We start from the raw sequence: 45,519 nt of genomic DNA on the forward strand, positions 1-45,519 counted from the left end.
CTGGCATTAGGGCAAGCCCCCTCCCACATTAATAGTGCAAAGTCAGGTAGTTTTGCTGAGTCACAGGAAGCACAAAGGGGACCCGAAGGTCCCCTTTAATTTGTCGTTGCGTGCTCTTTTTTTATTATTGAGGGGCGGTCTATTGTTGTTTTTGGCAACCGTTACCCTTTACCGCTGTTTTTGGCGACCCCCATCCGGGGTCAAGAGCAAACGTATTTTTTTGAACGCTGATCTGCTTCTTCGTTATCGATCCAACCAGTGGGTAGCTACCTGAAGGCAGTTTTATTTTTCTCTACTGGTCGCGGGTTTCGGCATTGCCGTTCCCTGCGAAGCACATCTTCTCCAAAAAAATCTGTTAGCTGCGTCTCTGCCGTGTTGTTTTTGTTATGTCAGAGTCGTTTCGTCTTATTTTTATTAGGTTTGGCGCTTTTTATTCTTGTTATGCCATAGAGATAGCAGAAGCCGTGCCAACTTTTAAAAATCCTTTAAAATCAATGGTTTGGTTTTTGTGAAGGAAATGACCTACGGCGAATACGACAAAATATGTTCCCGTGTTACTCGATGTGTAGGCGTGCGGTAACACATTGTCACGGCCCGGCTACTCAACCGGCGTTACGCGCCTTGGCCACCCGCGACCCAGTTGGGCGGCCCAACACGTTGCTGATCTGCAAGCCCGCGCCAATCAGTGCCTCCAGGTCGATACCGGTCTCGATCCCCAGACCATTGAGCAGGTACACCACGTCTTCGGTGGCGACGTTACCGCTGGCGCCCTTGGCATAAGGACAGCCGCCAAGGCCCGCAATAGAGCTGTCGAACACGCTTATCCCTTCTAGCAGGCTGGCGTAGATATTCGCCACGGCCTGGCCATAGGTGTCGTGGAAGTGCCCCGCCAGCTTGTCCCGTGGCACCTGCGCGCCGACCACCTCGAACAGCCGCCGCGTGGCGCCCGCCGTGCCGGTGCCGATGGTGTCGCCGAGGGACACCTCATAACAGCCCATGGCGTACAGCTCGCGTGCAACGGCCGCGACTTGTGCCGGGGCGATCTCGCCTTCGTAAGGGCAGCCCAGCACACAGGACACATAGCCGCGCACGCTGATGCCATGTTGCTTGGCCGCTGCCATGATCGGCGCAAAGCGCTCCAGGCTTTCGCTGATGGAGCAGTTGATATTGCGTTGGGAAAACGCCTCGGACGCCGCCGCGAACACGGCCACTTCTTTAACCCCGGCCGCCAGTGCGTCCTCAAAACCCCGCAGGTTCGGCGCCAGTGCGCCGTAGGTCACACCAGGCTTGCGCTGGATCTGTGCAAACACCTCGGCAGAGCCGGCCATCTGCGGCACCCATTTGGGCGAGACAAAACTGCCGACTTCGATATAGCTCAAACCCGCCGCGCTCAGCGCGTCCACCAGCCGGACCTTGTCCGCCACGCTGATGGGTTGGGCTTCGTTCTGCAAACCGTCGCGCGGGCCGACTTCCACCAGGCGCACATGGGAGGGGAGGGACATGGCAGTTACCTTCTGATCAATGGCCGGCTTGGCGCATGGTGTGGACCAGGGCCTGGGTGCAACGCTCTTCGGCGGTGTCCAGTTCCAGCTTCATCTGTTCGATATCCAGCAACTGTTGCTCAAGCTGCTCACGGCGCTCGGCGATCTTGCCCAGCATGCTGTTGAGCTGCACATGGTTGCCGCTGGAAGGGTCGTAGAGTTCGATGAGTTCGCGGCACTCAGCCAGGGAAAAACCGATGCGCTTGCCACGCAGGATCAGCTTGAGGCTGACCTTGTCCCGCGCCGAGTAGATGCGCTCCTGGCCCCGGCGCTCCGGGGCCAGCAGGCCTTGTTCTTCATAAAAGCGAATGGCGCGGGTGGTGATGTCGAGCTCGCGGGCGAGGTCGGAGATGCTGTAGGTGGTGCTCATGGGCGGCGCTCAAGAAAGTCTTGGCGTTAAGCTAAAGGTAGGTTGACGTAAACGTCAAGGGCCGCTGCGCAGCCCATCGGGGGCAAGCCCCCTCCCACCTAGAGCAACTTTGCAGCTTCAGGCTTGTTGTTTATCCAGTTTCTTTTCGTGGGCCGTTACTTGCTGGCACAACTCGATCATCTGCTCACGCATCCAGCGGTTTGCCGGGTCCTGGTCGGTGCTTTCGTGCCAGTACAAATGGGTTTCCACGGGCGGCACGTCGTTCACGGGCAGGTTGAACCAATGCAGTTCATGACGACGGGCAAAGCGCTCGGGCACGGTCATCACCATGTCAGTCTGCTGCAACACCTGCGAGGCCATCAGGTAATGCTGGGAACGCAGGGCGATCTTGCGTTGCAGGCCCATCTTGCCCAGCGCCAGATCCACATGGCCCAAACCGTTGCGGCGGCTGGAGATGTGAATATGGGTCAGCCCCAGGTAGTCATCCAGGGTCAGCTTGTCCTTGCCCGCCAGCGGGTGGCCCTTGCGCATCGCACATACGTAGCGGTCTTCCATCAGCTTGACGTGGCGCACCTGCGGGTCGGTGTTGAGCGGTGCATCCACGGCAAAATCCAGGCGCCCGGCAGCGAGTTCCTTGGTGGTTTCGCGGCGTTTGGACAGGAAACTCTCGATCACCACCGTGGGCGCCAGACGGCGCAGGCGCTGGAACAGCGGCGGCAGAATAACCGCCTCGGTGAGGTCGGTCATGCTGATGCGGTAAGTCTTGGCCGCCTGCTGCGGGTTGAAAATGCGGCTTTCCTGCACCGACACCCGTAGCAACGACAACGCATTGCGCACCGGGCCGATGATGTTCTGCGCCATGGGCGTGGGCACCATGCCTTGGGCGGTGCGCACGAACAGTGGGTCGTTGAAGGTCTCGCGCAACCGCGCCAGAGCGTTGGACACCGCTGGCTGGGTAATGCCGACAATCTGCCCGGCGCGGGTCAGGTTGGCTTCGGTGTAGATCGCGTCAAAGACGATAAACAGGTTGAGGTCGACCTTGCTCAGATTCATTTCGTTGCGCTCTTATTGTTAGGTTGCGATTTATGACGTGCTCAGATGTCGAACATATATCGGTGATGAATGTTAATACACGCCGAGAATAGGTTAGGTAAATTTTCGTAGCTCTACTAGCATCGACCCCATGACCTAAACAACCTCTCAAAGAAGGGAGCTGCTCATGGATTTCGCCTATTCGCCCAAGGTTCAGGAACTGCGTGAACGCGTCACCGCGTTTATGGACACATACGTTTACCCGGCCGAGCCGGTGTTCGAACGCCAGGTCAACGAAGGTGACCGCTGGCAGCCCACCGCGATCATGGAAGAACTGAAGGCGAAGGCTAAAGCCGAAGGTTTGTGGAACCTGTTCCTGCCAGAATCCGAGCTGGGTGCCGGCCTGACTAACCTCGAATACGCACCGTTGGCGGAAATCATGGGCCGCTCGTTGCTGGGCCCGGAGCCATTCAACTGCTCGGCTCCGGACACCGGCAACATGGAAGTGTTGGTGCGCTACGCCAATGAAGAACAGAAACAACGGTGGCTCGCACCGCTGCTGCGCGGCGAGATCCGTTCGGCCTTCGCCATGACCGAACCGGACGTGGCCTCCTCAGACGCCACCAACATGGCCGCCCGTGCCGAGCGTCAGGGCGACGAGTGGGTGATCAACGGCAAGAAATGGTGGACCTCCGGCGCCTGCGACCCGCGCTGCAAGATCCTGATCTTCATGGGCCTGAGCAACCCTGACGCGCCGCGCCACCAGCAGCACTCGATGATCCTGGTGCCGGTGGACACCCCCGGTGTGAAAATCGTGCGACCCCTGCCGGTGTTCGGCTACGACGATGCGCCCCACGGTCATGCCGAAGTGCTGTTCGACAATGTGCGCGTACCCTACGAAAACGTCCTGCTCGGCGAAGGCCGCGGCTTCGAAATCGCCCAGGGCCGCCTTGGCCCAGGCCGCATTCACCACTGCATGCGCTCCATCGGCATGGCCGAGCGCGCGCTGGAACTGATGTGCAAACGCTCCGTGAGCCGTACCGCGTTCGGCAAGCCATTGGCGCGCTTGGGCGGCAATATCGACAAGATCGCCGACTCGCGCATGGAAATCGACATGGCACGGCTGCTGACCCTGAAAGCGGCGTACATGATGGACACCGTGGGCAACAAAGTGGCGAAGAGCGAGATCGCCCAGATCAAAGTGGTGGCGCCGAACGTGGCGTTGAAGGTGATCGACCGCGCGATCCAGATTCACGGCGGGGCCGGGGTGTCCAACGATTTCCCGCTGGCCTACATGTACGCCATGCAGCGCACCTTGCGCCTGGCCGACGGCCCGGACGAAGTGCACCGCGCGGCGATTGGCAAGTTCGAGATTGGCAAGTATGTACCGCGGGAGTTGATGCGTGGCGGGCAGTAAGACCGCGGCGCCTGTAATCGGGGGCAAGCCCCCTCCCACATTTGAACTGTGAACGCGGTCAAAGTGTGGGAGGGGGCTTGCCCCCGATGAGGCCAGTACAGACAACCCAAAACCCAAGCCTCAATACACCCAAACCTCCACCCGCCGATTCTTGATCCGCCCCTCATCCGCCGTATTCGCCGCCACCGGCATCTGCGCTCCAAATCCCTGGATATCGCGCAACACCACACCGCTTTTCACCAACTCCCTGCGCACCGCCATCCCGCGCAGCTTCGACAACAATGCCGCGCGCTGCGGGTCATTCTTGGCATCGCCAAACCCCACCAGCGTCACTTGCTTGTCGAGCTTGCCGTGGCTTTTCAAATACGCCACCACTCGCTGCAAATCCTGGCGCGCTTTGTTGTCCAGGCTGGCACTGCCTTCTTCGAAACGAAAATTCACGGTCAGGCGCTGAGCGTCACGCGCAATCGCTTGATAGCCCTCGGGCATTGACGGGCGGGGCTCCACGTTCATCGCTTGCACCTGCTGCGCGATAAACCCGCTGGCCGCCACAATCCCTTGGCCCTTGCTGCTCTGGGTAAAGTCCACCAGCGCCTTGGCCCACGGGTTTTGGCTGGACGGTGGCAGGTAGAAAAACAGCCGGCGCGACAGCGGGTAGTCTTCGGTGGCGATCAGGCTGTTCAGGGGCAGCATCGGTTGCGAGTCCCCGTCGACAATCGCCACGGCCTTGGCCTGGCGCACGTAGGGCAGGCCGATAAAGCCGATGCCTTGTGGGTCGCGGCTGACGGCGTCGGACAATGCTTCACTGGATTCGAAACGTTTGGCCCCAGGGGCAAGCGGCTTGCCGCGCCGGCTTAGGACCAGCTCCTTGAACGTGTCGTAGGTGCCGGACTGATCATCCCGCGCATATAAATGAATGTTTCCGCCGACGCTGCCCAGTGCTTCCCAGGTACTGACCTCGCCATTGAAGATTTGCGCCAGTTGTTCGGTGTTCAGGGTCGTCAGCGGATTGTGCGGGTTAAGGATGATGGCTAGGCCGTCAATGGCGATCACTTGCTCGGCGTCGGGGCTTTTCAGGTCGCCCAGGGGTTCGAGGTCGACCAGTTCGCTGTCCTTGATCGGGCGGGACGAGGCGGCCAGGTCGGCAGTGGATTTCTTCAGTGCGCTGAAACCGGTGCTGGAGCCGTGGGCGGCGACCTCAACCGTCACCGTCTTGCCCTGGCGCGTCTTGCCGATCACCCGCTGTTCATTGGCCCCGGCGCCGGGTGCGCTGTGCACCGCCTGCAAACCCTGTTGCTCCATCAACCCCTTGACCAATGCCGGCCCCAGCGCCGCGCCAATGGTGTTGGAGCCCTGGATGCGCAATGCCGGACCTTGATCGGGAGTGGGGAGGGGAGCAGCTACAGCGTACAGCGGGAAAAGCACCAGCAGGAACAGAACGCGCAGCCTCATGCCGGCACCTTCTCAAGCCAAAGGGAGTGCCGCGAGAATAAGTCAGTAAGATTTCATAAGTATGACTGTCCAACTGTGCGCCAAAATGTGGGAGGGGGCCCCCGATAGAGGGTGTGTCAGTCAACTTATCTCTAACAGACCCACTGCAATCGGGGGCAAGCCCCCTCCCACATTTGACCGATTAAAACCTGAAATCAGCTCAATTCAAGCCAGATCGGCGCATGGTCCGAAGGCTTCTCCAGCCCACGCAACTCGTAATCCACCCCCGCATCCTTCACCCGAGGCAGCAAGCCATTGGAGGCCAGGATCACATCAATGCGCAGCCCGCGCTTGGGCTCATCCTCAAACCCACGGCTGCGGTAGTCGAACCAGCTGAAACGGTCGGCCACGGTCGGGTTGAGGTGGCGGAAGCTGTCCACCAGGCCCCAGTTTTTCAGGCGGGCCATCCACTCGCGTTCTTCCGGCAGGAAACTGCACTTGCCGGTCTTGAGCCAGCGCTTGGCGTTGTCGGCGCCGATACCGATGTCGATGTCTTCCGGGGAAATATTGATATCACCCATCACCACCAGCGGCTGGTCATTGCTGAACTGGCTTTCCAGCAACTGTTGCAGGTCTTCGTAGAAGCGCTGCTTGGCCGGGAATTTGGTCGGGTGGTCGCGGCTTTCGCCCTGAGGGAAGTAGCCGTTCATGATGGTGATCGGGGTGCCGTTTTCGTCGGCGAAGGTGCCCCAGATAAAGCGCCTCTGGGCGTCTTCTTCGTCGCTGGCAAAGCCTTTGTGCAGGCTCAACGCCGGCTGACGCGACAGCAGCGCGACGCCGTAGTGGCCCTTTTGCCCGTGGTAGTACACGTGATAGCCCAGGGCCTGTACTTCGGCGAGGGGGAACTGATCATCGTGGACCTTGGTTTCCTGCAGGCCGATTACGTCGGGCTGGTGCTTTTCAATCAGCGCCGCCAGCTGATGAGGGCGGGCGCGCAGCCCGTTGATATTGAAGGAGACGATTTTCATGGTCGGCAGTCCAGTCCTGGCAAAAGGGCGATGCTAGCCGACAAGTCGGATCGGGGCCAGCGTGGCGGTAGGACAGTTGCACTGCTAATGTCTGGGAACGACTCGTGCTGTGTAGGTTCGTACCCATAAGAACGTCGCCTTATTGAGCGGCGCCCAGGGAGATTGACGGTATGCCAGACACACCTGCTGAAATTCGCCTGCTGAACAGCGACTATTCCCGCGAAGCCCGTTCCCTGTTGTATCAGGCCTATCGGCATGAGCCCACGTTCGCCTATATCTTCGAGGCTGAGCGCCCAGGCTATGAACAACGGGTTCGCGCCACCGTGCGCGAGTTGGTCAAGCAGCATTTCTTTCAGAAACTTCCCGCCCTTGGCCTGTTCGTCAACGACCGACTGATCGGCATCGCCCTGATCGCACCGCCACAGCGGCGCCTGGGGATTACCGAGAGTTGGGCCTGGCAATTGCGCATGTGGTTGAGCACCGGTGTGCGCGGTACTCGTCGTTATCTGGACTACCACCACGCAGTGCTGGCGTGCCTGCCCAGCGAGTCGGTGCATGTGTTGCCGTTGCTGGGTATTCATCCGCAGTTCCAGGGCAAGCATTACGGCGAGCAACTGCTGGAAGCGGTGCACAACTGGTGTGCCGAAGACCCGCATTCATCCGGCGTGGTGCTGGACACGGGGAATTCTCGCTATCTGGAGTTCTACAAACGCCAGGGCTATGAAGAAATCGGTGAGGTGGCCGTAGGACCCATCCTGGAGCACGTGTTTTTCCACCCCAATCCACAGCCGTTACATGTTGCAACGGCTTGATCCAGAATTATTCAGATAAATCCGAGTTCAAAGAATCTCCCTTGCTCGTGTAGCATCCCCGCCTATGAAGTTTCCAGGAAGATATACCAGCGGCTTGCTACTGCTGTTCACAAGCTGCGGCGCCTTGGCGCAAAGCGAATTGGACGTGCGGATCAAGCCCTCAAACGACGCGTTGAAAGCCAACATCGAAGGCTATATCGGCGGGGTGGGCGATCGTGATGAAGAGGCGTTGCTGCGGTTCAGCCGTGGCGCCGAGGAGCAGGCGCGCAAAGCCGCCCAGGCTCTGGGCTTCTATCAGCCACAAATCGACAGCGATGTGAAGGGCGGCAAGAACCCGCGCCTGATCCTTACCATCGACCCCGGCGAACCGGTGCATTTGCGCAACGTGACCATTCGGATCGACGGCCCGGCCGCGAGCCTCAAGGCGTTTCGCGTGCCCGCCAGCAGCGAGCTCAAATCCGGTGCCGTGCTTAACCACGGCCATTACGAAGACGCCAAGCGCCTGATCCAGAACCAGGCTTCGCGCTACGGCTTTTTCAGTGGGCGTTTTACCCAACAGCGACTCTCGGTGGACCCGCAGGCCGGCGTGGCCGATATCGAACTCATCTACGAGAGCGGCCCGCGCTACACCTTGGGCCAGGTCAACTTCAAGGGCGACACACCGTTCGATGAAGACCTGCTGCAACGCATGGTGCCGTTCAAAAGTGGCACACCCTACGATTCCGAACTGATCGCCGAACTCAACCAGAACCTGCAAAGCAGCGGCTTTTTTGAAGGCGTGCGCGTGGACGCCGCGCCTGCCGCTTCAACCCATGATGTCATCCCGGTGGCCGTGCAACTGGAAACCCGCAAGCCACGCACCATGGGCCTGGGCCTGGGGTTCTCCACCGACGTCGGCCCGCGCGGCAAGGCCAACTGGACCCGCCACTGGGTCAACCCCCAGGGCCACAGTTATGGTTGGGAAGCCGAACTGTCGGCGCCGCGCCAGAACGTTGGCCTGTGGTACGACATTCCGCTGGACCCGCCGCTCACCGACAAACTGCGGTTCGCCGGCGGCTACCAGAATGAAGAAATCGCCAACACCGACACCCTGAGTAAATTGCTCACCCTCGGCCCGGAATGGCACAGCAAGTTGCCCAGCGGCTGGACCCGCGTGATCTCCCTCAAGTACCAGCGCGAAGAATATCGCCTGGGCAATGACTCAGGCCTCAGTAACCTGGTAATGCCGGGCGTCAGCTATTCCTACCTGCGCAGTGACAACCGTATCGACCCGCATAATGGCTATCGCCTGCAATTCGATACCAAAGTGGCCAAGGAAGGGCTGGGCTCCGACACCAACCTGCTTTACGGCACGGCCATGGTCAAAGGCCTGACCACCCTGTGGGACAACCACCGTTTCCTCGCGCGGGCCCAGTTCGGCGGCAGCGCGACCAACGGCTACAAATCGGTGCCGCCGTCGCTGCGCTTTTTTGCCGGTGGCGACCAGAGCGTGCGCGGCTACGAGTACCAGACCCTGTCGCCCGAGAACGACCGTGGCGACCGTATCGGCGGGCGCTACATGGTGGCGATGAGCGCCGAGTATCAATATTCCATTACCGACAAGTGGCGGATCGCGACTTTTATCGACCAGGGCAACTCCTTCAACACCCTGGAAATGCCCAGCCTGAAAACCGGTGTCGGCGTCGGTATCCGCTGGGTCTCGCCGGTCGGCCCGATCCGCCTTGACCTGGCCCATGCCCTTGAAGATCCGGGCGGCGTTCGTTTGCACTTTTCCATGGGGCCTGAGCTGTGATGCGTGGTGTGAAAATAGCGGGGCTGGCCGCATTGGCCATGCTCGCGTTGGTGTTGTTGGCGCTGTGGACGGTACTTGGCACCCAGGCCGGCAGTCGCTGGGCCTTGGGCCGCGTGCCGGGTTTGACGGTGGAGAATTTCCAGGGCCATTTGGGTGGCCAGTGGAGTGCCGATCATCTGCTGTGGCAGCAAGAGGGCAGTCGCGTTGAACTCGACGCGCCGACGTTTGATTGGTCGCCCGCTTGCCTGTTGCGCATGACCCTGTGTATCAACCAGTTGGATGTGGAAAAGGTCAGCCTGCAATTTCCTCCCAGCACCGAAGAAAGCAGCGGGCCGATCCAATTGCCCGAGCTGAAACTGCCCGTCGCCATCCAATTGGGCGACGTTCGCGTCGGTAGCCTGCTGTATAACGGCAGCGAAGAACTCAAGGGGCTGCAATTGGCGGCGCATTGGACCGCTGCGGGCATGCAGATTGATTCGGTGCATGTGCAGCGCGACGATTTGGTGCTGGACTTGAATGGGTTGCTGCAACCCACCGGCGACTGGCCGTTGACCGCCACCGGTAACCTGAGCCTGCCGTATGCGCCGGGTGGCGCCCCCTGGAAGGTTGCGCTCAAGGTCGACGGCGATTTGCTCAAGACTCTCAAGCTCGACGCCGACAGCAGCGGCTATCTGCCCGCCAAGCTCACCGGCGAGCTGCAACCCCTGGTGGATAATCTCCCGGCCCAGTTGCACATCACCGCCGATGGCTTCAAGCCCAGCGCCGACCTGCCCGACACCTTGCAACTCAATCAACTGGACCTCAGCGCCAAGGGCGACTTGAAAGGCGGCTACCAACTGCTGGGCAAGGCCGTGCTACCTGCGGAAAAAGGCCCGGTGGATCTGCTGCTGCAAGGCAAGGTCGACGCCAAGGGCGCGCAAATTGCCGGCCTGGACCTGAATGCCGGTGACAAACAAAGCCTCAAGCTCAGTGCGCAACTGGATTGGCAGCAAGGTTTCAGCGCCGACGCCAAGATCGACTGGCTGGACTTCCCCTGGCATCGCCTCTATCCGTTGATCGACGAGCCGCAGGTGGCGTTACGCACCTTCAACGGCGAGATCTCCTACAAAGACGGCAATTACCTGGGCAACCTCAAGGCCGACCTTGATGGCCCAGCGGGCAAATTCAATGTGGTCACGCCGTTCAGCGGCGACCTCACGCAAATCTTCCTGCCCGAGCTGAAACTCACCGCTGGCCAAGGCAAGGCCGAAGGCCATCTGAACGTGCAATTCGCCGATGGCATCGCCTGGGACACCGCACTGGACCTGTCGGCGCTGAACCCGGCGTACTGGGTCGCCGAGTTGCCGGGCACCCTGGCCGGGCCGCTGCGCAGCAAAGGCGAGTTCAAGAATGAGCAGCTCAAGCTCAATGCCGACCTCGACCTCAAGGGCCGTCTGCGCGGGCAAACTGCCGTGCTGGCCGCCAAGGCCGAAGGCGCGGGCGAGCAATGGACCCTGGGCAACCTGGATATCCGCCTGGGCGACAACCGCATCAACGGCAGCGGCAGCCTGCAACAACGCCTGGCCGGGCAGATCGATATCAAGCTGGCGCGCCTGGCCCAGCTGTGGCCGCAGTTGCGCGGGCAGGTCAATGGCCGTCTCGACGTGTCCGGCAGCCTAAAAGCGCCGCAAGGCAAACTCGACCTCAAGGGCCAGCAACTGGCGTTCGCCGATAATCGCCTGCAAAACCTGACGCTCGATGCGACGCTGGATAGCGCCCAGCGCGCCAAGATCGACCTCAAGGGCAGTGGCATTCAATCCGGCGACACCCAGGTCGGCACGCTGACCGCCAGCGCCCAGGGCGATATCAAGAGCCAGAAGGTCCAACTGGATCTGGTCGGGCCGCTGGTCAAGTTGGCCCTGGCGTTGGACGGCAACCTCGACAAAGGCAACTGGCGCGGGCGCCTGGCCAGTGGTGACGTACAAGCCGGTGGCCAGGACTGGAAGCTGCAGGCCCCGGCCAGGATCGAACGCCTGGCCGACGGCAAGCTGACCTTCGCCGCGCATTGCTGGGTGTCCGGCCCGGCAAGCCTGTGCGGTGAAGACCAGCGCCTGATGCCCGAACCCAAGCTGCGTTACCACCTCAAGCAGTTCCCCATCGACAGCCTGGCGGCATTTTTGCCCAAGGACTTCGCCTGGCAGGGCAAGCTCAACGCCGATGTGCAGTTGGACCTGCCCGACAGCGGGCCCAAAGGCGTGGTCTCGGTGGACGCCAGCGGCGGCACCCTGCGGGTGAAGGACAAGGACCAGTGGCTGGATTTCCCCTACGACACCTTGAAGCTGGAAACCACCCTCAACCCCAAGCGCATCGACACCCAGCTGAATTTTCGTGGCGGCAAGCTCGGCGAGTTGATGGTGCAGGCGCAGATCAACCCACTGCCGAAGAACAAGCCGATCACCGGTAATTTCAACCTCACTGGCCTGGATCTGGCGGTGGCACGGCCGTTTGTGCCGATGGTGGAAAAACTCAACGGCAAGCTCAACGGCAACGGCCGCATCTCCGGCGGCCTGCTGGCGCCGCAGGTCAACGGCAACGTGAACCTGATCGGCGGTGAAGTCTCCGGTCCCGAGCTGCCCATCAGCCTCGAAGGCCTGAACGTGCAGGCGTTGATCGCCGGCGAAAGCGTGCAACTCAATGGCGCCTGGCGCAGCGGCAAGGCCGGGCAGGGCAGCCTCAAAGGCCAGATCGACTGGGGTCAGGCGTTGGTGGTGGACCTCAGCCTGCAAGGCTCGCAACTGCCGGTCACGGTGGAGCCTTACGCGGTGCTGGAAGTCGCCCCCGACCTGAAAATCAGCATGAAGGACGACAAGCTGGCCATTGCCGGCAAGGTGCAGATCCCCCGCGGTGACATCACCGTGCGCGAGCTGCCACCGTCCACCGTCAAGGTCTCGGATGACACGGTGATCGTCGGCAGCCAGACCGAAGCGGGCAAGCCACCGATGGCCATGGCCATGGATATCGACGTGGCAGTGGGCGAGGACCAGCTCAACTTCGCAGGCTTCGGCCTGACCGCCAAGGTGCAGGGCCATGTGCATATCGGCGACAACCTCGACACCCGCGGCGAGCTGTGGCTCAACGACGGCCGCTACCGCGCCTACGGCCAGAAACTCGACGTGCGCCGGGCGCGCCTGCTGTTCGCCGGGCCGCTGGACCAGCCGTACCTCGACATCGAAGCCATCCGCAAGACCGACGACATCATCGCCGGTATCCGCCTGAGCGGCAGCGCCGAACAGCCCACCACGCAAATCTTCTCCGAGCCGGCCATGAGCCAGGAACAGGCGCTGTCCTACCTGGTCTTGGGCCGTCCGTTGAGCAGCACCGGTGAAGACAACAACATGCTTGCCCAAGCTGCATTGGGCCTGGGCCTGATGGGCAGCGCCGGGGTTACCTCGGACCTGGCGAAGAACCTGGGTATCCAGGATTTCGAACTCGACACCCAAGGCAGCGGCACCAGCACGGCGGTGGTGGCCAGCGGCAAGATCACCGAGAAACTCAGCCTGCGTTATGGGGTGGGGGTATTTGAACCGGCCAGCACGATTGCGTTGCGGTATTTGTTGAGCAAGAAGGTGTATTTGGAAGTGGCCAGCGGAGTCGCCAGCTCTCTGGACATCTTCTACAAGCGGGATTTCTAAGCCTTACTGGAACCAAAGTGTGGGAGGGGCGGTGCGACGATTCGACTTGCCCCCGATAGCGGTGGATCAGTCAGCTAATTTGTTGCTGACCCACTGCAATCGGGGGCAAGCCCCCTCCCACATGGGTTTGCATTCCAACTCAAGATTTCAACAATTACCAAGCAACCTAACTATTCCATTTGACATTCGCTGCCTAAGCAGTAACATCTCGTCACACATTCACTGCCTAGGCAGTAATAAGGTGACTTCGCAATGAAACACTTCACCCCCGACAACTTCCACAACTGCCACCTCGGCCTGTTGCTGGGCCGCGCCGCATTGCTTAAAGACCGCATCATCGACACCCATATGGAGCCGTACGGCATCACCGCCGCACAGTTCAAAGTGCTGGTGATCATGGCGCTCTACGGCATCGACACCCCCGCGGAGTTGTGTCGCCACCTGTCGCTGGACAGCGGCTCGATGACGCGCATGCTCGACCGCCTGGAACAAAAGAACTTGCTCGAACGCCAGCGTTCCGCCCAGGACCGTCGTCAGGTGCAGCTCGTGCTCACCGCCGACGGCCAACGCCTCGCCGACACCTTGCCGCATATCGGCACCGACGCCCTGAACCAGCTGGCCGGCTCCCTGGAGCCCAGCGAACTGGAAGCCCTGGAACGGATTCTCAAGAAAATTCTGATAGCCGCGGGTGACTCCATCACTCTGCTGCGGGTAGGTAAAGAATGAACCCACGTGCCCTTTGCCTGGTGCTGGTGGCCATGAGCATGGCCGGTTGCGCCAACTTCAGTGGCCTCGATACCCAGGGTAAAAACCTCGACGCCAACACCCTGCAAACCGGTAAGTCCCTGAGCGGCGTGACGCTTTCGCAAGCCGCCTGGCCCAGCGCCGACTGGTGGAAAAGCCTCGGTGACCCGCAACTCGACGGCCTGATCCAGGAAGCCCTGCAAAACAGCCCCGACATGCAAGTGGCCAGCGCCCGTGCCCATCAGGCCCAAGCCGCGGCCTTTGCCGCCGACGCCGCACGCATGCCGACCCTGGACGCCAGCGCCGGCATCAGCCGTTCGCGCCTGGCCAAGGACCAAGATCCGCTGGGGCAGGGCGATGCCTACGCCACCGTGCGTAACATCGGTGCCAGCTTCAATTACAACTTCGACCTGTGGGGTGGCCAGCGCGCCGCCTGGGAAGCCGCGTTGGGCCAGGCCCGCGCCGCCGAAGTCGACCAACAGGCCGCACGCCTGACCCTGGCCGCCAACGTGGCCAAGGCCTACAGCGACTTGGGCCAGGCCCATATCGTGCGTGACCTGGCTAACGATGACCTCAAGCGCACCCGCCAGATGCTCGACCTGGGCAAGCGTCGTCTGAGCTCGGGTATCGACAGCCAGTACCAGTACCAACAGACCGAAAGCCTGGAAGCCAGCTCCCAGTCGCAATTGATCGACGCGGAAAAACAACTGGCGAGCGCCAAGATCGCCCTGGCGGTGTTGCTGGGCAAAGGCCCGGACCGTGGCAGCGAACTGGTGCGTCCCAACGTGCTCAAGCCCGCCGCCGTGGCCGTGCCGTCGGTGCTGCCCGCCGAGCTGCTGGGCCGTCGTCCCGACCTGATCGCGGCGCGCTGGCGCGTGGAGGCAGCGAGCAAGAACGTCGCCGCGAGCAAAACCCGCTTCTACCCCAACCTCAACCTGAGCGCGAGCGCCGGGGCCGAGTCGTTGCTGGGGGATGCGATGTTCGGTTCGGCCAGCCGCTTCTTCAGCATCGCACCGACCCTTTCGTTGCCGATCTTTGACGGCGGCCGCCTGCGCGCCGACCTCGATGCCCGCGACGCCGACTACGACCTGGCGGTGGCGCAGTACAACAAAACCCTGGTGCAAGCCTTGGGCGACATTGGCAACACCATCGCCCAGTTGCGCGACACCGGCCGGCAGATCCAGGCCCAGCAACATGCCGCCGACATTGCCCAGCAGTCCTACGACACCGGCGTGCAGCGCTACAGCTCCGGTATCGGTAACTACCTGGATGTGCTCAGCATCGAGCAGCAATTGCTGCAGGCCCAGCGTCAGCTGGCGACCCTGAATGCCGCGCAGATCGATCTGTCGATTCAATTGATGCTGGCCCTGGGTGGCGGGTTCAACGCCGCAAACGTGGCAGCGGCCACCCCAGCAACGCGTACGGAATAATGTGAGGTAATAGTCATGGCCACTGCCGACAGCAACGCCGCAACAGAAAAAGACACCAACCCTCGCAAACGCAAGGTCATGCTGATCGGCCTGGCGCTGATTGTCGTCCTCGGCGTGGTGGGTGTGTGGGGCTGGTATGAGCTCTACGGGCGCTTCAACGAAAGCACCGACGACGCCTACGTGAATGGCAACGTGGTGGAGATCACGCCACTGGTGACCGGCACTGTGGTCAGCATCGGCGCCGACGATGGCGACCTGGTCCACGAAGGCCAGGTGCTGGTCAACTTCGACCCGAACGACGCCGCCGTCGGCCTGCAAAGTGCCCAGGCCAACCTGGCGCGCACGGTGCGCCAGGTGCGGGGTTTGTACAGCAACGTGGACGGCATGAAGGCCCAGGTGCTGGCGCAACAAGCCAACGTGCAAAAAGCTCAGGACAACTATAACCGGCGTAAGAACCTCGCCGCCGGCGGGGCGATTTCCCAGGAAGAACTGTCCCACGCCCGTGACGACCTGACCTCGGCGCAAAATGCCCTGGCCAACGTGCAGCAACAGTTCAAGACCAGCAGCGCGCTGGTGGATGACACCGTGATCTCGTCCCACCCGGACGTACAAGCCGCCGCCGCCCAACTGCGCCAGGCCTACCTGACCAATGCGCGCAGCACCCTGATCGCACCGGTTACCGGTTATGTGGCCAAGCGCACCGTGCAACTGGGTCAGCGCGTACAGCCAGGCACCGCCTTGATGGCGGTGATTCCGTTGGACCAGCTGTGGATTGACGCCAACTTCAAGGAAACCCAGCTGCGCAATATGCGTATCGGCCAGCCGGTGGACATCGAGTCGGACATCTACGGCAGCGACGTCAAGTTCAGCGGCACCATCGACAGCCTCGGCGCCGGCACCGGCAGCGCGTTCGCCCTGCTGCCCGCGCAAAACGCCACCGGTAACTGGATCAAGATCGTGCAACGGGTGCCGGTGCGCATCCATATCAATGCTGACGAGTTGGCCAAGCATCCGCTGCGTGTGGGCTTGTCGACCCTGGTCAACGTCGACCTGCACGACCAGAGCGGCCCGGTGCTGGCGCAACAGGCGCCGCAGAAGGCGAGCTTTACCACCAATGTGTATGACCGCCAACTGGCCGAAGCCGACGCCATGATCACCCAGTTGATCCATGACAACAGCCTCGCCGCGCCCAAGGCTGTGCAACGCTAATGAGCAATAACGCCTCCTTCACGCCACCCAGCCTGTTGATGGCCACTATTGGCCTGTCGCTGGCGACCTTTATGCAGGTACTCGACACCACCATTGCCAACGTGGCGCTGCCGACCATTTCCGGCAACCTCGGCGTGAGTTCGGAACAGGGCACCTGGGTCATCACCTCGTTTGCGGTGAGCAACGCCATCGCCTTGCCACTCACCGGTTGGCTGAGCCGCCGGTTTGGCGAGGTGAAGCTGTTCCTGTGGGCGACCATCCTGTTTGTGCTGGCCTCGTTCCTTTGCGGTATTTCCACTTCCATGCCCGAACTGATCGGGTTTCGCGTGTTGCAGGGCTTGGTAGCGGGGCCGTTGTACCCGATGACCCAGACCTTGCTGATTGCGGTGTATCCGCCCGCCAAACGGGGGATGGCCCTGGCGTTACTGGCGATGGTCACGGTGGTGGCGCCGATTGCCGGGCCGATCCTCGGCGGCTGGATCACTGATAGCTACAGCTGGCCGTGGATCTTCTTTATCAACGTCCCCATCGGCATCTTTGCGGTGATGGTGGTGCGTTCGCAGTTGAAGAAACGCCCGGTGGTCACCAGCCATCAGCCGATGGACTACGTGGGGCTGCTCAGCCTGATCGTGGGGGTCGGCGCGTTGCAGATCATCCTCGACAAAGGCAATGACCTGGACTGGTTCGAATCCAACTTCATCATCATCGGTGCGGCGATTTCGGTGATTGCCCTGGCGGTGTTCATCATTTGGGAACTCACCGACAAACACCCGGTGGTGAACTTGAAGCTGTTCGCCTACCGCAACTTCCGCATCGGCACCATTGTGTTGATCCTGGGGTATGCGGGCTTCTTCGGTATCAACCTGATCCTGCCGCAGTGGCTGCAAACCCAGATGGGCTACACCGCCACCTGGGCCGGGCTGGCGGTGGCGCCGATTGGCATCCTGCCGGTACTGATGTCGCCGTTCGTGGGCAAGTACGCGCACAAGTTCGACCTGCGCCTGCTGGCGGGCCTGGCATTCCTGGCGATTGGCTTGAGCTGCTTTATGCGGGCCGGTTTCACCAATGAAGTGGACTTCCAGCACGTCGCACTGGTGCAGTTGTTCATGGGCATTGGCGTGGCGCTGTTCTTTATGCCGACCCTGAGCATCCTGATGTCCGACCTGCCGCCGCACCAGATTGCCGACGGCGCGGGCCTGGCCACGTTCCTGCGGACCTTGGGCGGCAGCTTCGCCGCGTCGCTGACCACCTGGATCTGGATTCGCCGGGCGGACCAGCACCATGCGTACATGAGCGAGAACATGACCACCTACGACTCCGCCACCCGCGATGCCTTGCAGGCGTTGGGCGGGGCAGGGCACAAGGCCTATGCGCAGTTGGACCAGATCCTCACCAGCCAGGCGTACATGATGTCCACCGTGGATTACTTCACGCTGCTGGGGTGGATGTTCATGGGGTTGATGTTGTTGGTGTGGCTGGCGAAGCCGCCGTTTACGGCGAAGGCTGGGCCTGCGGCTTCAGGCCACTGATTTGAGGGTGTACGCGGTCAAAAATGTGGGAGGGGGCTTGCCCCCGATAGCTGTGTGTCAGTGAGTACATCTGTAACTGACCCACTGCAATCGGGGGCAAGCCCCCTCCCACATTTTGATCTCTGTTCACATTGGGTCTATGTTGTCTGGTATTAAGCGCCAGGCAACGCCAGTTGTGGGTTGACGAAGTCAAACGCCGCCAACTGAAACCCTTGCTCATCCACCTGCAACGCCCACCCTTGCTTGTCCCAATCCCCCAGCACAATACGCTTGGCCGCCTGGTCGCCAATCTGCAACTTATGAATGGCAGGGCGGTGGGTATGGCCGTGGACCAGGGTGCGCACGCCAAAGTGCTGCATCACCCGTGGCACTTCTTCGGGCGTCACATCCACGATGTCATTGGCCTTCATGCGCGTTTGCGCACGGCTCTCGCTGCGCAGCTTGCGCGCCAGCTTATGGCGGGTGCGCAGCGGTAAGTGCCGCAGGATAAACAACACAATCGGATTGCGCAGGATGCGCCGCAGCTTCATATAGCCGACGTCGCGGGTGCAGAGGCTGTCGCCGTGCATCAACAGCACAGGTTCGCCGTGGAGCTGCACGACACTCGGGTCCTTGAGCAAGGTGGCACCTGCTGCTTTGCAGAACGCCTTGCCGATCAGGAAATCGCGATTGCCGTGCATGATGAAAATCGGGGTGCCGCTGTCGCTCAGTTCGCGCAGGGCTGCGCAAATGGAGCGCTGGAAGGGGGTCATGCCATCGTCGCCAATCCAGGCTTCAAAGAAGTCCCCCAGAATGTACAACGCCTGGGCACCACGGGCGCGGCCGTGGAGCAGATCCAGAAACGCCCGGGTGATGTCCGGGCGCTCCTCTTCCAGATGCAAGTCTGAAATAAGCAGGATCACGCTTAGATGATCTCGGCTTTCTCGACGATAACGTCTTCTACCGGAACGTCCTGGTGACCGGCTTTACCGGTGGTCTGCACGCCTTTGATCTTGTCGACGATGTCCTGGCCTTCGGTGACTTTACCGAATACTGCGTAGCCCCAGCCTTGTACGTTCTTGCCGCTGTGGTTCAGGAAAGTGTTGTCGGCGACGTTGATGAAGAACTGCGCGGAGGCCGAATGCGGCTCCATGGTACGGGCCATGGCGACGGTGTATTTGTCGTTGGAAAGGCCGTTGTCCGCTTCGTTCTGGATGCTTGGACGCTTGTCTTTCTTCTCTTTCATGCCTGGCTCGAAACCGCCGCCCTGGATCATGAAGTTGCCGATGACACGGTGGAAAACGGTGTTTTCGTAGTGGCCGGCTTTAACGTACTCGATGAAGTTGGCGACGGTGATCGGCGCTTTCTCGGCGTTCAGCTCGATGACGATGTCACCGTGGTTGGTGGTCAGTTTGACTTGAGTCATGTTCACTACTCTTTCAGGGAATTCGTGGATTTGGGTGCCGGGGCACCACGACCGGTATGGCGAAACTGCGGCCAAGGCGCGCAGTTTAGCGTGACCGACGGGAATTTCGAGGTGGTTTTTTACCACTTGGCTAATTAAAGCAGCAGTTTTTGGCCGCGCTCTGTCAGTGTCTTGACCGCTTCGGCTATTATGAGCGCTTTGTTTTATCTGGCCCCATCCGGCCACGTACCTGTGTTCAAGGATCCTATGAGCAAGCCCACTGTCGACCCTACCTCGAATTCCAAGGCCGGACCTGCCGTCCCGGTCAATTTCCTGCGCCCGATCATCCAGGCGGACCTGGATTCGGGCAAGCACACGCAGATCGTCACCCGTTTCCCGCCAGAGCCCAACGGCTACCTGCACATCGGTCACGCCAAGTCGATCTGTGTGAACTTCGGCCTGGCCCAGGAGTTCGGTGGCGTCACGCACCTGCGTTTCGACGACACCAACCCGGCCAAGGAAGACCAGGAATACATCGACGCCATCGAAAGCGACGTGAAGTGGCTGGGCTTCGAATGGTCCGGTGAAGTGCGCTATGCCTCGCAATACTTCGACCAGTTGCACGACTGGGCCGTCGAGCTGATCAAGGCCGGCAAGGCCTACGTCGACGACCTGAGCCCGGAACAAGCCAAGGAATACCGCGGCACCCTGACCGAGCCGGGCAAGAACAGCCCGTTCCGCGACCGTTCGGTGGAAGAGAACCTGGACTGGTTCGCCCGCATGCGCGCCGGTGAATTCCCGGACGGCGCTCGCGTACTGCGTGCCAAGATCGACATGGCCTCGCCGAACATGAACCTGCGCGACCCGATCATGTACCGCATCCGCCACGCCCATCACCACCAGACCGGTGACAAGTGGTGCATCTACCCGAACTACGACTTCACCCACGGTCAGTCGGACGCCATCGAAGGCATCACCCACTCCATTTGCACCCTGGAGTTCGAAAGCCATCGTCCTCTGTACGAGTGGTTCCTGGAGCACCTGCCGGTTCCGGCACAGCCGCGCCAGTACGAATTCAGCCGCCTGAACCTGAACTACACCATCACCAGCAAGCGCAAGCTCAAGCAACTGGTGGATGAGAAGCACGTCAACGGCTGGGACGACCCGCGCATGTCCACGCTGTCGGGCTTCCGTCGCCGTGGCTACACCCCTGCCTCGATCCGCAACTTCTGCGAGATGGTCGGCACCAACCGTTCCGACGGCGTGGTGGACTTCGGCATGCTCGAGTTCAGCATCCGCAACGACCTCGACCACAGCGCCCCACGTGCCATGTGCGTGTTGCGTCCGCTGAAAGTCGTGATCACCAACTACCCGGAAGACAAGGTCGACAACCTCGAGTTGCCGCGTCATCCACAGAAAGAAGAACTCGGCGTGCGCAAGCTGCCGTTTGCCCGTGAAATCTACATCGACCGCGATGACTTCATGGAAGAACCGCCAAAAGGCTACAAGCGCCTGGAGCCAAACGGCGAAGTGCGTCTGCGTGGCAGCTACGTGATCCGCGCTGACGAAGCGATCAAGGACGCCGATGGCAACATCGTCGAACTGCGTTGCTCGTACGATCCGGACACCCTGGGCAAGAACCCGGAAGGCCGCAAGGTCAAGGGCGTGATCCACTGGGTGCCGGCTGCGGCCAGCATCGAATGCGAAGTGCGTTTGTATGATCGCCTGTTCCGCTCGCCGAACCCTGAGAAGGCCGAAGACAGCGCGAGCTTCCTCGACAACATCAACCCTGACTCCCTGCAAGTTCTCACAGGTTGTCGTGCCGAGCCGTCGTTGGGCGAAGCACAGCCGGAAGACCGTTTCCAGTTCGAGCGCGAAGGTTACTTCTGCGCGGATATCAAGGACTCGAAACCAGGCGCTCCGGTATTCAACCGTACCGTGACCTTGCGTGATTCGTGGGGCCAGTGATTAAGTCTTAAGGGATTCATCGTGCTAACGATCTACAACACGCTCAGCAAGACCAAAGAAGTCTTCAAGCCGCTCGATGGCAACAAGGTGCGCATGTACGTGTGCGGCATGACCGTGTACGACTACTGCCACATCGGCCACGGTCGCAGCATGGTGGCATTCGACCTGGTGACCCGCTGGTTGCGTTTCAGCGGCTATGACTTGACGTACGTGCGCAACATCACCGACATCGACGACAAGATCATCAACCGCGCCAATGAAAACGGCGAGTCGTTCGACGCGCTGACCCAGCGCATGATCGCCGCCATGCACGAGGACGAGGCGCGCCTCAACATCCTCAAGCCGGACATGGAGCCGCGAGCCACGGACCACATCCCTGGCATGCACGCCATGATCCAGACCCTGATCGACAAGGGTTACGCCTACGCCCCGGGTAACGGTGACGTGTACTACCGCGTCGCCAAGTTCATGGGCTACGGCAAGCTGTCGCGCAAGAAAATCGAAGACCTGCGCATCGGCGCGCGGATCGAAGTGGACGAAGCCAAGCAAGACCCGCTGGACTTCGTGCTGTGGAAAGCCACCAAGCCGGGCGAGCCAAGCTGGGAATCGCCATGGGGCGCCGGGCGTCCGGGCTGGCACATCGAATGCTCGGTGATGTCCACCTGCTGCCTGGGCGAGACCTTCGACATTCATGGCGGCGGCAGCGACCTCGAGTTCCCGCACCACGAAAACGAAATCGCCCAAAGCGAAGCCGCCACCGGCAAGACCTACGCCAACGCCTGGATGCACTGCGGCATGATCCGCATCAATGGCGAGAAGATGTCCAAGTCCTTGAACAACTTCTTCACCATTCGCGACGTGCTGGAAAAGTATCATCCGGAAGTGGTGCGTTACCTGCTGGTGTCCAGCCACTACCGTAGCGCGATCAACTACTCGGAAGACAACCTCAAGGACGCCAAGGGCGCCCTGGAGCGGTTCTACCATGCGTTGAAAGGCTTGCCAGCCGTAGCGCCTGCCGGCGGCGAAGCGTTCGTTGAGCGCTTCACCCAGGTGATGAACGACGACTTCGGCACTCCGGAAGCCTGCGCCGTACTGTTCGAGATGGTGCGCGAGATCAACCGCCTGCGCGAGAGCGACCTCGACGCAGCGGCTGGCCTGGCGGCGCGCCTGAAAGAACTGGCCAGCGTGCTCGGGGTTCTGCAAATGAAGCCTGATGACTTCCTGCAAGCCGGCGCCGAAGGGCGTGTGGATGCGGCTGAAGTGGATGCGCTGATCCAGGCGCGTCTGACTGCACGCGCCAACAAGGACTGGGCGGAATCCGACCGTATCCGCGACCAACTCACCGCCATGGGCGTGGTGTTGGAAGACGGGAAGGGTGGGACGACGTGGCGGTTGGTTGACTGACTGTTGGTTGCTGCACACTGAATGAAAACGCCCCGACTGGTTCGGGGCGTTTTTTTATACACCGTTTTAACGGCTCACTCGATCTACTGTGGGGCTTGCCCTAATGCCAGTCAGTTAAGAAATAGTAAGGGTGAAAAGTAACCTGTGGCGAGGGAGCTTGCTCCCGCTGGACTGCGCAGCAGGCCCATTTTTTGGGGCCGCTTCGCGGCCCAGCGGGAGCAAGCTCCCTCGCCACAAGTACAGTGTTTCCCTTAACTGACTGGCATTAAGGCAAGCCCCACATTTTTTACCGTGTCCGCCTTCAAGGCTGTTTGAGGGTCAGTGCCTTATCGACCAACAACTGAATTCCCTCCAGCATTCGGGAAATTCCCAGCGCCACGCTGCGAGGACTACCGTCGACCTCAAAAGCCAAATGGCTGGCCAGTGCTTGAACTGACGCAAGATCCTCCGATGCGTTGGCCAACAGCGTCTCGGCGTCCAGGCCTTCACGCACGGCAAACAAGCCATGGCCTTCAGCAGAAGGCTCTGGTTTCTCAGACGGGTTCGGATAGTGGTTAATCGCTCGATGAGCGGCGGTGTGAAATGCGGTTGAATCTAACGGCGGATTCGGACTGTCTTTAATCATGACAAAGCTCCTAGAGTATTGGAGCCGCCCCCATCGCTGCGAAACGATACCCGGGTGGCAGCTGTACGCAGGTTCGCAGACCGGGACTCTAGGCACCCGGCATACCCGAAGGTATCCCGCGCACAGCCGCCATAACATCAGGCATAAAAAAGCGCCCGCTATCTTGAGGTGGACGCTGTGCGTCTAGAGTTTAACCGGGCTGCGAAACCCGGTCGCTGAATTTGCAGCGACCGCCGAAGATTAGGCAGCCATCTTCCGAGGGACAACCCTAAAACGCTGTCGGAAATTTCTGCGGTTTTTTGCTGGGCAGTGTCACCGGACCAAAGGTGACCCCCAATCTAAATGTGGGAGCGGGCTTGCCCGCGAATGCGGAGTGTCAGCTAATAAATTTGTAGCTGACCCTCCCTCATCGGGAGCAAGCCCCCTCCCACATTTTTACCATGCCCGCTCAACTCTGCGAGTGTCTGCGCGGCCGTGGCGACGGTACAAAAATCCTAGGACATTTCGGAAAGTTCCCATTTGTTTTGACGCCTGGCGAATCGTAGCTTTAGATGACTGCGACAACCCATCCCACGACTAGAACGGCAGCGATTAAAATGGATTGTATTTTCTGCAACATCGTCCACAAAACCTCCCCAGCCCACATTCTGTGGGAAGACGACCAGCACATGGCCTTCCTCTCGATCTTCCCCAACACCCCCGGTTTCAGCGTAGTAATCCCCAAGCAGCATTACGGCAGTTATGCGTTTGCGCAGTCGGATGAAGTGCTGGCCGCGCTGGCGGTGGCGGCGAAGAAGACGGCGTTGCAAATCGACCGGGCGTTTCCCGATGTGGCGCGTACGGGGCTGATCATGGAGGGGTATGGGGTGGACCATCTGCATGCGAAGTTGTTTCCCATGCATGGGACCGGTGGGGACAGTACGTTCAAGCCGTTGAGTTCGAAGGTGGATAAGTTTTTTGAGGCGTATGAAGGCTATATCTCGTCACACGATCATGTGCGGGCGGATGATGGAGGGTTGGCGGAACTGGCGGCGCACATCCGGTCTTTCGCCTAACACAGTTCAAAGTGTGGGAGGGGGCTTGCCCCCGATAGCGGTGTGTCAGCCAGCATATTTGTAGCTTACCCACAGCTATCGGGGGCAAGCCCCCTCCCACACTTGAACCTCTGTGTGTCTGAGAGGTCAGCGGCGGCTGCTGACTTCCGCGGGTACATCATCACCGGCCATGCGCTTACGGAACAACGCCGTACGCGCCAACAGCAACGTGGTCACCGGCACGGTGATCGACAACAGAATCGGGATCAACCAGCCGTGCAATACCGGCCCGGATTTGAGCACCGAAAAATACACAATCGACGCCAACGCCACGCACCACGCACCCAACGTGGACGCCAGTGCCGGCGGGTGCATGCGCTGGAAGAAGTCCTTCATGCGCAACAATCCAATCGCGCCAATCAACGCAAACACGCTGCTCAGTACCAGCAGCACCGCTACGACCACTTCCACCCATAACGGCATCATTCAATCACCTCGCCACGCAGCAGGAATTTCGCCAGGGCAAACGAGCCCACAAAGCCAAACAGCGCAATCAGCAGCGCCGCTTCAAAGTAGGTGTCACTGGCATAACGAATACCCAGCACCAGCATCATCAGCATCGCCAAAATGTACAGGTAGTCCAGCGCCAGTACCCGGTCTTGCGCCGAGGGGCCTTTGAACAGGCGCACCAGGGTCAGCACCATGGCCAGGGAGAACAGGAACAGGCTGAACAGGATCGCATTGGAGAGCAGGGCGCTCATTCGAAGATCTCCATCAGGGGCCGCTCATAGGTGGTCTTGAAGTGTTCGATAAACGGCGCTTCATCCTCCAGGTCGAACACGTGCAGCAGCAGGATGCTGCGGTCCAGCGCCAGTTCCGACCAGATGGTGCCAGGCACCACCGTGGTAATCATCGACAGCGCGGCAAGGCCGTTGGCGTCGCGCAGATCCAGAGGGATCTTGATAAAGCGCGAACGCGGCGGCCGTGAGCCGCAGGTCAGCACGCCCCAGGCGACTTGCAGGTTGGAGATGATCACATCGCGGCCCACCAGGAAGAACAGGCGGATAATCACCCCAGGGCGGCGAATACGGATCGGCAACGGCCGCAGCGGCGCCATCATCAGCGGCGCGAGAAAGCCCAGCAGCGCGCCCAGCAACAGGTTGCCAGGGCTGACCGACAGGTTCAGCACCAGCCACAACAGCCATAACGCCAACGACAACCACGGGGCAGGAAACAGGCGCTTCATGGTTGCACCTCCAACGCGGCGGCCTTGGCTTCGGGGCTGGGCACAGGACGTGTGGCCATCACCGCCATCACGTAATGCTCCGGGTTGTTCAGGCTCACGGCGGTGGCCTGGGTGTAGCGCATCAGCGGTTCGGCCTTGAAGGTCAGCAGGATGCTCAGGCCCAGCAGCAAGAAAATCGGCACACACTCGTAGCGGCGCAGCAGCGGCGACGGGCGCTCTTCCGGGGTCCAGAAGCGCTGGATGCCGAGGCGGGCGAAGGCGATCAACGAGGCCAGGCCCGAGAGGATCAGCAGCGCGACCAAGCCCCAGGCCGCCGGACGGATCGGCGCGTCAGCGCTGACACCCAGCCCCAGCGGATTGACCAGTGCACTCAACAAGCTGAGCTTGCCGATAAACCCGGACAGCGGCGGCATGCCGATAATCAGTAGGGCGCAGGCGATAAAGCTCAAACCCAGGAATGCCATGGTCCACGGAATCACCTGGCCAACCACCGCCTGCTGCTCGTCATCGAGGTTCACGCCCGGACGCGGATGCAGGGACTCCATGGCTTTCGGCAGCGCATCGATTTCTTCATCCAGCGGCAAATCATTGGCCGAACGCGAACGCTCGATCAACTCCGCCAACAGGAACAGCGCACTCAACGCCAGCGTCGAGCTGACCAGATAGAACAACGCGCCCGCGATCAGGCTCGGCTGGGCGAAACCCACCGCCGATAGCAAGATCCCCGCCGACACCAGAATGCTCAGGCTCGCCATGCGCTCCAGCCGCTGCGCCGCGATCATCGCCAGGCCGGCACAGATAATCGTCGCCATGCCGCCATACACCAGCCAGTCACCGCCAAACAGCGCCGACGCCCCGGCCTGGCCGGAGAACAACAGCGTCCACAGGCGCAACACGGTGTACACGCCGACTTTGGTCATGATCGCAAACATCGCCGCCACCGGCGCGCTGGCCGAGGAGTAGGCGGGCGCCAGCCAGAAATTCAGCGGCCACATGCCGGCTTTCGCCAGGAATGCTGTCGCCAGGATCGCCGCACCGGCATGCAGCAGGCCGCGATCCGCTTCCGGCACCAACGGGATTTTCAACGCCAGGTCAGCAAAGTTCAGGGTGCCGGTCACGCCGTAGATCATTGCCGCGCCAATCAAAAACAGCGACGACGCCAGCAGGTTGATCGCGATGTAATGCAACCCCGCCGACACCCGCGCCCGGCCCGAGCCGTGCAGCATCAGGCCGTAGGACGCCGCCAGCAGCACCTCGAAGAACACGAACAGGTTGAACAGGTCGGCGGTGAGGAATGCGCCGTACAAGCCCATCATCTGTACCTGGAACAGCGCATGGAAACTGGTGCCCGCCCGGTCCCAGCGGGCCATGGCGAACAGCAGCGCGCTCACGCCGATGATCCCGGTCAGCACCAGCATCAGCGCCGACAGTTGGTCCACCACCAGCACAATGCCGAACGGCACCTGCCAGTTGCCCGGCAAGTACACGCCAATCGAGCCGGGGCCGCCTTTTTGCGTCCAGTACAGCAGCACAATCGCGATGCCCAGACCGAGCATGCTGGAGAACAGGTTGATGCGTGCCTTGAGCGGGCGGTGCTTTTCGCCGAGCATCAGCATCAAGGCAGCGGTCAGCAACGGCAGCAGGATCGGCGCGACGATCAGTTGATTCATCCACGTCATTCCTTGGGCTCCCGGCCGTCTACATGGTCTGTGCCGGTCAAGCCCCGGGAGGCCAGCAGCACCACCAGGAACAACGCAGTCATGGCGAAGCTGATCACGATGGCCGTGAGTACCAGCGCCTGGGGCAGGGGATCGGTGTAGTTGAGCAGGTCTTGCGGCACGCCGTCCTTGATGATCGGCTCCTTGCCGATAAACAGGCTGCCCATGCTGAAAATGAACAGGTTGACCCCATACGACAACAGGCACAGGCCCATCACCACCTGGAAGGTCCGTGGCCGCAGGATCAACCACACGCCCGAGGCCGCCAGCACCCCAATGGCGATTGCGATGACTTCTTCCATCAGGCGGCTCCTTCTGTTGCGACGACCACTTTGGCCTGGTTGCTCGGTTTATGCGCGCGCACCGACTGGTGACCGAGGGCGGTGAGCATCAGCAAGGTTGAGCCGACGACCATGGCGTACACGCCGACGTCGAAGAACAACGCACTGGCGACATGAATATCCCCCAGCACCGGCAAGCTGAAATGCCAGGTGTGGGTGGTCAGGAACGGGTAGCCGACAAACAGCGCGCCGAGCCCGGTGAGTGTTGCCGAGAACAGCCCGAAGCCCATCCAGCGCATTGGCCGCAGGCTCATCTGCGCCTCGACCCACTGGGTGCCCGCCACCATGTATTGCAGGATAAACGCCACCGACATCACCAAACCGGCGACAAAGCCGCCGCCCGGTTGGTTGTGCCCACGCATGAACAGGTAGAACGACACCACCAGCGCAATCGGCAGCAGCAGGCGCACCAGCACCGCCGGCACCATCATGAAGCCCAACGCGGTGTCGCTGGCCTGGCGCGGGTTGACCAGATCGGTGGCCACGTCCGGCGCCAACTGGCGCTGTTGGGCGGGCAATTGCATGCTTTCTTTCGAGGGGCGGAAGCGACGTAGCAGGGCGTAGACCGTGAGCGCCACCGCGCCAAGTACGGTGATTTCACCCAAAGTATCGAAGCCCCGGAAGTCCACCAGCATCACGTTGACCACATTGCTGCCGCCACCTTCGGGCAGGGCACGGCTGAGGTAGAACGACGAGATATCGTTGGGCGTCTGGCGCGTGAGCATGGCGTAGGACAGCAACGCCATGCCGCCACCGACCACGGTGGACAACAGGAAGTCACGCAGACGACGGATGCGTGCCTTGCGCAAAGAGCTTGGCAGCGGCGAGACCTCTTCGATCCGCCGTGGCAGCCAGCGCAGGCCCAGCAGGATCAGCACGGTGGTCACCACTTCCACCACCAATTGCGTCAGCGCCAGGTCCGGCGCGGAGAACCACACGAAGGTGATGCAGGTCATCAGGCCGCACACGCTGACCATGGTCAGGGCCGCCAGCCGGTGATACTTGGCCTGCCAGGCGGCACCGAGGGCGCAGGCAATCGCCAGCAGCCACAGGGTGACGAACACGATGGAACCCGGGATTTTCGGGCGGTCGCCCCAACTCAGGCCGCTGTTGAGCATCGGGATCACGCCGCCCACCACCGCCACCAGCACCAGCAGGAACAACTGCGTCTGCAGGCGCTTGGTGCTGATGCGTTTCTCGATTCGACGCACACCGCGCATCATCACCACCAGGCTGCGCTCGAACATGCGCTTGCCGTTGAAGTAGCTGATGATCGGCGGGTACTTGAAACGCCCGCGCTTGAGTTGCTTGCGCAAGAGCAGGTACAGCACCACACCGGCGGACATGGCCACCAGGCTCATGATCATCGGCGCGTTCCAGCCGTGCCAGATCGCCAGGCTGTATTCGGGCAGCGCGCCGCCCACCACCGGCAAGGCCGCAGCGGCCAGGATCGAGCCTACGACTTGCGCCGGAAAAATCCCCACCAGCAGGCAGGTAAACACCAGCAATTCCACCGGCGCCCGCATCCAGCGCGGCGGTTCGTGGGGCGTGTGCGGCAGGTTGGTAGCAGTCGGGCCGAAGAACACATCAACGGTAAAGCGCAGCGCATAGACCACGCTGAACGTACCGGCGACGGTCGCGATCACCGGCAGGGCGAACTCCACCCAGGCGGTCGACGAGATAAACACGGTTTCGGCGAAGAACATTTCTTTGGACAGGAAGCCGTTGAGCAACGGCACCCCGGCCATGGAGGCACTGGCCACCATCGCCAGGGTCGCGGTAAACGGGATCAACCGGATCAAGCCGCTGAGCTTGCGAATGTCACGGGTGCCGCTTTCGTGGTCGATGATCCCCGCCGCCATGAACAGCGACGCCTTGAAGGTGGCATGGTTGAGGATATGGAACACCGCGGCGACGGCGGCCAGCGGGCTGTTAAGGCCCAGCAACAAGGTGATCAAGCCAAGATGGCTGATGGTGGAGTAGGCCAGCAGGCCCTTGAGATCGTTTTGAAAGATGGCGCAGTAAGCACCGAGCAGCAGGGTAATCGCGCCGGCACCGCCGACGATGTAGAACCATTCTTCGCTGCCGGACAGCGACGGCCACAGGCGGGCCAGCAGGAACACGCCGGCCTTCACCATCGTTGCCGAATGCAGGTACGCCGACACCGGCGTCGGCGCCGCCATTGCGTGGGGCAGCCAGAAGTGGAAGGGGAATTGCGCGCTTTTGCTCAAGGCGCCGATCAGCACCAGGGCCAGCATGACCGGGTACAAGGCGTGGGCGCGAATCTGCTCGCCCGCCGCCAGTACCAAGTCAAGGTCGTAGCTACCGACGATATGCCCCAGCAGCATCACGCCCGCCAACAGGCACAAGCCGCCGGCGCCGGTGACCATCAACGCCATATACGCACCGCGTCGCGCATCGGCGCGGTGGTGCCAATAACCGATCAACAGGAACGAGAACAGGCTGGTCAGTTCCCAGAAGAACACGATCTGGATCAGGTTGCCGGAAATCACCAGCCCGAGCATGGCGCCCATAAAGGCCAGGAAAAACGCGAAGAAACGCGGCACCGGGTCGTCCGGCGACATGTAATAGCGCGCATACAGCGACACCAGCGTGCCGATGCCCAGCACCAGCATCGAGAACAACCAGGCAAACCCATCCATGCGCAACACGAAGTTCAGCCCAAGGCTGGGCAACCACATGAATTCTTCGCGGATCACGCCACCGTGGGCGATCTGGGGGTAGAGCAGGGCGACTTGAATGGTGCCGACCAAGGCCACAAGGCCAGCCAGCAGGGATTCGGTGTTACGTGCATTGTGCGGCAGCAAGGCCGCCAGACAGCTGCCAGCGAACGGCAGAAGCAGTAGAACTATCAGGGACATAGGCTTCTAATCTGCGGGAGTTTGGGATGCATCATACGTGCCGCTTTCTCGATCACCAAACGGCAACATGTGGCAGGATCCTACAAGGTAGGCTGAAAATGCCCATAACGCATTATTTGCAGACGCCACCTTCAACTGTGGGAGGGGGCTTGCTCCCGATAGCGGTGGGTTAGCTTGCAGGTGTGTTGACTGACACGCCGCCATCGCGAGCAAGCCCGCTCCCACACTTGACCGCGTCGGGCCTTACCCTTGGCGTTCTTGCTCCAGCTCTTCTTCCTGTGCCAACGCCTTCTGCCCCTTGGTCTTCATCTCACTCACAATCACCGCCGCCACAATCAACGCCGCCCCCAGCATCGCGATCGGCGGGAAGCGCTCGCCGGCGATCCGTCCAACCACACCGGCCCACACCGGTTCCCCGGCATAGATCAATGTGGCGCGAGTCGGCGAAACACTTTGCTGCGCCCAGTTCATCGCCACCTGGATCACCGCACTGGTCAAGCCCAGGCCCACCGCACTGAACAACAGCAACCACGAAAAGCCCGGCAGCGCCTCACCCATCGGCACCACCATCATGAATGACAACACCGACGCCGTGGCCAGTTGCACCACGGTCACCCGGCGTACATCCACTTGCCCGGCAAAGGCGCCGATCAGGATGATCTCGGCGGCAATCGCCACCGCACCAATCAACGTGGCGATTTCACCAGGGCTGAAATTCAGCGAAGCCCCCGCCGGCCCGGTCAGCAACATCAACCCGGTAAACGCCAGCATGATGCCAATGCTCGGCATCAGCCCCGGGCGACGCCCCAGCACCAACCATTGCAGCAACGGTACGAAGGGCACATATAACGCGGTGATAAACGCCGATTGGCTACTGAGGATGGTCTGCAAGCCAATGGTCTGCAGCCCGTAGCCAAACATGATCGCTACGCCGATAAACACCCCGGCCTTGAATTCGAACAGCGTCAGGTCGCGCAGGGTGCGCAATGAAAAGAAGCCCACCACAATCGCGGCGGCGGCAAAGCGCAGGCCCACGAAAAACATCGGCCCACTGACGGTCATGGCGTGCTGCACCAGCAAAAAGGTGCCGCCCCAGATCATGGTGATCACCACCAGGATGCATTCGGCTTTGCTGAAACGGTTGAAACGCGAGGGGGATTTGGGGGCAGTCATGGCGGCTCTGGTCTTGCATGGGAAAGGCACGGACCGCACAATGCGCCGCACGCTGGGCAGTATACTGCGCACACCCACCCATTGAGCAATATAGTGCACAAAGAAAATCCGCAACGGGCCTCGGTCCTGCAGCATGTCAGCCAGAACGTCCGTCGCCTGCGTCACGCCGCCGACTTGAGCCAGACCGCACTCTCGGAAAAGTCCGGGGTCAGCCGGCGCATGCTGGTGGCGATTGAAGCGGGGGAAAAGAACGTCAGCCTGTCCACCCTCGACCGCGTGGCCGAAGCGCTGGACGTGGCCTTCAGCGACCTGATCCAGGCCCCGGACGTGCGCGACCACAGCCGCATCAACGAACTGGCCTGGGCCGGTGAGATCGACGGCAGCAAGGCAGTGTTGCTGGCCAAGGCCACCGCCCGCCGCGAAGTGGAACTATGGGAGTGGCGCCTGGAGCCCGGCGACCGCTATTGTCCGGATCCCGACCTGGAAGGCTGGAGCGAGCAGCTGTTTGTGTTTGAGGGCAATTTGACCTTGGTGGTGGCGGGTACAGAAAACCTCATCGGCGCCGGTGAGTTCTTCATGTTCGCCAGCCATCAACAACACATCTATCGCAATGATGGTGATGTGGCGGTGCGCTTTATCCGCAACGTGGTGATTTGACGCCTGACACTGTCAATGTTGACAGGTTTGCGCGCTTCATTTTGTTGGTAGCTTAACGTTTTAGGGAATCGTATCGATTGCCCTTCGATGGTTCTGCACTCATAAATGAGGTGTCACGCTATGGACGTCTTTGTTCCTGAAATCAGCGCAAAACACGCAATCGACTTTCCATCACCCACTGTCGAACCCCTTGATCAAAATGGGCACGTCAGGCGTGTCGACATCGTCTCCGGGCTGGTCAACATCGTGATTGGGCCTGTCCCGCACATTCAGAATGGGGACCTTGTGACGTATACCCTACGCTCATCAGCCGGTACATGGGCTGGTCGTCGCACTGTCCAGGATGCTGCCAAGCCCCTGCATATTGGGGTGCAACCTGTCGTTAGTTCGCCGATGCACATTCGCTACATTGTTGAGCGCGCTGACGGAACGCCCGTGGGCAAGTCATCTGAGGCGACTTACCAAATCGTTCCGTGAAACAGGTGTACAGGACGCCGGGAGCGGGGCAGGTGTTCGTGGGGCAACACTCTTTCAACAAGTTGCCCATGTAACGCCAATTGTGTTCGCTTTTCTTTTTGGGAGTGCCGTGTAAACAGGCAACCCGCTGAGACGGCACGACTTCTGCAATCCCTCCAGGTAACTAACAGTCGCCTGGAGTCGGCCCATGTCAGCCCACCCTCAACACCCTGCCCATATCATCCGCTCGGACGCGGAAGCCATCGACGTTGCCACGCGCCTGGCCGAGCGCTTTGCCATCGACGCCAGCGTGCGTGACCGCGAGCGTCGCTTGCCCGTGGCAGAACTCGACGAGTTCTCCGCCAGCGGCCTGTGGGGCATTACCATTCCCAAAGCCTACGGCGGCGCAGAGGTGTCCTATGTGACAGTGGCCGAGGTGATCAAGTTGGTCTCCGCCGCCGACCCGTCATTGGGGCAGATCCCGCAGAACCACCTGGGCGTGGTGGATATCCTGCTGCAAACGGCGAGCGAGGAACAAAAGCAGTATTACTTCGCCAAGGTCTTGCAAGGCTACCGCTTCGGCAATGCGTTCTCCGAAGCCAAGAGCAAAAACGCCGGCACCTTCGATACGCAAATTCGCTTCCACGGCGACACCGCGCAAATCAACGGCGAGAAGTTCTACTGCACCGGCGCGCTGTTCGCCCATATCGTGCCCACTGTGGGCAATAACGAAAAAGACCAGGCATTTATTGCCTTTGTCGAACGCGACGCCCAAGGCCTGAACGTGATTGACAGCTGGGACGGCTTTGGCCAGCGCACCACCGCCAGCGGTGGCGTGACCCTGGACGGCGTGACCGTACCATTGAGTGCCGTTATTCCGGCCTATCTGGCCTTCGATCAACCCACCGCCAACGGTCCTATCTCGCAAATCATCCAGGCCGCCGTCGATACCGGTATTGCCCTGGGCGCTCTGGAACAAGCCAAGATCTACGCCCGACAAGCACGCCCCTGGATCGACAGCCAACAGGATCACGGCTGGCAAGACCCGTTCACCATCGCCGCCATTGGTGATCTGCAGTGGCGGGTGCACGGCACCGAAGCCATCCTCGCCAAAGCCGGCCAGGCCGTGGACCGCGCCCTTGCCGAGCCCAGTGAAGACAGCGTCGCCCACGCTTCGCTGGTGGTCGCCCAAGCCAAAGTCCTGTCCGCCGAAACCGCATTGCTCGCCAGCAGCAAACTCTTCGAACTGGCTGGCACCCGCTCGGTCACCGGCAAGCACAACCTCGACCGTTTCTGGCGCAACGCACGCACCCACACCCTGCACGACCCGGCTCGCTGGAAATACCATCTGATCGGCAATTTTGTGCTCAACGGCGTGAAACCTGCGCGCCACGCCTGGAACTGAGGAGCTTACCCATGACTGCCTTGAACCTTGCGCGCCAACTGCTGGACAGCACCCGTCGGCATGTTGAAAAAAGCGCCGACCCTTATGTGATCAGCCGCTTCGGCGATTTGCAGATTCGCGTGGACGTTGCAGCCGCGCTACTGGAACGCGCCGTAGCCCATCCCAGCCCTGTCGCCGCCACAGAAGCGCAGATCGCTGCCGCCGAAGCCCTGATCGCCGCGAGCAACGCCGAATTCGAACTCACCGGCCAACGCACCGCACTGCCGTCGACCCTGGATGACCCGCTGCGTACGAAATACCAGATCGTCGGCAACTATCACCTCAACGGAGTGCTGTGATGTCCCGTGAAATCCGCTTGAATGCCTTCGACATGAACTGCGTCGGCCACCAATCCCCGGGCTTGTGGGCGCACCCCCGTGACCGCTCGTGGCAGTACAAGGACCTGGAATACTGGACCGACCTGGCCAGGATCCTTGAGCGCGGCAAGTTCGACGGCCTGTTTATCGCCGACGTGCTGGGTATCTACGATGTGTACAACGGCAACGGTGAGGCCGCGATTCGCCAGGCCACCCAGGTCCCGGTCAATGACCCGCTGTCGCTGATCGCGCCGATGGCGCTGGTCACCGAGCACTTGGGCTTTGGCCTGACGGCGTCGCTGTCGTTTGAACACCCGTATCCCTTCGCCCGGCGGCTCTCGACCCTCGATCACCTGACCAAGGGCCGCATCGGCTGGAACATCGTCACCTCTTACCTGGAAAGCGGCGCGAAAAATATCGGCCAACACGCCCAGACCGAACACGATGCACGTTACGACTACGCCGAGGAATACCTGGAGGTCTGCTACAAACTCTGGGAAGGCAGTTGGGAGGAGGGCGCCGTCCTGCGTGACCGCGAGCGTCGGATTTTCAGTGATCCGAGCAAAATCCACGAGATCCGCCACGTCGGCAAACACTTCCAGGTGCCCGGCATTCATCTGTGCGAGCCGTCGCCGCAACGCACGCCGGTGCTTTACCAGGCCGGGGCGTCCAGCCGGGGCAAGCAGTTTGCCGCTGAGCAGGCCGAGTGCGTATTCGTCGCCGCACCGTCCAAGGTCTTGCTGAAAAAGACCGTCGCCGACATCCGCCGGCGTGCCGCCGAGGCGGGGCGTGATCCGAAGAAAATCCTGATCTTCAACCTGCAGACGGTGATCGTCGCCGAGACCGACGCCAAGGCCAAGGCCAAATTCGAGGAATACAAATCCTACGTCAGCTACGAAGGCGCGATGGCGCTGATCTCCGGCTGGACCGGTATCGATTTCAGCCAGTTCAAACCGGATGAGCCGCTCAAGCATGTACACACCAATGCCATTCAATCGGCGGTGGAGGCTTTTTCCACGGCAGACCCGAACAAGGTCTGGACGCCCAATGAATTGGCCGAGTGGGTCGGCATTGGCGGCTTTGGCCCGTTGTTCGTCGGCGGCCCGGAAACGGTGGCAGACCTGTTGCAGGAGTGGGTGGAAGAGACGGATGTGGATGGCTTTAATTTGGCCTATGCGCTGACCCACGAGACGTTTGTCGATGCCGTGGAGTGGCTGGTGCCGGAGTTGCAGAAGCGCGGGGTGTACAAGACTGAATATGCTCAGGGCACGTTGCGCGAGAAGTTGTTTGGCAATGGTGCTCGGCTGGAAACGAACCATCCAGGCGCCAGCTACCGCAATCTATCAAGTCCACACATAACCAATGTGGGAGGGGGCTTGCCCCCGATCGCGGTGGCTCAGACAAAAATAACTGCCTGACACACCGCTATCGGGAGCAAGCCCCCTCCCACATTGGCCCGTGTAGATCCAGAAAATTCCGCCAGCGGACCACCGCACGCACATCACCCAAATAGGAGTATCACCCCTATGAGCGTGCACCCACTCAAACATCCGCTGGCCGTGGAATGGCCCGCCGAACGGCTCGACATCTCGGCCAACGCCCTGGAACGACTGCACCACTGGGCCCAAGTCACGCCACTGCACACTGCCCTGCGCCACAAACGCCAGGGCCAGTGGCATGCGTGGCGCTGGATTGACGTGTCACGGGACGTCGAGCGCTTGGCTGACGGCCTACGCCAACAGGATTTCAGTGAACACTCGCGCCTGGCCCTTAGCGGCGTGTTTGAGCCTAACCTGTTGCTGCTGGCGCTGGCCGCTCAATCCATTGGCGGGCAGGTGCTGACGCTGGCGGACAACCTCGAACCTGAGGTGCTGGAGTATCACCTGCGGCGGATACGGCCCACCCACACTTACGCTCGGCATTGGCCATTGGATAACGGGCTGGATTTCGCCGAGCTGCTGGGCCCGGTCGACCCCGGGCAATACCTGACTCGCTGGTGGCAACCGAGCGACGAAACCGCCCTGTGGAGTGAGCAGAGCACTCAATCGCACGGTGCGCTGGCGGCGGTGCTGGAGCAATGGCTCGCCGACGGCCAAGGTAGGGCGTTTGGCGATCGACGTGAAGTCGCGGCCGCTGGCAGTTGGCGCCGACGATTATGTGAGTGGGCATTGGCCAAGCGGTGATACGGGCCGGTCCTACTTTGGTACTGTGCGACACGCCATCCTTGAATGTGGCGCTTATGATCGCGAACGACATCTATCTGGGTAAACAGTAAAGGCGAACTTGCATGACTGACTCCATCCGCAACGCTGATGTCTTGATCATCGGCGGCGGGCTAAGCGGCACAATGCTGGCGGTGCAACTGCTGCGCCAGCCGGGCCAGCGCCGCATCCTGGTGATCGAACCGCGTGCCGAACTTGGCCGTGGCGAGGCTTACAGCGCGGTCGAACTGGGCCATACCTTGAATGGCAATGCGGCGCGCATGAGCGTCGACCCGGACAACGCCGACGACCTGACCCAGTGGCTCACCGATTACATCGGCGCTGGGGGCTGGCCGGAGTCGGACCAGCAGCACGTGCCTATTAGCGAACTGTTCCCGCCCCGGGGGATCTTCGGCCTATACGCGCAACAACGGCTGGCTGAGGCCAAGGCGTTGTCGGCGTCCACCGTGGAGCATGTGCGTGGCGAAGTGGTCGACCTGCTGGTGGACGACACCTCGACGCTGCTGACGCTGGATAACGGTCAGCAATTGCGCGGTGCTTTCGCCGTGTTGGCCACCGGCATGTTCCCGGCGGCGCGCACGCCGCAGACCGAGTCCAGCGGCCTGAACGCAGCTGCGATGGACCCTTGGGACGTGAAAACCATGACCCAACTCGACCCCCAGGCCACGGTGCTGATCATCGGCTCCGGGCTGACCATGGTCGACGCCGTGGTGTCCCTGGAACAGGCCGGCCATCGCGGGCCTATCGAGATTTTTTCGCGCCATGGCTTGTTGCCCCATGTGCGTCGGCAACCGCCGAGTTGGGTGGATTTCCTGGCCGATGACCACAGCCTGCGCAGCCCACGGCAATTGCTCCGTGAACTGCGTCGGCAATGCCGAATCGCGCAGGCGCAGGGCATCGATTGGCAAGCGCCTTTGGACACGGTGCGCGCCCATATCGGTCGTTTGTGGAGCCAGGCCAGCGAGCGGGAAAAACGTCAGTTTGTACGGCATGTGCGGCCCTGGTGGGAAAGCCATCACCACCGCTCGCCACCGTTGAGTGCGCAGTTGGTGGCGCGTTTGCATGAGGAGGGGCGCCTGCGGATTCGGGCGGCGTCGTTCAAGGGGTTGGAGCCTTCATCCGAAGGTGTAGTCATTCGCCTGCGCCCGCGTGGCGAGCCGGTGGTGACCCTCGTTGCGGGCGCGGCGCTGATCAACTCCAGCGGCATCGAATACGACTGGCGCCGCGTGGCCCGGCCGTTGCCTCAGCAGTTGCTCAAACGTGGGTTGATCCAGCCAGGGCCATTGGCGTTGGGGATTACGGCGGATGCGGGCGGGGCGGTGGTGGATGCCCAGGGGCAGGTCAGCCAGCGGTTGTTTGCCATGGGCCCGCCATTGCGGGGGATGTGGTGGGAGAGCACGGCGGTCACCGACGTGGCGATTCAGGCCAAGGCGCTGGCCTTGAAGCTCGCAAACCTCTGAATCTGCAATGCCATCCAGTGTGGGAGGGGGCTTGCCCCCGATAGCAGTGTGTCAGCTAAAAATCTGGTACTGATTCACCGCCATCGGGGGCAAGCCCCCTCCCACAGGGGATTTGTATTTATTTTGGGATCTTCACAAGGCCAGGCTTCAAGCCAAACACCTCGACGCCCTGCGGGGTTGATTGCCCGGTAGTGACTTTCACCCGTTCCACCGGCCTGTCCATCGCCTCCCGATACTCCACCTCACCGCCCGTGATCGCCTGGGCCGGCACCACAATTGCCTGCTCATTGTTGTAGGTGACGATGGTCAAGCGCGCACTCATCCCCAGCCGCACCCGCTGCAACTGCTGTGGCGTCAACTTGGGGATCGACAGCGTTACCGGAAATTGCGCACTGCCCTGGCTATCACTGGCAATCGCCAGGCCACTCACCACGCTGACCGAGCCCGTCAGCCGCTCGCCATCGAAGCCATCCCCCAGCACTTCCACCGCCTGGCCCTGGCGCAGTTGGTTGATGTCCAGCTCCGAAACCTTGGCGGTGATTTTCAACCGTTCGATATTGGCCAGGCCAAACAGCACCTGACCCTGGCTGACCTTGCTGCCGGCCTGCACAGGGGCATTGTTGTTACCACCGTTTTGGGTCGATGAGTTATTGCCGGGTGCCGGCACCACGATGCCGGAAAACGGCGCCTTGACCTCTCGGCCATCGAGCAACTTGTGCAGAGCGTCGTATTTCACCGTGGCGTTGGTCAGCTCCATATCGGCGATCTGGCGGTATTCGCCCTTGCCCTGGTCGAGGGCCTGTTGCAGTTCGCTGCGCGCAGAGGTCAGGTCCAGTTGTTGTTGCTGGGTCTGTTGCTTGAGGTCGTCCAGTTCATTGCGCGGGATGATGCCGCGCTGGAACAGATTTTCGCTTTCAGTCAGCTTGCGTTGGGTGTTGCCGGCGGTCATTTCAGCGGTGCGCAGGCTGCGCCGGGCGCGGGCGACCGTGGGGCTGCTGTCCCAGTCCTGCATCTCCTGCACGGTGCGCCGCGCCTTGAGCTGGGCGGAGAGGGCATCGCGCAGTTGCACTTCGAGGGTGGATGGGTCCATGCGCAGCAGCACCTGGCCGGCCTCGACCCGTTGGCCTTGTTCCACCAGGTTGGCTTGCACATTGCCGTCGAACGGCGCCGTGAGGGTGATGGTGGTGTCGGGCTCGATCTTGCCCACCAGGCCGATCTGGTGCACCAGCGGGTCTGGCTTGACCGCCAGCCACTGCTCGGCAGCGCCGGACGACTCGGTTGTTGGGCTGCGCAGGCCAAGCAGGGTCAGACCGACAGCGGCCAGCAGGACGATCACGGTGGCGCCGAGCAGGCGTTTCTTATTAGTAGTCATTGAGGGCGATTTCCCAACTTTCCAGCGTCATGCCCAGGGTCAAGTCGAGCTGGGTCTGGGCGTTCAGATAAGCGATCAGCGCATTGAGCTGCGCGTTTTCGGCATTGCGCAAATCAGTCTCGAAACTCAGCACCTGGAAGTTGGTGGAGCGCCCGGCGCTGAGTTTTTCCCGTTCGATTTCGATCTTGCGCCGCGACAGCTCCACGGCGCGCTGGGAGATCTCATATTGGCGCCAGCGCGTGCCGAGGTCGCGCACCACATCATTGACGCTGCGCTCCAGTGCCTGGCGGGCGTCGGTAATGCGGATTTCCTGGTCTTCCACATTTACCCGGGCGCGCACTTCGGCCTGGCGCGTGCTGATGTCGCCAATGGGGATTTGTACCTGCACCCCGGCGTAACTGTCCCACGTGCGGTTATTGGTATTGCCGGCGTCGTTGTTGTAAGCGTCGCGCACCTGGTTCGCACCGGCTACCAAATCGACTTGCCAGCGTCCGGAGTCCTTGGCGATCACCAGGTTGAGGTCGGCCTGCTGGCTGCCGAGCAGCGCGGCGAGGTATTCCGGTTGCTGGTTCTGCGCCAGGTTGAAGGCTTCGCGCTTGTCGATCTGCATGGGCCTGGCTTCCAGCGCTTCACTGGCACGAATCGGTGTGGACAGGTCCAGGGCCAGCAGGCGCAGCAGGGCCAGGCGGCTGGTGTCGAGTTGGTTCTGGGCTTCTTCCACCCCCAGTTGCTGGGTGGCGATATCGGCCTCGGTCTGCACGATTTCGAACTCGGCCATACGCCCGGCGTTAATCAGCGCCTTGTTCACTTCCAGCAAAGTGCCGGAGCGCTTGAGGGCCTCCTGCACAATGGTCAGTTGTTCCTGGGCACGCAGCAGCTCGCGGTAGGTGGCGATGATCTGGCTGATGGTCTGCGCCACGGTGGCCTTGAGGTTCAGGCGGTTGGCCTGCTCCGACAGGCGCGACAGGCGCAACGGCGCGGTGGTGGCGTCCCAGCCGGCGCCGCGCATCAGCGGTTGGATGATCGCCAGGTCCAGGCCGTCGCTGCGGTAGCGACCGGCGCGGTTGGCGTTGTTCAGTTGCTGGGTCCAGGCCATGCTCAGGCGCGTGCCGTATTCACCGAGCAAGGTGGCATTCGGCGCCAGGTTGGCGTTGCGCGCGTTGTCCGCCGAGCCACGGGTGCTGCGGTAATAACTGTTGAGAGTGAGCTTGGGGTTGAAGGTGTCTTCCGCCACGCGCAGGTCGAACTTCTGCGCGACACGTTGCAGGTAGGCGCTGCGGATCGCCGGGTTGTTGCGCAGACCCAGGTAGACGGCATCGCCGAGGGTCATGGTGGTGACCTGGGCATTCAGCGACACACCACGGTCATAACCGCTGCGGGTGGTGCTCGGCGCCGACGGGTTGATCACCACGTTGGTCGCCAGGGCGGGCAGGCTGACCAGGGTCAACAGCACAAGCCATTTACTCATCGCGCAGGGCCTCCACCGGTTGCAACCGCGAGGCCGAGACCGCCGGGTAGATGCCAAAGAACAGACCCACCAGCAAGGTACTGCCCACTCCCAGCGGCAGGGCCGCCACGGCCAGCGAGAACTCCCAGCCTGACAGCCAGGCATAGAGCCAGGCGGCGGTCATGCCCAGCACCGCACCGCATAGCGCGCCGACGGCCGTCAGGGTGACCGCTTCGAGCAGGAACAGATTGCGAATATCCTTTTGGCGCGCGCCCAGGGCCATGCGGATGCCGATTTCACGGCGGCGCTCCGACACGTTCATCAACATCACGTTCATTACCCCCACGCCGCCACCCACCAGGGAAATCGCCCCCAGGGCCAGCAGCAGGTAGGCGAAGGTGCGGCTTTGCCGGGTCATGCCGTCGATCATTTGCTGGGGCACCTGGATGTCGACCGTGTGGTCGGTGAGTTGGCGTTGCAGCGCAGCGGCGGCGTCCCTGGCCATGCGTTCCATGTCCTGGCCGGGCGCCGCGCGGATGACGACATTGCTAATGGCGGGGGTGGCATAGATGCGGCGCATGCCTTCGGCGGGGATAAACAAGGATTCGCCGCCCTGGATGGGCATCAGCATGGCGCGGGGCTGTTCGTGCAGGATGCCGACGATCAGGAACAGGTAATCGTTGATGCGTACCCGGTCGCCCAGTTTCAAGGGATCACCCGGCGTGCCGAGGGTTTGCGCTACCTTGGCACCGACCACGGCGTAGGTTTCATTGGCGTCGAAGTTGGACAGGAAGCGGCCTTCACGGATATCCAGGCGCATGGCCTGATTAAGGTCTGGCGTGCTGCCGACAAAGTTCGCGTTGGTGGTGCGCCCGTGGAACACCATCGGCCCGCTGAACAAGCTGAGAGCGCCGATATGGGCAATGCCCGGCACGGCCTGGCGTACGGCGTCGAGATCCAGCTGTGTGCGCATGGTCCGGTTGCCGCCGCCCTTGGACGGGAACTGGACCACCAGGGTGTCGGTGCCCATGTCCTTGAAAATCATCGCGGCATCTACCGCCGCGTTATGGCCGATATTGATCAGTGCCACCACCGACGAGCTGCCGATCACGATGCCCAGCAGCGCCAGGATCGAGCGCTTGCCCAGGGTGCGCAGGCTGACGAACGCTTCATGCAGCAATTGGCTGAGACTCTGCTCGACCCGCAGGCTCATGGGCGGGCGTCCTCGTGGACCACGCCGTTGCGCACCAGGATCTTGCGCTCCAGGCGCGCGGCGATATGCGGGTCGTGGGTGACGATGATCAGCGTCACCTGTTGCTCGCGGTTCAGCGCCAGCAGCAAGTCCATGATCTCCTGGGCGGTGGTGCTGTCGAGGTTGCCGGTGGGTTCGTCGGCGAGAATCACCGAGGGCTTGCCCACCAGTGCGCGGGCGATGGCCACGCGCTGGCGCTGGCCGCCGGAGAGGTCGGCGGGACGGTGGTGGGCGCGCTCGGCCAGGCCAACTTGCTCGAGCATACGCAGGGCTTGCTCCACCGATTCATGGCGCGACACACCGCGATAACTCAGGGGCAGGGCGACGTTGTCCAGGGCACTCAGGCGCGGCAGCAGGTTGAAACTCTGGAACACGAAGCCGATCTGTTGGTTGCGGATCGCCGCCAGCTCGTCCGGGGTGGCGTTGAAAATATCGTGGCCGGCAAAGTGGTACTGGCCACAGTTGGGCAAATCCAACAGGCCGAGGATATTCAGCAGGGTACTTTTGCCTGAGCCCGAGGCACCGAGGATGCCGCAACTGTCGCCGCTGGCGATGGACAGGCAGACGTCATTGAGAATGGATAGGTGTTGCCCGGCCAGCTGGTAGCTTTTGCCGATGCCTTGCAGGGAGATCAAGCCTGGGTGCGCGGGGGTATCTGTCATCATGACTACGCCTGCAGTCTCGACGGTGCCGTGCTGCCCCGGTAAATCTTTGTAACAAGTTCGGGAGCTGCCTGGAACGCGTCACGGACTGGTTTTATTTCTTGTTTTTAAAATATTGTTTGAATAGTAACCGCGTTCACGGCGCTTCGCCAGCCGTGGATGTAGAGCGGTTTTACGCTTTGAAACGATTTGCTCCGGGGCGCTTCAAGACCTGTCCAAACCCCTTCAACTACCCTTGACGGCCCCGTAGGCAAAGGCTTTGGGTGGAGTGGCGCTGTGGCATCACTTGCTTTCGAACGACGGCCCCGGTATAAAAAATCAAATTATTTTTTAAAACAATATTTCCGCCGTGGAACTCTTATGGTCGCGAAGAAACTCAGCGCTCCAAACGTTACCAAAACTCGATTGCTGGATGCGACTGAGGCCCTCTTCATTAAGTACGGATACGACGCGGTTTTGTTACGCCAGATTACCGAGCGGGCCCAGGTCAACCTGGCCGCGGTGAACTATCACTTCGGGGACAAGGACTCCCTGATGAAAACCCTCTTGATGCAACGCCTGGAGCCGCTCAACGAGCAGCGCCTTGAGTTGTTGGCGCGCTGCGAGGCGGAGTCCGACGGCCCGCTGGACTGCGACACCTTGCTCGGCGTGCTGTTTGCCCCGGCCATGGGCCTGGAGCGCAGCGATCCGGCCAGTGCCAGCGGGGAGGGGCGTTCGTTTATCCGCTTCCTCGGCCGGGTCTACAGCGACACCTCGCCGTTTATCCAGGAATACCTCAAGGTGCATTACCAGCCGGTGTTCCAGCGTTTCTTCGAAGCCTTCGCCCTGGCCTTGCCGGATTTGCCGCGTAACGAACTGGGCGTGCGCTTGCAGTTTGCCCTCAAGGCGATTTCCGGGGTGATGGCCGGCACTGAGCTGCGCCTGCTGATGAACTCCATGAGCCTGGGCCGCCCGGCCACGGACGCCGAAGTCATGGCCAAGTTGATCACCTTGGTGTCGGCGGCGATTCGCGTGCCACAACAAAGCCCGGAAGCCGAAAACGCCCTGGCCAAGGTGCTGGATACCCAGCGCGCCATTCGTGAACAAGCGACTGCGCCGGCAGCCAAGGCCTTGAGCTGACTCAAATTGCGGGCAAAAAAAACCCGCTGGGGCGGCGGGTTTGATGTGCAACGTTTGTAACGGATGAGGCTTTACCCTACGGCTTGAGATGTGAAGAAAACGTGAAAAATATGTAAGAGAAAGTTTGAAAGTGTTGACTTGATTAAACGCTTTCAAATGGCCATCTCTCAGATCTTCCAGCGCCCTGCGCTCTTGGCCAATCGCTGGCGCATCTCATCCACGTTTTGCGCCAGTTGCAACGTCAACAAGCGGTAACCATCCAGCGCGCTGTATACCGGTGTGTCGAGGGCGGGTTCAGTCCCGGCATGACTCGGCCGCTCCAGACGCTCCGTCACTCCGGACTTCAACGCCCGCGCCATTCCCACCAACTGCACGCGAATCTGCCGGTGTTCGGCCTTCAACATCACCTGCATGCGTGCCATTGCCTGTTCGTCACGAGGGTCGGGGCGCGTGTTGCCGAGAATCTCCAGGGTGCTGATGCACATGCGCAGGTGGCGTTGGATCGCGTCCAGCTCCGTCATGGAAATCCGCACTTCCTTGGACACCGATGGCATCAGCGAGCGCAATTGCACCATGGATGCATTCAGCCGGTTGAGCACCTTCACATGGTGATCATCGGTCACCGACTGGCCATTGATGATTCGGCTGTATATCTCGGCACAGTCACGTAGCGCGCTGGCCAGGTTGTAGCGCCACGAATACACCGCATACAACGGCAGGGCGAACGAAAATGCCAGTGCCAGCACGATGCCGATCAGGATGTCGACGGTGCGCCACAGCCCGTCCGACACCGGGTTATCACCGTGACCGGCGACGATAAACACCGTGATCGCCGACAGCAGCGCGATGTAACCGCCCTTGCCGATGGCGTGATAGGAAAAGAACCCGCACACCACCGACATCAGCAGGTAGGTCAGCAGCGGCTGGCCCAGGTAAGCCTGTTGCAGCACCAGCGCCAGGCCGACACTGGCGCCGATCAAGGTGCCATAGGCGCGCTCCACGGCTTTCTTGCCGATATTGCCGTGGTGCTGCAAGCCGCCGATCACGATCAACATGGTCACCGAGGCCCATTCACCGTGGGGCAGGTTGATGCCGGTGGTCAGCAGGATCGTCGCCAACAGGCCGATGGACACACGCACGGCGTGGATCAGCTTGGCATGGCGATAGCGGCGATACGGGTCGAGCAGCGGCCGCAACAGGCGCCGGGCGAAGAGGGGCAGGTTCATTGGTAGTAAAGGGGCCTCGACTATTAGGGAGTGTGGGGTCCAAATGTGGGAGGGGTCTTGCCCTAATGCCAGTCAGTTAAGGAAACAGCAGATGAGCGGCTTTC

Annotated in this window: 38 protein-coding genes; 18 read left to right on the forward strand and 20 right to left on the reverse strand. The window is 61.3% G+C overall.

Annotated elements, in window-relative coordinates; all coding sequences use genetic code 11:
• Positions 1-602: 602 nt before the first annotated feature.
• The 3 genes from DYL61_RS23930 to DYL61_RS23940 all read right to left on the reverse strand — a co-directional run bounded on the left by DYL61_RS23930 (position 603) and on the right by DYL61_RS23940 (position 2,964).
• A complete protein-coding gene (locus DYL61_RS23930) occupies positions 603-1,502 on the reverse strand; it encodes a hydroxymethylglutaryl-CoA lyase (RefSeq protein ID WP_135310382.1) in 900 nt (299 codons plus the stop codon).
• A 16-nt stretch (positions 1,503-1,518) separates the two neighbouring features.
• Complete coding sequence (locus tag DYL61_RS23935; RefSeq protein ID WP_135310383.1) at positions 1,519-1,911, reverse strand: MerR family transcriptional regulator; 393 nt, start codon at positions 1,909-1,911, stop codon at positions 1,519-1,521.
• A gap of 117 nt (positions 1,912-2,028) precedes the next feature.
• On the reverse strand, positions 2,029-2,964 hold the full coding sequence (locus DYL61_RS23940) for a LysR family transcriptional regulator (protein ID WP_135310384.1): 936 nt from the start codon (positions 2,962-2,964) through the stop codon (positions 2,029-2,031).
• A 166-nt stretch (positions 2,965-3,130) separates the two neighbouring features.
• On the opposite strand from DYL61_RS23940, the gene DYL61_RS23945 reads away from it, so the two are divergent.
• Entirely contained in the window at positions 3,131-4,360 is a 1,230-nt protein-coding gene (locus DYL61_RS23945; RefSeq protein ID WP_135310385.1) for an acyl-CoA dehydrogenase, read from the forward strand.
• A 120-nt stretch (positions 4,361-4,480) separates the two neighbouring features.
• Here DYL61_RS23945 and DYL61_RS23950 read toward each other — a convergent pair whose 3' ends face one another.
• Positions 4,481-5,812, reverse strand: a complete 1,332-nt coding sequence (locus DYL61_RS23950; RefSeq protein WP_135310386.1) for a substrate-binding domain-containing protein — start codon at positions 5,810-5,812, stop codon at positions 4,481-4,483.
• A 194-nt stretch (positions 5,813-6,006) separates the two neighbouring features.
• Complete coding sequence (gene xthA / locus DYL61_RS23955; protein WP_135310387.1) at positions 6,007-6,819, reverse strand: exodeoxyribonuclease III; 813 nt, start codon at positions 6,817-6,819, stop codon at positions 6,007-6,009.
• 170 nt (positions 6,820-6,989) lie between these two features.
• Here xthA and DYL61_RS23960 point away from each other — a divergent pair, with 170 nt between their 5' ends.
• The 7 genes from DYL61_RS23960 to DYL61_RS23990 all read left to right on the forward strand — a co-directional run bounded on the left by DYL61_RS23960 (position 6,990) and on the right by DYL61_RS23990 (position 18,006).
• On the forward strand, positions 6,990-7,631 hold the full coding sequence (locus DYL61_RS23960) for a GNAT family N-acetyltransferase (RefSeq protein ID WP_135310388.1): 642 nt from the start codon (positions 6,990-6,992) through the stop codon (positions 7,629-7,631).
• A 64-nt stretch (positions 7,632-7,695) separates the two neighbouring features.
• Positions 7,696-9,423 (forward strand): autotransporter assembly complex protein TamA, encoded by a 1,728-nt coding sequence (locus tag DYL61_RS23965; protein ID WP_135310389.1) that lies wholly within the window; start codon positions 7,696-7,698, stop codon positions 9,421-9,423.
• Positions 9,423-13,094 (forward strand): translocation/assembly module TamB domain-containing protein, encoded by a 3,672-nt coding sequence (locus tag DYL61_RS23970; protein ID WP_135310390.1) that lies wholly within the window; start codon positions 9,423-9,425, stop codon positions 13,092-13,094. The genes DYL61_RS23965 and DYL61_RS23970 overlap by 1 nt, the downstream gene beginning before the upstream one ends.
• 252 nt (positions 13,095-13,346) lie before the next feature.
• Positions 13,347-13,820 carry a MarR family winged helix-turn-helix transcriptional regulator gene (locus DYL61_RS23975; protein WP_105695676.1) on the forward strand — a complete coding sequence of 158 codons (474 nt, stop codon included), beginning with the start codon at positions 13,347-13,349 and terminating at the stop codon, positions 13,818-13,820.
• Complete coding sequence (locus DYL61_RS23980; RefSeq protein WP_135310391.1) at positions 13,817-15,268, forward strand: efflux transporter outer membrane subunit; 1,452 nt, start codon at positions 13,817-13,819, stop codon at positions 15,266-15,268. Before DYL61_RS23975 ends, DYL61_RS23980 begins: the two co-directional genes overlap by 4 nt.
• A gap of 15 nt (positions 15,269-15,283) precedes the next feature.
• The gene (locus tag DYL61_RS23985; protein WP_105695674.1) at positions 15,284-16,477 is read left to right on the forward strand and encodes an HlyD/EmrA/EmrK family protein; all 1,194 of its coding nucleotides are present in this window, start codon (positions 15,284-15,286) and stop codon (positions 16,475-16,477) included.
• A complete protein-coding gene (locus DYL61_RS23990) occupies positions 16,477-18,006 on the forward strand; it encodes a DHA2 family efflux MFS transporter permease subunit (protein ID WP_105695673.1) in 1,530 nt (509 codons plus the stop codon). The genes DYL61_RS23985 and DYL61_RS23990 overlap by 1 nt, the downstream gene beginning before the upstream one ends.
• Before the next feature lie 152 nt (positions 18,007-18,158).
• On the opposite strand, the gene lpxH is transcribed toward DYL61_RS23990, so the two are convergent.
• Positions 18,159-18,908: a UDP-2,3-diacylglucosamine diphosphatase gene (gene lpxH, locus DYL61_RS23995; protein WP_135310392.1), complete on the reverse strand. Its 750-nt coding sequence runs from the start codon at positions 18,906-18,908 to the stop codon at positions 18,159-18,161.
• Positions 18,909-18,910: 2 nt separating this feature from the next.
• Positions 18,911-19,411: a peptidylprolyl isomerase gene (locus tag DYL61_RS24000; RefSeq protein WP_135310393.1), complete on the reverse strand. Its 501-nt coding sequence runs from the start codon at positions 19,409-19,411 to the stop codon at positions 18,911-18,913.
• A gap of 246 nt (positions 19,412-19,657) precedes the next feature.
• Here DYL61_RS24000 and DYL61_RS24005 point away from each other — a divergent pair, with 246 nt between their 5' ends.
• Positions 19,658-21,358, forward strand: a complete 1,701-nt coding sequence (locus tag DYL61_RS24005) for a glutamine--tRNA ligase/YqeY domain fusion protein (RefSeq protein WP_135310394.1) — start codon at positions 19,658-19,660, stop codon at positions 21,356-21,358.
• A 21-nt stretch (positions 21,359-21,379) separates the two neighbouring features.
• Complete coding sequence (gene cysS, locus DYL61_RS24010; RefSeq protein WP_135310395.1) at positions 21,380-22,762, forward strand: cysteine--tRNA ligase; 1,383 nt, start codon at positions 21,380-21,382, stop codon at positions 22,760-22,762.
• Positions 22,763-23,063: 301 nt separating this feature from the next.
• Here the strand turns inward: cysS and DYL61_RS24015 are convergent, their stop codons facing one another.
• Complete coding sequence (locus tag DYL61_RS24015; protein ID WP_135310396.1) at positions 23,064-23,387, reverse strand: DUF6124 family protein; 324 nt, start codon at positions 23,385-23,387, stop codon at positions 23,064-23,066.
• A gap of 596 nt (positions 23,388-23,983) precedes the next feature.
• On the opposite strand from DYL61_RS24015, the gene DYL61_RS24020 reads away from it, so the two are divergent.
• Positions 23,984-24,442, forward strand: coding sequence for an HIT family protein (locus tag DYL61_RS24020; RefSeq protein ID WP_135310397.1), 459 nt, complete (start codon positions 23,984-23,986; stop codon positions 24,440-24,442).
• 126 nt (positions 24,443-24,568) lie between these two features.
• Here the strand turns inward: DYL61_RS24020 and DYL61_RS24025 are convergent, their stop codons facing one another.
• The 7 genes from DYL61_RS24025 to DYL61_RS24055 form a co-directional block, all read right to left on the reverse strand.
• Positions 24,569-24,907 carry a Na+/H+ antiporter subunit G gene (locus DYL61_RS24025; protein WP_135310398.1) on the reverse strand — a complete coding sequence of 113 codons (339 nt, stop codon included), beginning with the start codon at positions 24,905-24,907 and terminating at the stop codon, positions 24,569-24,571.
• Positions 24,904-25,182 carry a K+/H+ antiporter subunit F gene (locus tag DYL61_RS24030; protein ID WP_003211751.1) on the reverse strand — a complete coding sequence of 93 codons (279 nt, stop codon included), beginning with the start codon at positions 25,180-25,182 and terminating at the stop codon, positions 24,904-24,906. Before DYL61_RS24030 ends, DYL61_RS24025 begins: the two co-directional genes overlap by 4 nt.
• Positions 25,179-25,667, reverse strand: a complete 489-nt coding sequence (locus tag DYL61_RS24035) for a Na+/H+ antiporter subunit E (RefSeq protein WP_135310399.1) — start codon at positions 25,665-25,667, stop codon at positions 25,179-25,181. The genes DYL61_RS24030 and DYL61_RS24035 overlap by 4 nt, the downstream gene beginning before the upstream one ends.
• Positions 25,664-27,346: a monovalent cation/H+ antiporter subunit D gene (locus DYL61_RS24040; protein ID WP_135310400.1), complete on the reverse strand. Its 1,683-nt coding sequence runs from the start codon at positions 27,344-27,346 to the stop codon at positions 25,664-25,666. Before DYL61_RS24040 ends, DYL61_RS24035 begins: the two co-directional genes overlap by 4 nt.
• The gene (locus tag DYL61_RS24045; protein ID WP_003192163.1) at positions 27,343-27,687 is read right to left on the reverse strand and encodes a Na+/H+ antiporter subunit C; all 345 of its coding nucleotides are present in this window, start codon (positions 27,685-27,687) and stop codon (positions 27,343-27,345) included. Before DYL61_RS24045 ends, DYL61_RS24040 begins: the two co-directional genes overlap by 4 nt.
• Entirely contained in the window at positions 27,687-30,608 is a 2,922-nt protein-coding gene (locus tag DYL61_RS24050) for a monovalent cation/H+ antiporter subunit A (RefSeq protein ID WP_135310401.1), read from the reverse strand. The genes DYL61_RS24045 and DYL61_RS24050 overlap by 1 nt, the downstream gene beginning before the upstream one ends.
• A 243-nt stretch (positions 30,609-30,851) precedes the next feature.
• On the reverse strand, positions 30,852-31,781 hold the full coding sequence (locus DYL61_RS24055) for a DMT family transporter (RefSeq protein ID WP_135310402.1): 930 nt from the start codon (positions 31,779-31,781) through the stop codon (positions 30,852-30,854).
• Between the two features lie 93 nt (positions 31,782-31,874).
• Between DYL61_RS24055 and DYL61_RS24060 the strand changes: the two genes are divergently transcribed.
• The 6 genes from DYL61_RS24060 to DYL61_RS24085 all read left to right on the forward strand — a co-directional run bounded on the left by DYL61_RS24060 (position 31,875) and on the right by DYL61_RS24085 (position 38,337).
• Positions 31,875-32,438, forward strand: coding sequence for a helix-turn-helix domain-containing protein (locus tag DYL61_RS24060; protein WP_135310403.1), 564 nt, complete (start codon positions 31,875-31,877; stop codon positions 32,436-32,438).
• Between the two features lie 664 nt (positions 32,439-33,102).
• Entirely contained in the window at positions 33,103-34,299 is a 1,197-nt protein-coding gene (locus tag DYL61_RS24065) for an SfnB family sulfur acquisition oxidoreductase (protein ID WP_135310404.1), read from the forward strand.
• Positions 34,300-34,310: 11 nt separating this feature from the next.
• Complete coding sequence (locus DYL61_RS24070) at positions 34,311-34,637, forward strand: acyl-CoA dehydrogenase (RefSeq protein ID WP_135310405.1); 327 nt, start codon at positions 34,311-34,313, stop codon at positions 34,635-34,637.
• The gene (locus DYL61_RS24075) at positions 34,637-36,073 is read left to right on the forward strand and encodes an LLM class flavin-dependent oxidoreductase (RefSeq protein WP_135310406.1); all 1,437 of its coding nucleotides are present in this window, start codon (positions 34,637-34,639) and stop codon (positions 36,071-36,073) included. The genes DYL61_RS24070 and DYL61_RS24075 overlap by 1 nt, the downstream gene beginning before the upstream one ends.
• Before the next feature lie 108 nt (positions 36,074-36,181).
• Positions 36,182-36,838: an AMP-binding protein gene (locus tag DYL61_RS24080; RefSeq protein WP_135310407.1), complete on the forward strand. Its 657-nt coding sequence runs from the start codon at positions 36,182-36,184 to the stop codon at positions 36,836-36,838.
• Positions 36,839-36,942: 104 nt separating this feature from the next.
• Positions 36,943-38,337 (forward strand): FAD/NAD(P)-binding protein, encoded by a 1,395-nt coding sequence (locus DYL61_RS24085; RefSeq protein WP_135310408.1) that lies wholly within the window; start codon positions 36,943-36,945, stop codon positions 38,335-38,337.
• A gap of 118 nt (positions 38,338-38,455) precedes the next feature.
• On the opposite strand, the gene DYL61_RS24090 is transcribed toward DYL61_RS24085, so the two are convergent.
• The 4 genes from DYL61_RS24090 to DYL61_RS24105 are packed head-to-tail and all read right to left on the reverse strand — an operon-like array spanning position 38,456 to position 43,073.
• Positions 38,456-39,709 carry an efflux RND transporter periplasmic adaptor subunit gene (locus DYL61_RS24090; RefSeq protein ID WP_135310409.1) on the reverse strand — a complete coding sequence of 418 codons (1,254 nt, stop codon included), beginning with the start codon at positions 39,707-39,709 and terminating at the stop codon, positions 38,456-38,458.
• Positions 39,699-41,177 (reverse strand): TolC family protein, encoded by a 1,479-nt coding sequence (locus DYL61_RS24095; protein ID WP_135310410.1) that lies wholly within the window; start codon positions 41,175-41,177, stop codon positions 39,699-39,701. The genes DYL61_RS24090 and DYL61_RS24095 overlap by 11 nt, the downstream gene beginning before the upstream one ends.
• The gene (locus DYL61_RS24100) at positions 41,170-42,369 is read right to left on the reverse strand and encodes an ABC transporter permease (RefSeq protein ID WP_135310411.1); all 1,200 of its coding nucleotides are present in this window, start codon (positions 42,367-42,369) and stop codon (positions 41,170-41,172) included. The genes DYL61_RS24095 and DYL61_RS24100 overlap by 8 nt, the downstream gene beginning before the upstream one ends.
• A complete protein-coding gene (locus DYL61_RS24105; RefSeq protein ID WP_135310412.1) occupies positions 42,366-43,073 on the reverse strand; it encodes an ABC transporter ATP-binding protein in 708 nt (235 codons plus the stop codon). Before DYL61_RS24105 ends, DYL61_RS24100 begins: the two co-directional genes overlap by 4 nt.
• 357 nt (positions 43,074-43,430) lie before the next feature.
• Between DYL61_RS24105 and DYL61_RS24110 the strand changes: the two genes are divergently transcribed.
• Positions 43,431-44,189 carry a TetR/AcrR family transcriptional regulator gene (locus DYL61_RS24110; RefSeq protein WP_135310413.1) on the forward strand — a complete coding sequence of 253 codons (759 nt, stop codon included), beginning with the start codon at positions 43,431-43,433 and terminating at the stop codon, positions 44,187-44,189.
• 167 nt (positions 44,190-44,356) lie between these two features.
• On the opposite strand, the gene DYL61_RS24115 is transcribed toward DYL61_RS24110, so the two are convergent.
• A complete protein-coding gene (locus tag DYL61_RS24115; protein WP_135310414.1) occupies positions 44,357-45,415 on the reverse strand; it encodes an FUSC family protein in 1,059 nt (352 codons plus the stop codon).
• Positions 45,416-45,519 lie beyond the last annotated feature (104 nt).

The organism is Pseudomonas nabeulensis, assembly GCF_004682045.1.
Taxonomy (GTDB): domain Bacteria; phylum Pseudomonadota; class Gammaproteobacteria; order Pseudomonadales; family Pseudomonadaceae; genus Aquipseudomonas; species Aquipseudomonas nabeulensis.

Bases quoted from the DNA above. Each gene is read 5' to 3' on its own strand.
- DYL61_RS23980 (WP_135310391.1), top strand. From the start codon at position 13,817: ATGAACCCACGTGCCCTTTGCCTGGTGCTGGTGGCCATGAGCATGGCC.
- DYL61_RS24085 (WP_135310408.1), top strand. From the start codon at position 36,943: ATGACTGACTCCATCCGCAACGCTGATGTCTTGATCATCGGCGGCGGG.
- DYL61_RS23945 (WP_135310385.1), top strand. From the start codon at position 3,131: ATGGATTTCGCCTATTCGCCCAAGGTTCAGGAACTGCGTGAACGCGTC.
- DYL61_RS23975 (WP_105695676.1), top strand. From the start codon at position 13,347: ATGAAACACTTCACCCCCGACAACTTCCACAACTGCCACCTCGGCCTG.
- DYL61_RS24025 (WP_135310398.1), bottom strand. From the start codon at position 24,907: ATGATGCCGTTATGGGTGGAAGTGGTCGTAGCGGTGCTGCTGGTACTG.
- DYL61_RS24030 (WP_003211751.1), bottom strand. From the start codon at position 25,182: ATGAGCGCCCTGCTCTCCAATGCGATCCTGTTCAGCCTGTTCCTGTTC.
- DYL61_RS24050 (WP_135310401.1), bottom strand. From the start codon at position 30,608: ATGTCCCTGATAGTTCTACTGCTTCTGCCGTTCGCTGGCAGCTGTCTG.
- DYL61_RS23935 (WP_135310383.1), bottom strand. From the start codon at position 1,911: ATGAGCACCACCTACAGCATCTCCGACCTCGCCCGCGAGCTCGACATC.
- DYL61_RS24110 (WP_135310413.1), top strand. From the start codon at position 43,431: ATGGTCGCGAAGAAACTCAGCGCTCCAAACGTTACCAAAACTCGATTG.
- xthA (WP_135310387.1), bottom strand. From the start codon at position 6,819: ATGAAAATCGTCTCCTTCAATATCAACGGGCTGCGCGCCCGCCCTCAT.
- DYL61_RS24090 (WP_135310409.1), bottom strand. From the start codon at position 39,709: ATGACTACTAATAAGAAACGCCTGCTCGGCGCCACCGTGATCGTCCTG.
- DYL61_RS23960 (WP_135310388.1), top strand. From the start codon at position 6,990: ATGCCAGACACACCTGCTGAAATTCGCCTGCTGAACAGCGACTATTCC.
- DYL61_RS24015 (WP_135310396.1), bottom strand. From the start codon at position 23,387: ATGATTAAAGACAGTCCGAATCCGCCGTTAGATTCAACCGCATTTCAC.
- DYL61_RS23985 (WP_105695674.1), top strand. From the start codon at position 15,284: ATGGCCACTGCCGACAGCAACGCCGCAACAGAAAAAGACACCAACCCT.
- DYL61_RS24095 (WP_135310410.1), bottom strand. From the start codon at position 41,177: ATGAGTAAATGGCTTGTGCTGTTGACCCTGGTCAGCCTGCCCGCCCTG.
- DYL61_RS23930 (WP_135310382.1), bottom strand. From the start codon at position 1,502: ATGTCCCTCCCCTCCCATGTGCGCCTGGTGGAAGTCGGCCCGCGCGAC.
- DYL61_RS24075 (WP_135310406.1), top strand. From the start codon at position 34,637: ATGTCCCGTGAAATCCGCTTGAATGCCTTCGACATGAACTGCGTCGGC.
- DYL61_RS24080 (WP_135310407.1), top strand. From the start codon at position 36,182: ATGAGCGTGCACCCACTCAAACATCCGCTGGCCGTGGAATGGCCCGCC.
- DYL61_RS24105 (WP_135310412.1), bottom strand. From the start codon at position 43,073: ATGATGACAGATACCCCCGCGCACCCAGGCTTGATCTCCCTGCAAGGC.
- DYL61_RS24035 (WP_135310399.1), bottom strand. From the start codon at position 25,667: ATGAAGCGCCTGTTTCCTGCCCCGTGGTTGTCGTTGGCGTTATGGCTG.
- DYL61_RS23950 (WP_135310386.1), bottom strand. From the start codon at position 5,812: ATGAGGCTGCGCGTTCTGTTCCTGCTGGTGCTTTTCCCGCTGTACGCT.
- DYL61_RS23965 (WP_135310389.1), top strand. From the start codon at position 7,696: ATGAAGTTTCCAGGAAGATATACCAGCGGCTTGCTACTGCTGTTCACA.
- DYL61_RS24045 (WP_003192163.1), bottom strand. From the start codon at position 27,687: ATGGAAGAAGTCATCGCAATCGCCATTGGGGTGCTGGCGGCCTCGGGC.
- DYL61_RS23990 (WP_105695673.1), top strand. From the start codon at position 16,477: ATGAGCAATAACGCCTCCTTCACGCCACCCAGCCTGTTGATGGCCACT.
- DYL61_RS24020 (WP_135310397.1), top strand. From the start codon at position 23,984: ATGGATTGTATTTTCTGCAACATCGTCCACAAAACCTCCCCAGCCCAC.
- DYL61_RS24100 (WP_135310411.1), bottom strand. From the start codon at position 42,369: ATGAGCCTGCGGGTCGAGCAGAGTCTCAGCCAATTGCTGCATGAAGCG.
- DYL61_RS23940 (WP_135310384.1), bottom strand. From the start codon at position 2,964: ATGAATCTGAGCAAGGTCGACCTCAACCTGTTTATCGTCTTTGACGCG.
- DYL61_RS24055 (WP_135310402.1), bottom strand. From the start codon at position 31,781: ATGACTGCCCCCAAATCCCCCTCGCGTTTCAACCGTTTCAGCAAAGCC.
- DYL61_RS24040 (WP_135310400.1), bottom strand. From the start codon at position 27,346: ATGACGTGGATGAATCAACTGATCGTCGCGCCGATCCTGCTGCCGTTG.
- DYL61_RS24000 (WP_135310393.1), bottom strand. From the start codon at position 19,411: ATGACTCAAGTCAAACTGACCACCAACCACGGTGACATCGTCATCGAG.
- DYL61_RS24115 (WP_135310414.1), bottom strand. From the start codon at position 45,415: ATGAACCTGCCCCTCTTCGCCCGGCGCCTGTTGCGGCCGCTGCTCGAC.
- DYL61_RS24070 (WP_135310405.1), top strand. From the start codon at position 34,311: ATGACTGCCTTGAACCTTGCGCGCCAACTGCTGGACAGCACCCGTCGG.
- DYL61_RS23970 (WP_135310390.1), top strand. From the start codon at position 9,423: ATGCGTGGTGTGAAAATAGCGGGGCTGGCCGCATTGGCCATGCTCGCG.
- DYL61_RS24065 (WP_135310404.1), top strand. From the start codon at position 33,103: ATGTCAGCCCACCCTCAACACCCTGCCCATATCATCCGCTCGGACGCG.
- DYL61_RS24005 (WP_135310394.1), top strand. From the start codon at position 19,658: ATGAGCAAGCCCACTGTCGACCCTACCTCGAATTCCAAGGCCGGACCT.